The organism is Flexivirga caeni, from assembly GCF_003724155.1.
Taxonomy (GTDB): Bacteria; Actinomycetota; Actinomycetes; order Actinomycetales; family Dermatophilaceae; genus Flexivirga; species Flexivirga caeni.
In genome coordinates, this window is record NZ_RJJQ01000004.1 from 115,343 (window position 1) to 172,235 (window position 56,893).

53 protein-coding genes, 2 tRNA genes and 1 riboswitch (2 of these 56 cut by a window edge) are annotated in these 56,893 nt (G+C 68.6%); of the genes, 33 read left to right on the forward strand and 22 right to left on the reverse strand.

Annotation, left to right across the window (positions count from 1 at the left end):
- Together EFY87_RS06185 and EFY87_RS06190 are read left to right on the forward strand one after the other, a co-directional pair.
- Positions 1-8, forward strand: the final stretch of a protein-coding gene (locus tag EFY87_RS06185) for a MarR family winged helix-turn-helix transcriptional regulator (RefSeq protein WP_245988501.1). 418 nt of this gene lie to the left of the window's left edge; only the last 8 of its 426 coding nucleotides appear in the window; its start codon lies off the left edge, out of view; the stop codon is at positions 6-8.
- Complete coding sequence (locus EFY87_RS06190; RefSeq protein WP_123270597.1) at positions 5-1,300, forward strand: MFS transporter; 1,296 nt, start codon at positions 5-7, stop codon at positions 1,298-1,300. The genes EFY87_RS06185 and EFY87_RS06190 overlap by 4 nt, the downstream gene beginning before the upstream one ends.
- Before the next feature lie 167 nt (positions 1,301-1,467).
- On the opposite strand, the gene pepN is transcribed toward EFY87_RS06190, so the two are convergent.
- On the reverse strand, positions 1,468-4,035 hold the full coding sequence (gene pepN / locus EFY87_RS06195; protein WP_220093534.1) for an aminopeptidase N: 2,568 nt from the start codon (positions 4,033-4,035) through the stop codon (positions 1,468-1,470).
- Between the two features lie 67 nt (positions 4,036-4,102).
- The gene (gene serC / locus EFY87_RS06200) at positions 4,103-5,221 is read right to left on the reverse strand and encodes a phosphoserine transaminase (protein WP_123270599.1); all 1,119 of its coding nucleotides are present in this window, start codon (positions 5,219-5,221) and stop codon (positions 4,103-4,105) included.
- A 33-nt stretch (positions 5,222-5,254) separates the two neighbouring features.
- Here serC and pdxH point away from each other — a divergent pair, with 33 nt between their 5' ends.
- The 6 genes from pdxH to EFY87_RS06230 all read left to right on the forward strand — a co-directional run bounded on the left by pdxH (position 5,255) and on the right by EFY87_RS06230 (position 9,934).
- Positions 5,255-5,935 carry a pyridoxamine 5'-phosphate oxidase gene (gene pdxH / locus EFY87_RS06205; protein ID WP_123270600.1) on the forward strand — a complete coding sequence of 227 codons (681 nt, stop codon included), beginning with the start codon at positions 5,255-5,257 and terminating at the stop codon, positions 5,933-5,935.
- 588 nt (positions 5,936-6,523) lie between these two features.
- Positions 6,524-7,213, forward strand: coding sequence for an iron-dependent transcriptional repressor DtxR (locus EFY87_RS06210; RefSeq protein ID WP_123270601.1), 690 nt, complete (start codon positions 6,524-6,526; stop codon positions 7,211-7,213).
- A 161-nt stretch (positions 7,214-7,374) separates the two neighbouring features.
- A riboswitch (cyclic di-AMP (ydaO/yuaA leader) is annotated at positions 7,375-7,534 on the forward strand.
- Positions 7,535-7,611: 77 nt separating this feature from the next.
- Positions 7,612-8,334, forward strand: coding sequence for a C40 family peptidase (locus EFY87_RS06215; protein WP_158607527.1), 723 nt, complete (start codon positions 7,612-7,614; stop codon positions 8,332-8,334).
- 95 nt (positions 8,335-8,429) lie between these two features.
- Positions 8,430-8,867: a DUF6918 family protein gene (locus EFY87_RS06220; protein ID WP_123270603.1), complete on the forward strand. Its 438-nt coding sequence runs from the start codon at positions 8,430-8,432 to the stop codon at positions 8,865-8,867.
- A 53-nt stretch (positions 8,868-8,920) separates the two neighbouring features.
- Positions 8,921-9,664 carry a dienelactone hydrolase family protein gene (locus EFY87_RS06225; RefSeq protein WP_123270604.1) on the forward strand — a complete coding sequence of 248 codons (744 nt, stop codon included), beginning with the start codon at positions 8,921-8,923 and terminating at the stop codon, positions 9,662-9,664.
- A gap of 3 nt (positions 9,665-9,667) precedes the next feature.
- A complete protein-coding gene (locus tag EFY87_RS06230; protein ID WP_123270605.1) occupies positions 9,668-9,934 on the forward strand; it encodes a DUF6295 family protein in 267 nt (88 codons plus the stop codon).
- 6 nt (positions 9,935-9,940) lie between these two features.
- Here the strand turns inward: EFY87_RS06230 and EFY87_RS06235 are convergent, their stop codons facing one another.
- Positions 9,941-10,423 (reverse strand): hypothetical protein, encoded by a 483-nt coding sequence (locus tag EFY87_RS06235; protein WP_123270606.1) that lies wholly within the window; start codon positions 10,421-10,423, stop codon positions 9,941-9,943.
- Positions 10,424-10,501: 78 nt separating this feature from the next.
- Here EFY87_RS06235 and EFY87_RS06240 point away from each other — a divergent pair, with 78 nt between their 5' ends.
- Complete coding sequence (locus EFY87_RS06240; RefSeq protein ID WP_123270727.1) at positions 10,502-12,259, forward strand: DUF429 domain-containing protein; 1,758 nt, start codon at positions 10,502-10,504, stop codon at positions 12,257-12,259.
- A gap of 9 nt (positions 12,260-12,268) precedes the next feature.
- On the opposite strand, the gene EFY87_RS06245 is transcribed toward EFY87_RS06240, so the two are convergent.
- On the reverse strand, positions 12,269-12,724 hold the full coding sequence (locus EFY87_RS06245) for an SRPBCC family protein (RefSeq protein WP_123270607.1): 456 nt from the start codon (positions 12,722-12,724) through the stop codon (positions 12,269-12,271).
- A gap of 133 nt (positions 12,725-12,857) precedes the next feature.
- Between EFY87_RS06245 and EFY87_RS06250 the strand changes: the two genes are divergently transcribed.
- Entirely contained in the window at positions 12,858-16,157 is a 3,300-nt protein-coding gene (locus EFY87_RS06250) for a S8 family serine peptidase (RefSeq protein WP_123270608.1), read from the forward strand.
- Between the two features lie 11 nt (positions 16,158-16,168).
- Here the strand turns inward: EFY87_RS06250 and EFY87_RS06255 are convergent, their stop codons facing one another.
- Positions 16,169-16,951: a metallophosphoesterase family protein gene (locus EFY87_RS06255; RefSeq protein ID WP_123270609.1), complete on the reverse strand. Its 783-nt coding sequence runs from the start codon at positions 16,949-16,951 to the stop codon at positions 16,169-16,171.
- Between the two features lie 198 nt (positions 16,952-17,149).
- A complete protein-coding gene (locus EFY87_RS06260) occupies positions 17,150-17,917 on the reverse strand; it encodes a class I SAM-dependent methyltransferase (protein WP_158607528.1) in 768 nt (255 codons plus the stop codon).
- Between the two features lie 219 nt (positions 17,918-18,136).
- Here EFY87_RS06260 and EFY87_RS06265 point away from each other — a divergent pair, with 219 nt between their 5' ends.
- The 3 genes from EFY87_RS06265 to EFY87_RS06275 all read left to right on the forward strand — a co-directional run bounded on the left by EFY87_RS06265 (position 18,137) and on the right by EFY87_RS06275 (position 21,872).
- Positions 18,137-19,588, forward strand: coding sequence for an HNH endonuclease signature motif containing protein (locus EFY87_RS06265; protein WP_123270611.1), 1,452 nt, complete (start codon positions 18,137-18,139; stop codon positions 19,586-19,588).
- A gap of 449 nt (positions 19,589-20,037) precedes the next feature.
- Positions 20,038-20,598, forward strand: a complete 561-nt coding sequence (locus EFY87_RS06270; RefSeq protein WP_123270612.1) for a PadR family transcriptional regulator — start codon at positions 20,038-20,040, stop codon at positions 20,596-20,598.
- Positions 20,595-21,872 (forward strand): MFS transporter, encoded by a 1,278-nt coding sequence (locus EFY87_RS06275; protein WP_123270613.1) that lies wholly within the window; start codon positions 20,595-20,597, stop codon positions 21,870-21,872. Before EFY87_RS06270 ends, EFY87_RS06275 begins: the two co-directional genes overlap by 4 nt.
- Before the next feature lie 144 nt (positions 21,873-22,016).
- Here the strand turns inward: EFY87_RS06275 and EFY87_RS06280 are convergent.
- Positions 22,017-22,089 (reverse strand) — tRNA-Arg (locus tag EFY87_RS06280).
- Between the two features lie 133 nt (positions 22,090-22,222).
- Here EFY87_RS06280 and EFY87_RS06285 point away from each other — a divergent pair.
- Positions 22,223-22,690: a YbaK/EbsC family protein gene (locus EFY87_RS06285; protein WP_123270614.1), complete on the forward strand. Its 468-nt coding sequence runs from the start codon at positions 22,223-22,225 to the stop codon at positions 22,688-22,690.
- A gap of 9 nt (positions 22,691-22,699) precedes the next feature.
- Here the strand turns inward: EFY87_RS06285 and EFY87_RS06290 are convergent, their stop codons facing one another.
- The gene (locus EFY87_RS06290) at positions 22,700-23,608 is read right to left on the reverse strand and encodes a siderophore-interacting protein (protein WP_123270615.1); all 909 of its coding nucleotides are present in this window, start codon (positions 23,606-23,608) and stop codon (positions 22,700-22,702) included.
- Between the two features lie 163 nt (positions 23,609-23,771).
- A complete protein-coding gene (locus EFY87_RS06295) occupies positions 23,772-25,073 on the reverse strand; it encodes an AI-2E family transporter (protein WP_123270616.1) in 1,302 nt (433 codons plus the stop codon).
- A 191-nt stretch (positions 25,074-25,264) separates the two neighbouring features.
- Between EFY87_RS06295 and EFY87_RS06300 the strand changes: the two genes are divergently transcribed.
- Together EFY87_RS06300 and EFY87_RS06305 are read left to right on the forward strand one after the other, a co-directional pair.
- Complete coding sequence (locus EFY87_RS06300) at positions 25,265-29,146, forward strand: AAA domain-containing protein (RefSeq protein ID WP_123270617.1); 3,882 nt, start codon at positions 25,265-25,267, stop codon at positions 29,144-29,146.
- A 150-nt stretch (positions 29,147-29,296) separates the two neighbouring features.
- Positions 29,297-29,593: a hypothetical protein gene (locus EFY87_RS06305; protein WP_123270618.1), complete on the forward strand. Its 297-nt coding sequence runs from the start codon at positions 29,297-29,299 to the stop codon at positions 29,591-29,593.
- Positions 29,594-29,713: 120 nt separating this feature from the next.
- Here EFY87_RS06305 and EFY87_RS06310 read toward each other — a convergent pair whose 3' ends face one another.
- The 6 genes from EFY87_RS06310 to EFY87_RS06335 form a co-directional block, all read right to left on the reverse strand.
- Positions 29,714-30,064 (reverse strand): MscL family protein, encoded by a 351-nt coding sequence (locus EFY87_RS06310; RefSeq protein ID WP_123270619.1) that lies wholly within the window; start codon positions 30,062-30,064, stop codon positions 29,714-29,716.
- 124 nt (positions 30,065-30,188) lie between these two features.
- A complete protein-coding gene (locus EFY87_RS06315) occupies positions 30,189-30,914 on the reverse strand; it encodes an SAF domain-containing protein (RefSeq protein WP_123270620.1) in 726 nt (241 codons plus the stop codon).
- Entirely contained in the window at positions 30,911-31,744 is an 834-nt protein-coding gene (locus EFY87_RS06320; protein WP_123270621.1) for an S-methyl-5'-thioadenosine phosphorylase, read from the reverse strand. The genes EFY87_RS06315 and EFY87_RS06320 overlap by 4 nt, the downstream gene beginning before the upstream one ends.
- Positions 31,745-31,846: 102 nt before the next feature.
- Positions 31,847-32,188, reverse strand: a complete 342-nt coding sequence (locus EFY87_RS06325) for an FmdB family zinc ribbon protein (protein WP_123270622.1) — start codon at positions 32,186-32,188, stop codon at positions 31,847-31,849.
- A gap of 70 nt (positions 32,189-32,258) precedes the next feature.
- Positions 32,259-33,797: a potassium/proton antiporter gene (locus EFY87_RS06330; RefSeq protein ID WP_123270623.1), complete on the reverse strand. Its 1,539-nt coding sequence runs from the start codon at positions 33,795-33,797 to the stop codon at positions 32,259-32,261.
- 53 nt (positions 33,798-33,850) lie between these two features.
- A complete protein-coding gene (locus EFY87_RS06335) occupies positions 33,851-34,426 on the reverse strand; it encodes a 5-formyltetrahydrofolate cyclo-ligase (protein WP_158607529.1) in 576 nt (191 codons plus the stop codon).
- Between the two features lie 61 nt (positions 34,427-34,487).
- Here EFY87_RS06335 and galU point away from each other — a divergent pair, with 61 nt between their 5' ends.
- From galU to EFY87_RS06370, 7 genes are all read left to right on the forward strand, one after another.
- Positions 34,488-35,468: a UTP--glucose-1-phosphate uridylyltransferase GalU gene (galU, locus tag EFY87_RS06340; RefSeq protein WP_123270625.1), complete on the forward strand. Its 981-nt coding sequence runs from the start codon at positions 34,488-34,490 to the stop codon at positions 35,466-35,468.
- A gap of 72 nt (positions 35,469-35,540) precedes the next feature.
- Complete coding sequence (locus EFY87_RS06345; RefSeq protein ID WP_158607530.1) at positions 35,541-36,755, forward strand: molybdopterin molybdotransferase MoeA; 1,215 nt, start codon at positions 35,541-35,543, stop codon at positions 36,753-36,755.
- Entirely contained in the window at positions 36,752-37,252 is a 501-nt protein-coding gene (moaC, locus tag EFY87_RS06350) for a cyclic pyranopterin monophosphate synthase MoaC (RefSeq protein ID WP_123270627.1), read from the forward strand. The genes EFY87_RS06345 and moaC overlap by 4 nt, the downstream gene beginning before the upstream one ends.
- A complete protein-coding gene (locus EFY87_RS06355) occupies positions 37,249-37,734 on the forward strand; it encodes a MogA/MoaB family molybdenum cofactor biosynthesis protein (protein ID WP_123270628.1) in 486 nt (161 codons plus the stop codon). The genes moaC and EFY87_RS06355 overlap by 4 nt, the downstream gene beginning before the upstream one ends.
- A 25-nt stretch (positions 37,735-37,759) precedes the next feature.
- The gene (locus EFY87_RS06360; protein WP_123270629.1) at positions 37,760-38,350 is read left to right on the forward strand and encodes a GNAT family N-acetyltransferase; all 591 of its coding nucleotides are present in this window, start codon (positions 37,760-37,762) and stop codon (positions 38,348-38,350) included.
- Positions 38,351-38,526: 176 nt separating this feature from the next.
- Positions 38,527-39,546, forward strand: coding sequence for a hypothetical protein (locus EFY87_RS06365; protein ID WP_123270630.1), 1,020 nt, complete (start codon positions 38,527-38,529; stop codon positions 39,544-39,546).
- Positions 39,547-39,626: 80 nt separating this feature from the next.
- Positions 39,627-39,699: transfer RNA gene (locus tag EFY87_RS06370), tRNA-Ala, on the forward strand.
- Between the two features lie 187 nt (positions 39,700-39,886).
- On the opposite strand, the gene EFY87_RS06375 is transcribed toward EFY87_RS06370, so the two are convergent.
- Positions 39,887-40,426, reverse strand: a complete 540-nt coding sequence (locus tag EFY87_RS06375) for a hypothetical protein (protein WP_123270631.1) — start codon at positions 40,424-40,426, stop codon at positions 39,887-39,889.
- Positions 40,413-41,849: a DHA2 family efflux MFS transporter permease subunit gene (locus EFY87_RS06380; RefSeq protein ID WP_158607531.1), complete on the reverse strand. Its 1,437-nt coding sequence runs from the start codon at positions 41,847-41,849 to the stop codon at positions 40,413-40,415. The genes EFY87_RS06375 and EFY87_RS06380 overlap by 14 nt, the downstream gene beginning before the upstream one ends.
- Before the next feature lie 74 nt (positions 41,850-41,923).
- Here EFY87_RS06380 and EFY87_RS06385 point away from each other — a divergent pair, with 74 nt between their 5' ends.
- Both EFY87_RS06385 and EFY87_RS06395 read left to right on the forward strand, forming a co-directional pair.
- Entirely contained in the window at positions 41,924-42,382 is a 459-nt protein-coding gene (locus tag EFY87_RS06385) for a MarR family winged helix-turn-helix transcriptional regulator (RefSeq protein WP_123270633.1), read from the forward strand.
- Positions 42,383-42,786: 404 nt separating this feature from the next.
- Positions 42,787-43,227, forward strand: coding sequence for a transposase (locus tag EFY87_RS06395; RefSeq protein WP_123270635.1), 441 nt, complete (start codon positions 42,787-42,789; stop codon positions 43,225-43,227).
- On the opposite strand, the gene EFY87_RS06400 is transcribed toward EFY87_RS06395, so the two are convergent.
- Both EFY87_RS06400 and EFY87_RS06405 read right to left on the reverse strand, forming a co-directional pair.
- Positions 43,217-43,966 carry a nucleotidyltransferase domain-containing protein gene (locus tag EFY87_RS06400; RefSeq protein ID WP_220093535.1) on the reverse strand — a complete coding sequence of 250 codons (750 nt, stop codon included), beginning with the start codon at positions 43,964-43,966 and terminating at the stop codon, positions 43,217-43,219. The two genes, EFY87_RS06395 and EFY87_RS06400, sit on opposite strands and share 11 nt — an antisense overlap.
- Positions 43,924-44,292 (reverse strand): DNA cytosine methyltransferase, encoded by a 369-nt coding sequence (locus tag EFY87_RS06405; RefSeq protein WP_342769103.1) that lies wholly within the window; start codon positions 44,290-44,292, stop codon positions 43,924-43,926. Before EFY87_RS06405 ends, EFY87_RS06400 begins: the two co-directional genes overlap by 43 nt.
- Positions 44,293-44,524: 232 nt before the next feature.
- Here EFY87_RS06405 and EFY87_RS06410 point away from each other — a divergent pair, with 232 nt between their 5' ends.
- From EFY87_RS06410 to EFY87_RS06440, 7 genes are all read left to right on the forward strand, one after another.
- Positions 44,525-45,877, forward strand: coding sequence for an SLC13 family permease (locus tag EFY87_RS06410; RefSeq protein WP_123270636.1), 1,353 nt, complete (start codon positions 44,525-44,527; stop codon positions 45,875-45,877).
- A 108-nt stretch (positions 45,878-45,985) separates the two neighbouring features.
- On the forward strand, positions 45,986-46,825 hold the full coding sequence (locus EFY87_RS06415) for a MerR family transcriptional regulator (RefSeq protein ID WP_123270637.1): 840 nt from the start codon (positions 45,986-45,988) through the stop codon (positions 46,823-46,825).
- Positions 46,822-47,847, forward strand: a complete 1,026-nt coding sequence (locus EFY87_RS06420) for an ABC transporter ATP-binding protein (RefSeq protein WP_123270638.1) — start codon at positions 46,822-46,824, stop codon at positions 47,845-47,847. The genes EFY87_RS06415 and EFY87_RS06420 overlap by 4 nt, the downstream gene beginning before the upstream one ends.
- A 5-nt stretch (positions 47,848-47,852) precedes the next feature.
- Positions 47,853-49,469 carry a hypothetical protein gene (locus tag EFY87_RS06425; protein ID WP_123270639.1) on the forward strand — a complete coding sequence of 539 codons (1,617 nt, stop codon included), beginning with the start codon at positions 47,853-47,855 and terminating at the stop codon, positions 49,467-49,469.
- Between the two features lie 149 nt (positions 49,470-49,618).
- On the forward strand, positions 49,619-50,644 hold the full coding sequence (locus tag EFY87_RS06430) for a Dyp-type peroxidase (protein WP_245988504.1): 1,026 nt from the start codon (positions 49,619-49,621) through the stop codon (positions 50,642-50,644).
- 3 nt (positions 50,645-50,647) lie between these two features.
- Positions 50,648-51,448 carry a family 1 encapsulin nanocompartment shell protein gene (locus EFY87_RS06435; protein WP_123270640.1) on the forward strand — a complete coding sequence of 267 codons (801 nt, stop codon included), beginning with the start codon at positions 50,648-50,650 and terminating at the stop codon, positions 51,446-51,448.
- Positions 51,449-51,567: 119 nt separating this feature from the next.
- Positions 51,568-52,053, forward strand: a complete 486-nt coding sequence (locus tag EFY87_RS06440) for a PH domain-containing protein (RefSeq protein WP_123270641.1) — start codon at positions 51,568-51,570, stop codon at positions 52,051-52,053.
- Positions 52,054-52,342: 289 nt separating this feature from the next.
- Here the strand turns inward: EFY87_RS06440 and EFY87_RS21110 are convergent, their stop codons facing one another.
- A complete protein-coding gene (locus EFY87_RS21110) occupies positions 52,343-52,477 on the reverse strand; it encodes a hypothetical protein (RefSeq protein ID WP_281276172.1) in 135 nt (44 codons plus the stop codon).
- Between the two features lie 507 nt (positions 52,478-52,984).
- Positions 52,985-53,827 (reverse strand): retropepsin-like aspartic protease, encoded by an 843-nt coding sequence (locus EFY87_RS06445; protein ID WP_123270642.1) that lies wholly within the window; start codon positions 53,825-53,827, stop codon positions 52,985-52,987.
- 124 nt (positions 53,828-53,951) lie between these two features.
- On the opposite strand from EFY87_RS06445, the gene EFY87_RS06450 reads away from it, so the two are divergent.
- Complete coding sequence (locus tag EFY87_RS06450) at positions 53,952-55,505, forward strand: PH domain-containing protein (RefSeq protein ID WP_123270643.1); 1,554 nt, start codon at positions 53,952-53,954, stop codon at positions 55,503-55,505.
- Positions 55,506-55,852: 347 nt separating this feature from the next.
- On the opposite strand, the gene EFY87_RS06455 is transcribed toward EFY87_RS06450, so the two are convergent.
- Positions 55,853-56,893, reverse strand: the 3' portion of a protein-coding gene (locus EFY87_RS06455; RefSeq protein ID WP_123270644.1) for a dolichyl-phosphate-mannose--protein mannosyltransferase. Its footprint extends 615 nt past the window's final position; only the last 1,041 of its 1,656 coding nucleotides appear in the window; its start codon lies off the right edge, out of view; its stop codon occupies positions 55,853-55,855.

The window sequence follows — 56,893 nt, forward strand, 5'->3', positions numbered from 1 at the left end:
CCGTATGAAGAGCCGGACCTTCGCGTCCCTGTCCGTCTATAACTACCGCGTCTACTTCGCCGGAGCGCTGGTCTCCAACATCGGCACCTGGATGGGCCGCACCGCCCAGGACTGGCTGGTCCTCACCCAGCTCACCGACCACGACTCCACCGCGCTCGGCATCGTCACGGCCCTGCAATTCGCCCCGGTCGTGGTCCTCGCGCCGTTCGCCGGCGCCATCACCGACCGGTTCCCGAAACGGCGCGTGCTGTTCTGCACGCAGACCGCGCTCGCGGTCACCTCGGCCTTACTGGCTGCGCTGGTGCTCGGCGGCGTCGTCCAGTTGTGGCACGTCTATGCGCTGGCGCTGCTGCAGGGCGTCGCCACAGCGCTGGACAACCCCGGCCGGCAGGCGTTCGTGTCCGAGATGGTCGAGCCGGGCCTGCTCAGTAATGCGGTTGGGCTGAACGCCACCTCGTTCAACGCAGCCCGGCTCATCGGGCCGGGCATCGCCGGCCTCTGCATCGGGCTGATCGGCACGGGGAACACGCTGATCTTCAACACCCTGTCGTTCGTGGCCGTGCTGATCGCGTTGCGCGCCATGCGGCCCAAGGAACTCATGCCGGCGCCGCAGGTCCGGGGCAAAGGCAAGGTGCGCGAAGGGCTCGCCTATGTGCGGCACCGGCCGGACATCATGCTGATCCTGTTCATGATCTTCATGCTCGGCACGTTCGGCATGAACTTCCAGATCACCATCGCCTTGATGGCAACCACGATCTTCCACAAGGGCGCCGCCGAATATGGGTTGCTCGGCTCGATCATGGCGATCGGCTCACTCGCGGGCGCACTGATGGCCGCGCGACGGGAGCGCCCACGGCTGCGCATCGTGGTCATCGCGCTCAGCGGATTCACCGTGTCCTCGGCGATTGCAGCGATGGCACCGTCATACCTGCTCTTCGCGCTGTTCCTGATCCCGACGGGGCTGTGCGCGATCACCACGATGAACACCGCGAACGCGACCGTGCAGCTGAGTGTCACACCGGTGATGCGCGGCCGAGTGATGGCGCTCTACATGGCGATCTTCATGGGCGGCACCCCGGTCGGTGCTCCGCTCATCGGGTGGATCGGCTCGGCGTTCGGCGCGCGGTGGACCATCCTGGTCGGCAGCGTGGCGACGGCGGTTACGGTGGTGGCCACCATGATCTACCTGATGCGGCGCGACGATCTGCGGCTGCGGCTCGAGGGGCGGCCGATTCCGCACGTCGAGATCCGTCCTCGAGACCGGGCCGGTGAGGATCTCGCCGGCGAGCGCGTCGCATGATGTCGCCGCGCAGCCAGCGCATCGTGGTGATCGTCGCGCTCGTCGCGCTGGTCGGCGTGGCCATCCTCAGTGCGGTTCTCTAGATCGAGCGGACCCAATACCGATTGAGAGGGCCCGATCTCCGGGCCGGAATTTGGGCCCCTTCGATTCGCATTGGGTCCTCTCGATCAGGGGTGTGATTGTGCGCGCAGCTGCCGGCGGGTGTGGTCGAGCTGTTCGGTGACGATGCGCCGCAGCGCCCGCGGCGCCTGCTGATGTATGGCGAGCCACTCCCGCGCGGCCGCCACCACCGGGTTGTCCGCGTCGCCGGCGTCGAGGTTCGTGCGGGGGAACAGTCCCGTGGCCAGGCGGGCCGCCATCGCCCCCGCCTGCTGCTGCCACCAGTCGGCGACCTGCGCGAAGTACGGCGTCGTGAACTCGGCCGTGGCAGCTTCCGGTCCGGTCGCGAACCCGGCGAGCAGCGCGCGCTGCCTGTCGTTGGTGAGAGCGGCATCGGTGGTCAGCTCGCGCCATACCCGCTGCTTGGTCGCGGTGCCCGGCAGTGACGCCAGCGCACGTTCCCGCGCGGTCGCGCCACTCATCGTGGCGTCCGCGTGGTAGGCGTCATCGAGTTCGCGCACGCCGATCTCGCCGAGTATGGCGAGCGCGGTCAGCAGGTCCCAGCGCAACGAGGGTGTCAGCTCAAGGCCCGCCACGGCTCCCGTGAGCGTATGGCGCACCGGTGCCGCGCCCTCGGCCGACAGCCCGGCGGTCTCGGCGAGCGCGGTTGCCCAGGCGCGCTGCAGGTCCGAGCCCGCTGGAGCGGCGTGCAGTCCTGAGCCGACAGCGACGACCAATCGGCTTGCGGCAGCGGCGCGTTCAGCTGGCGGGAGGTATCCCTCGATCGCTCCGCGGGCCTGGTGCAGCACCATCGCGAGCACTCCCGCGTCGGCCTCGCCGCCTGCATTGAGGTGGACCGCGTCCAGGAAGGTGGACGCCGGCAACTCGGCCGCGCGGACGGAGTTCCAGAGCGCCGACCAGACGACGGCCCGGGTGAGCGTGGGCTGCACCGACGACAGGTGCTCCAGGAACGTCTCGACTGATGCGTCGTCGAGCCGCAGCAGCGCATAGGTGAGATCGTCGTCGTTCGCGACGACCGCATCGAAGCGCGTGCCCTCGGGCAGAGGGACGGCCACTTTCGCCGCGTCGAGGGTGACCTCGACCCGGGCGCTGCGCTCCAGGCCGGCGCCGGTGAGCGCAAAGGTGGACACCACGACCCGGTGCTTGCGATCGACCGGCTCACCCGTCAGCTGATCCGCGGAATCGACGGTCAGATAAAGGTTTTCGCCATCGTGTTCGACACCGATCGTCGAGATGCCGGTGGTTTCGAGCCAGCTCGACACCCACGCCGACAGGTCGGATTCGCTGGTCGCCTGCAGCGCGTCGATGAGGTCCTGCAGCCCGGTCGAGCCGAAGGCGTGACGCTGGAAATAGTGCTGTGCCGCGCGGAAGAACGCGTCGCGACCGGCATACGCCATCAGCTGTTTCAGCACCGAGGCGCCCTTGGCGTAGGTGATGCCGTCGAAGTTCTGCCGGGCCGCCTCCAGGTCGGGGATGTCGGCCACGATCGGGTGGGTGGTCGGCAGCTGGTCCTGCACGTACGCCCATTGCTTGCGGCCCATCGCGAACGTCACCCACGGCCCCGCGAAACCAGCCGCTTCCGTGGCGGCGAGATAGCCCATCAGGTCGGCGAACGACTCCTTCAGCCAGGTGTCGTCCCACCACCGCGGAGTCGCCAGGTCACCGAACCACATGTGCGCCATCTCGTGCATGATCACTTCCGCGACGCCTTCGCGCTGCGCCTCGCTCGGTGTGCCGCGCACGAGGTAGCTCGCCTCGCTGAAGGTCACCAGACCCGGGTGCTCCATCGCGCCGATGTTGTATTCGGGCAGGAACACCTGGTCGTATTTGCCCCAAGGATAAGGGAATTGGAACGCCTCGTCGAAGAAGTCCAGGCCGGCCTTGGTGACCCGGAAGATCTCCGCGGCGTCCAGATGCCCGGCCATCGAGGCGCGGCAGATCGCGCCGAGCGGCACCTCCAGAGTGGTCCCGCCGGGGCGATCGGCTCGCCATACGTCCGCCACGGAGTGGAACGGACCGACCGCCACCGCCGTGAGGTATGACGACAGCGGCAACGTCGGTGCACACGTCACCGTGTGCGTGCCGTCGGCGGGCAGGTCTTCGACGACCGCCTGGTTGCTGAAAACCCGGCTGTCCCGTGGGGCGGTGATCGCGAAGGTGAAGCGCGCCTTGAGATCGGGCTGCTCGAAGCACGCGAACGCGCGGCGGGCATCCGTCGGCTCGAAATGCGTGTAGGCGTAGGTCTTTTCGTCCAGCGGATCGGTAAAACGGTGCAGGCCCTCGCCGGTGTGGCTATAGCGGCACCGTGCCTCGATCACCACGTCGTTGACCGTGCCGCCGGTGCGCAGGCCGGTGATGCCGACACGCGCGCCGTCATACACGGGATCGGCCGGAATGCCGTTGACCGAGACCGCGGTCACCTCGTCCGCGATCAGGTCGAGCCAGGTCGCGTCGTGGCTGCTGGTGAAACGGATGGCGGACCGTGACGCGAAGGTCGTGGCGTCCGGATCGTTCAGCTCGCTCAGGTCCAGGTCGACCCGGTGGGTGTCGACTGTGATCCGGTCGCTGCGCTGTGCGCAGTCGGCGCGAGTGAGGTTGAGGTCCACGACAGTCATGCCTGCCATCGTCCCTGATGGTGCGTACCCGAAAGCGCTCAGGGCACCGGGCGTCCGGGTGGCTTGGTCAGCTGCGTTCGACGATGTAGTCGATGCAGGCGGTGAGGGCGGCGACGTCCGCCGGGTCGACGGCGGGGTACATGCCGATCCTCAGCTGGTTGCGGCCGAGCTTGCGGTAAGGCTCGGTGTCGACGATCCCGTTGGCGCGCAACGTCTTTGCGACCTCAGCAGCGTCGACGCCGTCGAAGTCGATGGTGCCGACGACAGGCGAGCGGTCGGCTGGATCGGTCACGAACGGCGAGGTGTATGACGTCCGTTCGGCCCATTCGTAGAGTGCGCGGCTCGATGCCGCACTGCGTTGCGCTGCCCAGGCGAGTCCGCCGCTGGCCAGCATCCAGTCCAGCTGTGCCGCCATCAGCGCAAAGGTCGCTACGGCAGGGGTGTTGTAGGTCTGGTTGAGGCGCGAATTGTCCACGCACACTTGCAGATCCAGCGTCGTGGGCGTCCAGCGAGCGCCGCTCAGCTCCGCGATGCGCTCCAGCGCCGCGGGTGACGTCGCGGCGAACCACAGCCCGCCGTCCGATGCGAAGACCTTCTGCGGCGCAAAGTAATAGACGTCCGTCTGGCTCACGTCGACGGGTATGGCGCCCGCTGCTGACGTCGCATCGACCAGCATCAGGGCGCGGTCGCCGTTCGGCACGGCCACCCGCTGCACGCGGCTCACGACTCCGGTCGAGGTCTCGTTGTGCGCCCAGCAGTAGACGTCGGCGCCGTCGGCGGACCGCAGCTGCACCGACGTGCCCGGCGCAGCCTCGGTGACCAGCGGGTCGCCGAGGAAGGGGGCGTTGCGGGCGACCGTCGCGAATTTCCCGCTGAACTCACCGCACACCCCGAACGCGCCACGGTCGCGAATCAGCCCGAACGACGCGGCATCCCAGAAGACGTTGGTGCCGCCCATGCCGATGACGATCTCGTAGCCGTCCGGCAGGTCGAAGAGGCGGGCGAGCCCGGATCGCACCCGGCCCACCAGGTCCCTGACCGGCGCCTGCCGGTGGGACGTGCCGAGCACCGAGCTGCCCTGCGCGATCAGCGCGTCCAGTTGGCCGGGGCGGATCTTGCTCGGTCCGGAGCCGAAGCGGCCGTCCGCCGGTTTCAGCGAGGAGGGGATGGTGAGCTGGTCGGTCACGCCGGCTATTTTGCCAGCGGTAGCGTCGGTGCCATGCAGCCGATCGAACGCTGGGACTACGCAGGCGAAGGCCTGGACGAGCACGACCTGCCGGCGGCGCCGCTGCCGCTGGTCGAACGGTGGGTGCAGGACGCCGTCACCCGTCAGGCGGCGAAGGGGGACGTCCCCGAACCGGATGCGATCTCCGTCGCCACGGCCGACGCTGCCGGGCAGCCGCATGTGCGGACGGTGCTGATGCGCTATCTCGGCCCGGACGGTCCCGGTTTCTACACCAACTACACAAGCCGCAAAGGCGTTGACCTGCAAGAGAATCCGAAGGTCGCGGCCGCGCTCACCTGGCCACCGATGTTCCGGGCGATCCGGTTCGTCGGCGTCGCCGAGCGGATGACGCCCGAGCGGTCGGCCGACTACTTTGGCAGCCGTCCTTACGGTTCGCGCATCGGTGCGTGGGCGTCGCGACAGTCGCAGCCGTCGGGCAGCCGCGCCGACCTCGAGGAGGCGGTGGCGGCATACGAACGGATGTGGCCGGACACCGGCAGCGCGGACGACGTGCCGCTGCCGGACTTCTGGGGCGGGTATGTCGTGCGTTGTGCCGAGGTGGAGTTCTGGGCCGGGCGGAGCAGCCGGCTGCACGACCGGCTGGTCTTCCTGCGCACCGGTGACGGCGACCTGGCCGACGAGAACGCCTGGCGCGTCGAGCGCCGCCAGCCGTAGCCGGGCGAGCTTGCGAGCCCGGCCCGCTGGCCGGCCAGCGAGGAGTCGAGCAAGAAGACGCAGGCACGCGAACAACCCGTGGGCTCCGGCGAAGCCGGTCGCGCGATGGACGAGATCGCGCACCCACGGGCTGCGGTGGCTGCGTTGGAGTAGCTACCGAACGTCCGTCTCGTCGGTCACACGGAGGTGGCCGGCGACGAAATACGAAGGCTGCGCTAGCGCGCAACCACCTCACGCGTCCGCTGGGAATTCACTAGTGGACCACCTCCTTTCTCGTGTGGCTTCACGCTAGATCCGCTGCCCCGCGCCTGGCAACGGGTTTTTCCGGCGCCGGGCGAAAGGGTGCGGACATGAGAACGGCTGGCGCCCAGGGGAGGTGCGCCAGCCGTCCGAGCGCTGCTGCGGACAGCGCGCTCACCCCGCCCGCCAGGCGGACGGTTCGGAAAGGCGAGGGTCAGGGGGGAGGAGCCCCTCGCCTTCCACCACCAGAACGTAGCGGGTGGTGGATTGATTCCCGGACTTTATCCGGAAATTGGTATGTCGAGTCGCGAATGGCACCTGTCGGCGCTTAGTGGCAGGCTGACCCTTGTGAGCGACCTGATCGACACCACCGAGATGTACCTGCGCACCATCTTCGACCTTGAGGAGGAGGGGATCGTGCCGCTGCGCGCGCGCATCGCCGAACGCCTCGGACACTCGGGACCAACCGTCTCGCAGACGGTTGCGCGGATGGAGCGTGACGGTCTGCTGACGCTCGCCGGAGACCGTCATCTGGAGCTCACCGAGCACGGCCGCCTGCTCGCGGTGCGGGTGATGCGCAAGCACCGGCTGGCCGAGCGGCTGCTTGTCGACATCATCGGCGTGGAGCTCGAATACGCCCACGACGAGGCGTGCCGGTGGGAGCACGTGATGAGCGAGCGTGTCGAGCGCAAGATCCTCGTGATGCTCGACGAGCGGCACATTTCGCCATACGGCAACCCGATCCCGGGCTTGGAGGAGCTGGGCGAGGAGGAGACGAGACTGCACTTCCGCGACGGTGTGCGGTCGCTCACCGAGGTGGTTACCGAGGCGCCGGCCAAGCTCGTCGTACGCCGGGTGGGTGAGCCGGCGCAGGCGGACCAGGAGGCGCTGAGCGTGCTCACCGCCGGTGGGGTGACCCCGAACGCCACCGTCGAGGCTCACCTCGAAGGCGACCGGGTGCTGGTGAAGGCGGATGGCAGCGAGGCCGTCTCGCTGCCACGCGACGTCGCGATGCACGTGTTCGTCGACGCGTCCTGAGGTGGGCCTTGCCAGTCCGGAAGGACTATTTGCTGACTATTCGTTGGCGGATTCGTGACCTCGCTGTGACACGGCCGTGATCTTTGTGTAGCGTTGCCTGCGGCTCGTCAGACCGATGGGCTCCCGGAAGGCAACGCCGAGTCCTGCCAGCCGCCCGGGTGTAGCGAAAACCGCCAGGCAGGAGCGGGGGAACCAACACCGGGCGACGAAAGTCGTCCTTGGGGCGAAGTAGCGGTGCAGCATCACGGGGATTGTTGCGCCGAGACCGGGCATCTTCGGCCCGAGCCCGACAGCTCACCTCGTAGGCGACGGAGAGGTATCCCGTGTCAGTTCTTGGTCCCCGTGGGCGCCACCGCGCCCCGAGCAAGTTGTCGACGACCTTCAACTCAACCGCCCGCGTGTCCGCGACCGTTGCCGTCGCCGGCGGGCTGGTCGCTTCCATCGCGGCGCCGCAGGCAGCGAACGCAGCGACCACCGGAGTCGCTTCGATCTCTGGCGCGAGCTCGGTCGACTTCGCCGCACAAGGCGCGCGCACACAGGCAGTCGCGCACCCGCTTGCCACCACTCGTGCACAGCACCAGCTGACCACTGTGGCGGCACACACCGAACTCGCGAGCACCGTCACGGCGAGGCCCTACGTCGCGCCGAAGCCGGTCGTTCGCCCCCAGGTCTCCTCCGTGTCGCGCACGACGACGACGACGAGCCCGGCGCAGAGCACGCAGCCCACGACGCAGCCGACCACTCCGACGCCGCCCGCGACCAACCCGACCCCAACGCCCGCGCCGGCCAGTGGCATCGTGGCGATCGCCGAGCGTTTCGTCGGCGTTCCGTATGTGTATGGCGGGAGCACCCCGGCCGGTTTCGACTGCTCCGGGTTCACTCAGTATGTCTACTCGCTGGCGGGCCAGTCGATCCCGCGCACGGCGACGGCCCAGATGTTTGCGGCCACCTCGGTGTCCAGCCCGCAGCCGGGCGACCTGATCTTCTTCGGCAGCAGCAGCTACGCCTACCACGTGGCGATCTACATCGGCAACGGCATGATGATCGACGCCAACCACCCCGGTGGCACCGTCGGCATCCGGCCGATCTACGCAGGTGTGGTCGGCTACGGCCGCATCTGAGTCACCGCACTCTCCCGCACCCCACTGACCCGCCGCGCCCACTGGGCCCGGCGGGTCAGCGCATTTCCCTCACCTCTGCACCGGAAGGCCCATCCATGTCGTCGCTGTCCGACACGCTGCTTGCTCCCGACCGTCGTCCCGCCGTCGTCGCCGACCTCGTGTCCGTGGTCAACGCGGAAGTGAAGGAGAAGAAGGGCGTCGGCGGCGTCACCGTCAAGGCCGGGTATGCCGCGGTCCGCAAGGTCAGCCCGAGCATCGCGGCCAGCGCGACCGACCGGATGCTGCCCGACTTCGCGACCGCGCTCCAACCCTTCTGGGACGACTTCGGCGGCGCCGGCGACTTCGGCGCGTACCTCGCCGAGCGCGGGGATGCGGCTGCCGACGCCCTGCTGTCCGTCACCGACGCACGAGCAGCAGCGACCGACCGCGAGCCGCTCAAGCGTGCTTACCAGGGTCTGCGCGGCAAGGCGAAAGGCCATGTGCAGCAGGCACTTCCGCGCATCGGGCGGGTTGTGCAGCAGCACGCGTCGTAGCGGTCAGCGGCATACCGGCTCTGGCTCTCAACCCGATCTGATAGACCAGCGATATGTCTGATTCGCTGACTGCAACCACTGTGCACCTGGCCGGCGAGGACGGGTCTCGCGTCGAGGCCTACCTGGCGACCCCTGGCAGCGACGAGCCCCGCGGAGGGGTCGTCGTCATCCATCACCTGCCCGGCTACGACCGGGCGACCAAGGAGATGGTGCGGCGCTTCGCCGAACTCGGGTATGACGCGATCTGCCCCAACCTCTACTCGCGCGAGGCGCCCGGCGCGGACCCGTCGGATGCGGCCGCCCTGGTGCGCGCAGCCGGTGGCGTCCCGGACGAGCGGCTGGTGTCCGACGTCAAGGTCGCCGCGGCATACCTGCGGGCGCTGCCGCACGCGAACGGCAAGGTCGGTGTCATCGGGCATTGCTCGGGCGGCCGGCAGGCGGTGCTCGCCGCATGTCGCCTGGATCTGGACGCTGCGGTCGACTGTTACGGCGCGTTCGTCACGGGAACGCCGCCGGCCGAGCACCCGCTGAACGTGACCAACCTGGTGCCGTTGCTGCCGCAGTTGCGCGCACCGCTGCTCGGGCTCTTCGGCGCAGAGGACAAGTTCCCCAGCCCGGAACAGGTGGCCGAGCTGGACGAGATCCTGACCGCGAATGACAAGCCGCACCAGTTCTTTTCGTATGACGGTGCCGGTCACGCCTTCTTCGCGGTCGACCGGCCGTCATACAACGTCGCGGCCGCGAACGATGGCTGGGAACGCATCGAGACCTTCTACGCCGAACACCTCGGGGCCTGAGCCATGTGCACCTACATCACCGTCAAGACCGACATCGATGGCAGCGCGAAAGCACCGGGGGGCAAGTGGTTTCGCGTCACGGACGCGGCGGCCTACTTCGACCACCCGGTGCACGCGATGGCCGAGCACACCCTCAACCTGGATCTGACCGATCCCGCCGGCGGGCCAGGGCAGCGCATCGCGCTCGAACTCACCGCCGCCTCGGCGCAACGCGTCATCGACGCCATCCAGGAGGCATTGGACGCGGCCCCGGCGGCGCTGAAGGAATAGCCAGCTTCAGCCGAGGGGACTGGTTGGCCCGATCACCGGTGGCTGGGTGACCGTGGTGGTCTCGGTGACCGTCTTCGTCTGAGGCTTGGCAGTCGAGGTGACGGTGTGCGTCCGCGTGCTGGTCAGCGTCGTGGCCCGGCCGGTGCGGGTGACCTCGATGGTCACCGTGTTCGGCGGTGCCGTCACCGTGACCGTCGACGGCACGGCGTCGCCCCCGGTGTCGTCCGCCTGCTGCGTCACGGTCGTGGTCTGCCCGTCGCCGGTGTAGGTCACGGTGACCTGGGAGGAGCCGGATGTTCCGCCGCCGGCGAGCAGATAGATGCAGATGCCGCAGAGCACCGCGACACCCGCACCGAGGAGCGCACCGGGCAGGAGACCGGGAACGCCCCGCTCCGGCTCCGGGTCGTTGCCGTCGCCGGCATCGGCGGACCACCGGTCCATGAACTCGTCGTTCGCGGACCGTGACTCGTCGTCGCCGCTCGTCGGCATACGCCCATGCTACGAGTGGGGAGGCGCCGGTCGGCGGGACACGCGCCGGACGCGTGCCGGATGCGGCATGCTGCAGACATGCATTTCGTCGGTATTGATCTCGCCTGGGGCGAGCGGAACCCCACCGGTGTCGCCGTGCTGGACGGCACCGGAGCGCTGCGGCAGGTGGTTGCGGTCCGCACCGACGACGAGATCGCCGCGATCGTGCAGGCTGCCGCGCCAGGGGACCTCGTCGCGGGCATCGACGCGCCGCTGATCGTCGCCAACGAGACCGGCAGCCGCCCGGCGGAGCAAGCGCTCGGGAAGGATTTCGCGGCATACGAAGCCGGAGCCCACCCGTCCAACCTGGCCAACCCGGCCTTCGCCGCCGGCACTCGGGGTGCGCGGGTGGCGGTGCTGCTCGGCCTCGACATCGCGCCCGATTCGCGGGCCTCGCGCCGGGCGCTCGAGGTCTATCCGCACCCGGCGACGGTCGCGCTCTTCCGGCTGGGCCAGACACTGAAATACAAGAACAAACCCGGCCGCGATGTCGAGCAGTTGCGAGGGGAGATGCTGACCCTGATCCGGCTGCTGGAGTCGCTGGAGAGCGCCAAGCCCGCGCTGCGGCTGAAGCAGAGCGCGCAGTGGCAGGGCCTCGTCGACACGGTGCAGGGCGCGACGCGCAAGGCGCAGTTGCGCAGCGCGGAGGACCCGATCGACGCGATCATCTGTGCGTATGTCGCGTTGCTCGCCCAGCAGGTGCCAGAGCGGGTCACAACCTACGGTGACTTTGCCGGGGGTTACATCGTGACGCCTCGCCTGCCGGAGGGGCTGTCCCCGTCGCGGCAGTCGCCCCAGGAACGGAGCCGCACGGCAGCGGTCAACGCTGCGCGGCGCGCGTATGCCGTGCAGTTCCCCCTCGTCGAGCGGGCCACCGCCGACGCGGTCGAACTCATCGCAGGCGTGCTCGACGACGCGGGGCTGAACTATCTGACGGTCAGCGGACGCGCGAAAACCGTTGCGTCCTTTGCCGAAAAGGCAGCGCGTGAGCAGAACGGCGAGTTGCTCTATCCCGATCCGCTGCGTCAGATCGGCGACACGGTCGGGGTGCGGGTGATCACCTATGTGCGTGGCGACGTCGACGCCGTCGTGCAACTGCTGGCCGCGGAGACGGAGTTGCTGGACGACCGGGACATGGGGGAGGAGACGGCGCTGCAGGGCCGCTTCGGGTACTCCAGCCGGCACCTGCAGCTGCGGCTGGCCGACGACGACCGGCTGGCCCACCCGGAGATCGGAGACCGGCAGATCCAGGTGCAGATCCGCACGGTGCTGCAGCACGCGTGGGCGGAGTTCGAGCACGACATCCGCTACAAGGGCACCATCCCGCCGGAGCAGCGGCCCGACTTCGATCGCCGCTTCACCCTCGCCGCCGGTCTGCTGGAACTCGCGGACGAGGAATTCTCGACCATCCGGGACAAGCTGCGCTCGGGTGCCGCCGAGTCGGTGCCGGGGCCCGCCCAGACCGACCGCATAACGTCGCGCGAGCTCGCGGCATACCTCGCCGGGCAGTATGCCGGGGCGGCCTGGTCACGTGCCGACCACTACTCGTGGATGGCGGGGCTGGTGCACGAGCTCGGCATCCCGACGCTCGCCGATCTGGCCGCGGCGCTCCGGCAGGTCGACACCGACCGGATCGACGAACGGATGGCCTATCGCACCCCGCCGGGTGCGGTCCGCCGGCTCGACGACGCGTTGCTACAGCGCTTCGGCGAGGAGTATGTCGCCCTCGACGGCAACGCGCACCGGGTCGACCGGTTGCAGTCCCGGCTCGCGAAGCTGCGCGGCGAACTCGGCTGAGCCGGGCCGTCAGGCGGATTCGCTTGCCGCGGCGAGCTTTTCGAGTGATGCGGCCAGCCGTTCGGAGGTGGTCCAGCGTGCCCGCTCCTCACGGGCCGCGTCGTGCAGCTGCGTCCAGTCGTAGGTGTGCGTCACCTCGGTGTGGGTGTCGTCGAGCGGGCGCAGCTCCCACCGCCAGAGGTGCCCGGGCTGCGGCTTGCCCGGCTCGGACGGACGCCAGGCGATGCGCCGGCCCTCCTCGAACTCGACGACGTGGTTGTCGCGGTCGAGACCCTTCGTGATGGTCATCCGGAACACGTCGCCGACCCCGTGGACACGCTGGCCGGGTGCGGCCTGCGCCAGGTTGTCGTTGCCGTCCCACTCCGGCTGGCGGCTCGGGTCGGCGATCAGCTCGAAGATGGTGGCCGCGGGTGCGGCGATGGTGCGGGTGGCGGTGCTGATGCGGTCCTGCGATGGTTGCGTCATACCTCCATCGTGACAGGGTGCGCGGTGCGGTCTTGCCCGAACGTGCGTGGCCGGGTTGCCAACAGGTGCCCGCAGGGTGCACCGTGCCAAGGCGGGGAAAGCTGTCCGGCAGCGTGAGTGAGGAGCACTTTCGATGGGGAATCGCATGCGGGTCTGGGCAGCCACTGCCCCAGTTGCGCTGGTGGCACTCGCTTTCGGTCAGGGGGTGACTCCGGCGTTCGCGGCGCCGCAGGCGGTGCATCGACCGTTCAGCGCCGCGCCGGCACCGGCCACCTCCAAGGTCATCGTGGTGCTCGCCGACCAGTTCGGCGGGATGCTCTCCACCGCCGCCAAGCGCACCGAGCGGTCCGGCGCGGTCCGGGCCGATCAGGCGCCGGTCGTCGCCAGTCTTCAAGCCAGCGGTGCCAAGGAGATTCGGTCGATCCAGCTCGTCAATGCCGTCGTCGCCACGGTCTCCCCGGCGGAGCAGGCGGCGCTCTCGCGGGATCCCGCGGTGTCCGAGGTCGTCCCTGATGTGCAGTTCCGCGGGCCGCAGCCGGTCGTGGTGCCGAAGGCAGGCGGGCAGGGCGCAGCGGCGACGCCCGTCGCCGGCGTCTGCCCGGCCAAAGGTAAGACCCAGCTCAACCCCGAGGGGCTGCTCGCCGTCAACGCCGACTCCGACCAGCCGGGAGCCAAGACCGCTCGCAGTCTCGGCTACACCGGCAAGGGCGTCACTGTCGGCGACATCGCGGTCGGCATCGATGTCGACGAGCCCGAGCTGATCCGCCCGAACGGTCAGCACGTCATCAAGAGCCATGTGGACTTCACCGGCGACGGGTGGAATGCCGCCAACATGTCGGACGATGAGACCTACCTGGACGACAGCGTCATCGCGGCGCAGGGCAACGGCACCTACGACCTGAGCCAGTTCGGCGCCGTGCCCAAGGGCTGCACGATCAAGATCGAAGGTGTCGCCCCCGGAGTGACGCTGGACAACTACAAGGTCTACGGCCAGAACTCGATGACGACCACCTCGGCGTTCCTGGAAGCGATCGACTACGCAGTCGACACCGACCACGTCAACGTCCTCAACGAGGAAGGCGGCACGTTCCCCTTCCCCGACACCGCAGCGGACCTCATCAAGCAGGCGAACTCGGCGGCCATGGCCGCCGGAGTGACGGTGACCAGCCCGTCATACGACGCCGGACTGGAGAGCACGATCTGGTCGCCGTCGTCGCAGCCTGGCGTCATCAGTGTCGGCGCGTCCACGGTGTTCCGCAGCTATCTGCAAACCGGCGAGGTACCTACGGGAACCACCGGGTGGGTCAGCGACAACATCAGCTCGCTGTCCTCCGGTGGCTTCACCCAGCAGGGCCGCAGCGTCGATGTCGTGGCGCCCGGTGACCTCGACTGGATCGCCTGCGTCAAGACCGCTCCGGTGTGCGCGGGCAAGGACATCCAGCAGAGCGGCGGCACCAGTGAGTCCGGCCCGATCGTGGCCGCGGTGGCCGCGCTGGTGATCCAGGCCTATCGGGGCAGCCATCACGGAGCCACCCCGAGCGCTGCTCTGGTGCGACGGATCATCAGCGGCACCGCCACCGACCTGCACGCTCCCGGAGACCAGCAGGGTGCGGGGCTCGTCGACGCCTATCGGGCGGTGCTCGCGGCCCGCTCGGTGCGCACCCCGGACGGATCGCCCACGGCATACGGCGCCAGCCTGATCAGCGACACTCAGCAGCTGGACGCTGTCGGCAATACCGGCGGCACGGCGGTGCAGCACTTCACCCTCACCAACACCGGGTCGCGCACCAGCACCGTCCGGCTCGCCACCCGCACCCTGCAGGCTCCAGTCACGCTGCTGCAGCGCACGGTGACCCTGCCGGACGACTCGCCGGTGGTCCTGCACTTCCGGGTGCGGCCCGGCACCGACCGTCTGGACGCCGACCTGGCCTCGACCTCGACGACGCCGGAGATCTCGCTGCTCGACGCTCGCGGCCGGATGATCGCCTACAGCCTGCCCCAGGGCGCCGGCAACCACGGCCACGTCGATGTGCACGACCCGGACGCCGGCACCTGGACTGCGGTCGTCTCCGCACCTGGCGGGACCGCCGTCCACGTCGGCATCACCGCTTCGCGGTTCGCGGCATCGGGCACCGTCAGGCCCGCGCGAGCCGCACTGGCTCCCGGTGCGAGTGCGACGTTCACCGTCCGGTCGCCGCTTCCCAGCGAGCCGGGCGATCGCAGCGACTCCGTCTCGTATGTCGCGACGGGCGGCGTCACCGGGTCGGTGCCGGTCAACCTGCGCTCGCGGGTCCCGATCGTCGGCGGAGTCGGTCGCTTCGCCACGACAATGTATGGCGGCAACGGTCGCGCCCAGGTGCCGGCGCAGACGTTCTACTACGAGTTCGCCGTGCCGGCCGGCGAGCCGGCGCTCGACGTACAGACAATGCTGGGCGACGGAGCCACGGACAACTACTCGACCATGCTGGTCGCACCCGATGGGCAGTCGGTCGCGCAGGCCGCGAATTCGCTTCTCGTCGGGGGACACCAGACCAAACCGGGTTCGGCAACTCACCTGCACGCGATGCACCCCGCCGCGGGCACCTGGACCCTGATCGCGACCTTCACCAACCCGGTGACCGGCAACCGGCTGGCCACGCCGTTCACCGGCCGGATCGACTTCAGGCCCATCCGCGCGGTCGCCTCCGGGTTGCCGGACGGCAGGTTCCTGCGGCCCGGCCAGCAGGTGCCGGTCGCGATCACCGTGCACAACGCGACGTCCGCGCCGGAGGCATATTTCCTCGACGCCAGGCTGCCTCAGTCGGTGGCCACTCGGCTGGTCTCGATCAGCCCGTCCACCAACCTGCACCTGCCACTTTCCGCGACGGCAGCAGAGCCGGAGTGGCTCGTGCCGACGCACACCACGGCCCTGGTCGGCAGGTCGCATGGGAGCATGCCGACGACCTTCGACCTCGGCCCGTTCACCGGCGAACCTGATTTGGCTCCAACTGTTTCCGGCAACGACGCGGTGGCCTCGTGGACAGCTGCGCAGGTGACGCAGGGAGCGTGGGCGATGGTGCCGCAACCGCTCGGCCCGTTCGGCGGCGGTGCGGCAAAGAGCAGCACGGCGACACTGTCCCTGACAGCGACCACGCGCGCATTCGACCCCGGTTTCGCCGCACCGACCGGCGACCTGTGGCGGCAAAGCGCCTCCGCGCAAGCGGCGTTCGCGCCGGTCGTGGTGCAGCCCGGCGAGACGGTGACCATCCACGCGATGCTGACGGCGCACGGTCAAGGGGGTACGACGGTGCACGGAACGCTCTACCTCGACGACGCGGATGCGCTGTTCACCGGCGTGGAGTCGCCGAGCGGGAACGAGCTCGCTGCGCTGCCGTACAGCTACACGGTGGGTGCGGAGCACCCGGTCCGGCCCATCCGGCCGCTGCATCGCTGACCGGGCACGCGTCATACACCTGCAGCGTTCCACTGCGGGTCGCGGCCGTCGCGTGCGGCGAACGCCAGCACGGCGTCGACGTCCGACGGCGGATGCACGATGTAGTCCTGCACCCACTGATCCACCTCGGGGAAACCACTGTCCGCCACGACTGCCGCGGCAACTTCGGCCGGGTCGATGGCCGTGGTGCGTAGTCGAATTCCGCTGGCACTCAACAGCACCCACGGAACGCCGCTGCTTCCGTACGGCATACCGGTGCTGCCGCTGTTGACCAGCCACCGGCGTCCGACAAGCCGCGCGAACGGCACGTGGGTGTGTCCCATGCACACGATGCGGACCGCGTCGGGGACGTCCGCCAGCACGTCCGCCCATCGCGACAGCCGGGTGTCGACCAGCACCACTTCGTTGTCATCGCGGGGAGTTCCGTGACAGAAGAGCACCTGGCCGAAGTCGTCGAGGTCCACCGTCGCAGGGTGGGGGAGCTGGTCCAGCAGCGTGATGTCGGCCGCGCCCAGCTGGGCGGCGGCCCAGAGATCGACCGCCGGAGTCCCCTCCGGCGGCTGGCCGCCGCGAGCCACGGTGACCAGGTCTCGGTCGGCGTTTCCCCGCACCAGGAGTCCGCGATCGCCCAGTGCGCGCAACCGGTCCAGGACCTGGGTCGGCTGAGGTCCGGCGGCGAGGTCGCCAGTGACGACGACCAGGTCCGCCGAGCGGACGTCGGGTTCGGCCAGTACGGCGGCAAGAGTCGGGTCGACTCCGTGGGTGTCGCTGAGCACGGCGATTTGCTGCACCATGCGTGTCACGGTAATGGCGTGCGGGTCGGCCCGTCATACGACCGGTGGCTGCCGAACGCGGGCCAGGGGTGGGATCAGAGCCGGCCGGCGCCGGCACCGCGTGCGGCGGCGGCCGACTGGCTGGCCGGATTCGCATGGGCTCTCAACGCCGTGCGATTGTCGACCCTGCGACCGTTTGCTGGTGCTGGTTGGCTGGCTTTATCCGCGGGCGAGCACATACACGGCGTTGGTGTCGATATGCAGTAGGTCGTCGTCACCCGCGAGCTGCGTTGCGCGGGTAGTGAATTCCTGACGAACGCGTTGTTGGGTGCGCGGTGGCTGGGCCCGGTAAGTCATCCCGGCGTTTGCGATCCCGCCGCTGATCCCTGCCCACAAGTCGTTGGGGGTGATCTGCCATGCCCAGCGCAGGTCGCGGGCACTCACGATGTGAAAGCCAGCGGCAACTGTGATTCCGCTCAAGCCTTCGGGGGTGCGAGGAAAATCCAACTCTTCAGGTAGCTGCGTACTTGGTCGGGAGCTGACGCCCGCACCGAGGAAGGAGTCGTTGACGAGCTGGCTCCAGGCGGATCCACCGGCCGGCCAGATGCTGACTGCGACGAGCCCACCTGGAGCGACGACTCGCTTCAGCTCGTCCAGCGCTGCCCTGGGATCCGGTACGTGGTTGATGACGAAATTCGCGACGATGCTGTCGAAGGCGTCGTCCGGAAACGGCAGGTGCGGCAATGAGGCCGTCACCACAGGGCAACGCGCCATTGTGCGTGCGGTACGAACCATGGCTACATCGGCGTCGGCTCCGGTGACGTCGAAGCCGCGGCGGCCGGCTTCGACGAGCAAGTCACCTGTGCCGCATCCGATGTCGAGAAGGCGTCCCAGTTCCAAGTCCGCGAGGATCGTGGGGAAGGTTCCAGCACATAGGGTGGCGAATGATCTTCGGTATGCATCGGCCACTCCGCGCCAGTTCTCCACGGTGCAGGAGTATGCCAAAACGAGCCCGGCTGTCTCGGTCAGTCAATCTGCTGGCGTATGACGGGGCGGTCGCGGTTCGGTAGGTGACTCGGGTATCGAGGGGTGTCCCCGGCTGCGAACCATTCGAAAATTTATATGATAGAACTCTTGTGCTATCAGGATGCGTTCAGGTAAACTGCAGGTACAGCGAAACGCCTTGAACGGTAAGGAGGTCCGGGTATGACGACCAACGATCCCGGGCCTCTGGTGCCCAGCGAGGTTGAGGTTTCGGGGGTGCCCGGTGGTGACGTTTCCGGCGATCCGGTGGATTCACCGGTGACCCAGGGTGAATCGCCAAGTTCTGCCGCACCCGCCGCGCCACCGGCGGTTGCGGTGCCGGGTCGTGCTGCGGAGATTCTGGAGATGGCGCGGGAGTTCCGGGCTGCCTTGGATGAGGTGCCGGGTGCGTTGTACCAGCTCGGGGAAGAAGGACTGTCGGACCTGATGACCCAGCTGATGGGGGTCCACGTCCGCAGTAGCCAGGTGGCGACCGTGGTGGTCGCCGAAGCGCATATCCGGGGTGAGGTGAACACGTCCATGTCGGCGTCCGCGGTGCAGTGGATCACCGCCCACGCCGTAGAGGCAGGCACGATGGTGGAACCACGGGACGCGAAGACGATGGCCGTGGTCGCGCAAGCCTACGGCGACCGCCGCAACGCGGTGGTCGCCGGCGCGGTGCGGGAAGGTTCGTGCACGGTGGCACGGGCGGCGTTGTCGAACACGGACAAGGTCGCCCCGGTGTTACCGACGGCGTCACGGGATGAACTGTTGGGTCACTACCTGCAACTGGATCCGGCGTTGGGGTCTCGTGGGGTGTCGGCGTTGACGCGGATGATCATCGCCCAGTACGCCCCCGACACCCTCTCGGCGCAGGACGCGAAACTGGAAGCCGTCGAAACCTTGAGCTGGTTCACCACGCCGACGGGGATGACCCGCCTGACCGCAGAACTCGCCCCAGCCAGTGCGGCGGTGATCAAGTCCGCCATTCTCGCCCTGTCGGCACCGAAACCGGTCCCGTGTGACGACGGTGGTGACCCGGGCACGGGGGCGTCGGGTAGTGGGTCGGCGACGACGGTGCGGGATGAGCGGACCCCGGGGAAACGTCGCGCGGACGCGTTGACGGAACTGGTCACCGCAGCCGCGAAAGTGGTCAGCGGGGACGCATCCCCGACCGGTGCGGCGGCGACGGCGCTGGTCACGATGAACCTGGAAGTCCTGACCGAGGGTGTGGGGCATGCCCGGACGGTCGCGACCGGCGACATCCTGGATGCGGGTGCTGCCCGCCGGATCGCGTGTGATGCGCAGGTCATCCCGATCGTCCTCGGCGCCCGGAGTGAACCCCTTGATGTGGGACGCAAAGAGCGCCTGGTCACCAAAGGGTTACGCACCGCCGTCATCACCCGAGACCACGGATGCACCTTCCCTGGGTGTGACCGGCCACCGGGCATGTGCGAAGTGCACCATGTGAACCCGTGGTGGGCCGGCGGCACCACCTGCCTGATCAACTCCGCGATGCTGTGCGCGTTCCACCACCACCTGGTCCACCGCCTCGGGCTACTCGCAGCCGTCACCGCCACCGGCGTCCACTGGGACCTCACCCCCGGCCGGATGCCCACCCGCGGCGCAGCCTGACCCGCGCGGCACCGGCAGCGCACCTGCCTGAGCGGCACCGGACCAGTGCGGCAAGCCAGGCCCCTGCGGCGCCTGACGCTGGCCGGCGAGCCTCCCGCAACTTGATCCCTGGCTTTCCGTGTGATCGCTCTCCGAGTGCCCGATGGGCTCGTCTCACCGAGCGGGGTGCAAACCCGCCGACCGGCATACGGCCTCGAGCTCCTCACCGAGCGGGTAGAAGTCCACCGAGCGGGTAGAAGCCCACCGACCGGGGTAGAACCACGCACGCCCAACGGTCGGATATCTACCCCGCTCGACACCGAAGTACCCCGCTCGGCAGGAGGGACACTGGGCGTTTGGATGCACACCGGCTTCTCCTTTCAACACGTTGCAAGGTCTCCGCCTCTGCCAGGTAGCGAAGAGTCCTCGGGTCGCTTGTCGAGCTGGAGTAGTCGTGTTTGACTACTCTCATGAACCCTACTCGTCTGTTTGTTCTGGCTGCCTTGGATCAACGTGGGCCGCTGCACGGGCACCAGATCCGTCGTGATGCCCGGGTTGGCCGCACCGACTTGTGGTCGGAGGTCAAACCGGGATCGCTGTATGGCGCGTTGCATCGTCTGCATGACGAGGGGCTGATCGAGGAAGTACGGCGTGAGCAGCACGGCAACATGCCAGCGCGCACGGTGTACGCGATCACCGCCGAGGGCCGCCGAGAGCTCAAGGCACTGCGCGAGGAGGCGTATCGCGATGTCGAGCAGCGCCCGGACCCGGTGGATCTGGCGTTGGCCAGTAGTGGAGAACTGGACGAAGACACCCTTCGGGGATTCGTGGAGGATCGCATCGCAGCGCTGGAGGCTCGCAGGGCGTTGGTGCGACACGAAAGTGAGCGTGCCCAGCCCGGCCAGAGCGTGATCGATGCCTTGATCCTTGGGCACGCATCGGCGCGAATCGACGCTGATCTGCAGTGGCATCACACCCTGTTGGAGCAGGCCGGAAAGATCACCGCGGAGAACGCAACTCGACAACCATGACGTCGACCGATCACGACGCGAAGGGCAGACCCAAACCTCGGCGGATCGACTTCGGCATCGTGTGGATGGGACAAGGCGTCAGCAGTATCGGTACAGCCGTGACAACCCTCGTGCTGCCGCTGGTCGCGCTGGTGACTTTGCACGCTGCCGCTTGGCAAGTCAGTCTCCTCACCGCGGCCACCTATACGGCATACGCGGTGCTGGCTCTCCCGGCAGGTGTCTGGCTGGACCACAGGCATCGTCGGCCGGTCGTGCTGGGTGCGGATGCTTGCCGGGCTATCGTCATCGCCTCGGTTCCGGTGGCCGCGGTTGCGGGTGGGTTGACGATGGCACAGTTGGTGATGGTGGCCTTGGCCCTCGGAGTGTTCGGGGTGTTCTTCGACGTGGCGTACCAAAGCTGGTTGCCGGGGATCGTGCCTCCAGCTCGACTGGTGCGGGCGAACGGGCTCTTGGCAGCAACCGATGCCGCCGGCCGATTGGCCGGCCCGGGGATCGGGGGTGCTCTCTACGCGGCGATCGGCGGGGCCGCGACGCTGTGGCTCGACGCTGCCAGCTTCGTGGTCGCCGCATGCAGCACCGCTCTGGTCAAAGCGCGCGAGCACTCCCTGCCTTTGCGTCCGCGCGACAGAGTGCCGTTGCGCGATGAGCTGAAGATCGGCTCGCGTTGGCTCGTACGCGCCAGACCACTGCGTAACCTCGTGGCCGCGCTGGCGTGGATGAACCTCTTCGTGGCGGTGTGGCTCGCCGTCGAGGTGACCTTCCTGGTGCGCACCTTGCACACTGCCAGCGGCACGGCAGGTATCGTCCTCGCGCTCGGCAGCACCGGCGGGATCCTCGGCGGACTGCTCAGTGCACGTGTCGCAGACAGCGTCGGAGATGCTCGAGCTCTGGTCGTGTGCGCCGCGATCGCCGGGCCATGCGCGCTGATCGTGCCGTCGACGACTGCCGTCTTCGGACCCTGGGCAATGTCCATCGGGCTGTTCGGCGTCCTGGCAGCCAACGCGATGTTTACCACGATCTCCACCTCGTACCGGCAGCGCATCGTGCCGCCCCACCTGCTGGCGCGTGTCACCTCCGCAATACGGCTCCTCACCTTCGCGGTCCTGCCCCTCGGGGCATTGCTCGGCGGCCTGCTCGTGGGCCTGACCTCGCCCCGAAACGTTCTGGTGATCGCCGCGATTGGCTACGGCAGCGCCGTTGTGTGGCTCGGGCCGATCTCGCGCGATCGAGATCTCAGGACCACCAACCACTCGGCCGCTACGGTGGTGCCCTAGCACTTCGTAGCGGCGGGACTGTCTCCGACCAGTCAGTCCTGCCGGAGCATTCGCAGGTCACGATCTGTGTCGGTGAGGAGGGTCTCTATCACGGAGACCGGCGGCGGAGCGGTCCCGAAGCCGTCTGAGCTGCGGAACGTACAGTGCCCCCGGCATGATTCGAACATGCGACACCCGCTTTAGGAGAGCGGTGCTCTATCCCCTGAGCTACGGGGGCATGGGTCGCGGATGCGCCGCGACTCCGAGGAGCAGTCTATGGGTCGCCCGGCCGAACCGGCGCGGCCGGGCGACGCGAGGGCAGCGCGGCATACGCTGGCGGCACTGAATCTCCTTCCGTCGAGAGGAAACTCGTGGCCGACCGGACCGCCGCCATACAGCAACTACTCGTCGATGCCGGATGCCCCGGGCGCATCCGGGTGCTCCCGGAGTCGACGCACTCCGCGGCGCAGGCCACGGCGGCACTCGGCTGTGCGCCCGGCGCGATCGCGAGCAGCCTGGTCTTCCTCGCCGGCGGCGAGCCGCTGCTGGTGATGACCAGCGGCGTGCACCGTGTCGACACGGACCTGCTGTCCACGGAACTCGGCGTGCCGGTGGAGATGGCACGGGCGAAGCTGGTCAAGGAAGTCACCGGCCAGCCGATCGGCGGCGTCTCGCCGATCGGTCATCCGGCACCGCTGCGCACCGTCGTCGACCGCAGCCTGCAGGCGTATGACGAACTCTGGGCCGCGGCCGGCACGGCGAACAGTGTCTTCCCGATCAGTTTCGACGACCTGGTGCGCATTACCGCAGGCACCGTCCTGCCGGTCGTCACCGGCTGAACTGCCGGCTCAGCTGCCAGCCACTCCGATGCGCCAGTAACCCATGAAACACACTGCGGCGCGGGGGATTTCGAAGTCGTTCACCAACAGCCGCCGCAATGCGCGCACCTGCGCGGACTCGCCGGCGATCCACGCCGACAGCGCCGGGTGCCCCGTCGCGCCCTGCCCGGGGTCGGACACCTCCCAATAGGCGTCGGCGTCGTTGTCGAGGACAGTAGTGCGCGCATCGTCGGAGCCCAGCGGGCCGATGCCGGTCAGCCATTGCCGGACGGTGTCGAGTTGGTCGTCGCCGCGATCGGCTGCGCACCACACGACCTGCACGCCGGGCGGCGCGGCGAACGGCTGGATGTCGGCCGCGTGTTCCACCTCGACGCAGATCAGGCCGTGCGCTTGCTGGGGGAGCCGGCCGGCGATGCTCTCGATCGCCGGCAGCGCGCTGAGGTCGCCGACGATGAGTTGTATTGATGCTGCTGCGTGTTCATGCCGGAACTCCAACCCGCCGGGCTCGCCGGTGAAGTCGGCATTCGGCCCGAAGAGCACCGCCTCGTCGCCCGGTGCTGCCTCGGCCGCGAACCGGGAGCCGGGACCGTTCACGCCATGGTCGACGAAATCGATGTCGACCTCGTGTGTTTCCGGTCGCACCGCGACGACCGTGTAGGTGCGGATGAAGGCGCGCTGGTCGACGGGTTGCTCCCGCCATAGCTCCCACCAGTCGGGCGTGGCAGGAAAGTCGTCGAGCGGCAGGCCGCCCGGTCTGGGCACGACCAGCTTGACCCGCTGGTCGTAGCCGCGGTCGGCAAAGCCCGCGAGCGAGGGGTCGGTGAAGGTGAGCCGCACCAGGCTCGGCGACCGCCGTTCGCGTCGACTCAGGCGGACGGGAAACATCCGGTAGGGCAGCACGTCAGTGGTCACGCTCACAGTTGAATCTCCTCGTTAGATTGGTAAGGCTAACCTAACTGATGAGGAAGGAGCGGTGAAGTCAGGGCACCGAGAGGGCAGCAGTTGTCATGACGCGACGCGGCTCATCGCAACAAGTGCCCACTCGGCAGCCTGTTGCGGTTCGGCGGTAGTGACCGGTCGCTCAGCGCCGCGATCGGTGCAGGCGGGCGAGGACACGGCCGTGGTGTTCGCCACGTTCGGCGGCATACTCGCCCTCGGAGGTGAGCTGGGCGAGATCGGCCGGCGTTGCGTCCCCAGTGCGCAGATCGATCTGTTCGGAGAGATAGCGCCAGAGCACCGCGATCGAGGCGGTGACCGGCACGGCGAAGAACGCTCCCATGATGCCGAACCGGTCTCCGCCGAAGGCGATCGACAGCAGGATGATCGCGGGGTGCAGGGACATCGACCGGCTCTGCAGCAGCGGCTGCAGCACGTGACCCTCGATCTGCTGCACGGCAACGATGATGATCAGCACGATGATCGCCTTGGTCAGGCCGCCCGCAACCAACGCGACCAGCACAGCGACCGTCCCCGCGGCGAACGCGCCGACGATCGGGATGAAACCGCCGAAGAAGGTCAGCACCACCAGCGGCACCGCGAGCGGCACGTTCAGCACCACGAGGCCGACGCCGATGCAGATCGAGTCGACCGCGCTGACGATGGCCTGCGTGCGGATGAAACCAGAGAGCGTCGCCCAGACCCGGGTGAGCGCCTCGGTCAGGTGTGCCCCGGCGCCACGGCCCACCGAAACCCGCAGCCACGGCAGGAAACGCGGACCGTCCTTGAGGAAGAAGAACGTCAGGATCAGCGCGACCACGCCGTCAATGAGGACCTGGCCGGCCAGCGTCAGGCCACCCCACACCTCCGACGCGATCCGGTCGCCGCTGGACTTCAGCTTCGCGGTGACGCTCCTGGTCGCCTGGTCGATCTGGTCGGGCTGGATGTGCAGCGGCCCGTCCTGCAACTGGTCGCGCAGCTTGTTGACACCTGCGACGGCCTGGTTGACCAGATCACCCCACTGGGAGGACACCGTGGGCGCGATCGCGGCGATGATGCCGCCAACGACGATCGCGGCCAGCAGGAGACCACCGAGTGCGGCCAGGGCGGGCGGCCAGCCGTGCAAACGCAGCCAGCGCACCGGTGGCCACAGCACCGTGGAGACGAGGAGCGCGATCGCCACCGGCAGTAGCGCCGACCAGAACATGCCGAGAATCCACAGCACGACGTATGTCGCGGCCGCGACAATGAGGAAGCGCAGGGACCAGCTCGCGGTCCACTTCAGACCGTGACTGATCACCCCGGCCCGGTCGAGGCCCTGGTTGGGGTTGCGCCCGACCGCGTCCGCCGCAGTCGGCAGCTCGGGCTGGGCGCCGCTGTCGGCCAACTGCTCCTCGCGGTCGATGGCGGGCTCGGGGCGGCTTGGGCGGTGGCGTCGGCGCAGCATGCGACTCCCTTCCAGGTATGACGGTCGGATGGCGGCGCGCGAAACCGGCCGGACCCGTGAGGTTCCCTGCTCTCGATGAACTTCCCTGGTAACGGTAGGGCACGACCAGCCCCGAACCCGGGAGTTGGCTCTTCTCGGGCGCCGTGGCGTGGCTCGCAGGGAGGCGCCCCGAGTCCGGTTAGCCTTGCTCAGTGAGTTCGCCCGCTGCGCAACCCGATTCGCCCGACCTCCCGGCAGGGACGGGCCGGGACGCGCTTGTTCGCGCCGCCGTGGCCGAATGGCAGCGGCATCTGGTCGACCTGGGCGGCCGCAACACACTGCTGTGGTTCCGCGATCTGCCCAGCGCCACGCTCGACCTGACCCGGGCGCACCCGGCCGGCATGGCCCAGCTCTTCTCGTCCGGGTCGGCGCCGCTGCGGCTGCTGCTGCGCGAGCCCGCAGCACTGGCCGAGGCCGAACGCCGCGCCCGAGCCCTCCGGGCGCGGACGCAGTCGTTGCAGGAGGAACGCGGCATACCGTCCAGCTACCTCGGCATCGGTATGGCGACCTGGGACCATCCCGGCGCACCGCGTCGGCCGGTCGCCCCGATCCTGCTGCGACCGCTGGAGATCCTCGGTGCGCCGAAGGCGCCGCAGGACTTGGTGCTGCGACTCGGCTCGGAGGTTGAGTTCAACTCGGTCTTCGCCAAGTACGTCGAGGTCGAGCACGGCATCGCACTGGACCGCACGGCGTTGGACGACTACCTCGCCGACCCATCGCGCGCCGACGTCGGAGCGACCCTGGATGCCGTCGAGCGGTCTTGCGCGGCCATCCCCAGCTTTAAGGTCGAACGCCGTTATGTCGCAGGCACTTTCAGCTATACCAAGCTGCCGATGGTGCGCGATCTCACCGATCAGCTGGCGGGGCTGTCGGCACACCCGGTGATTGCAGCGCTGGCCGGAGACCCGGTCGCTCGGGTCGAGGTCGCCGCGGATGCACCGCTACTCGTCGATCGCGACCCGGTCATGGAGCGGCTGGTGCTCGACGCGGATGCGTCGCAGCAGGACGTGGTGGAGGCGGTCCGAGCCGGCGCCCATCTGGTCGTGGAAGGGCCGCCCGGCACCGGCAAGAGTCAGACGATCGCCAACCTGATCGCCGCGATCGCCGCGGACGGGCGTCGGGTGCTGTTCGTCGCCGAGAAGCGTGCGGCGATCGATGCCGTCGTCAAGCGGCTCGACCAGGTCGGGCTGCGCGATCTGGTGCTGGACGCGCACGAGGACCGCGGCAGCCGGGGTGGGCTGGTCGGCGACCTGGTGACCACGATGGACGAACTTGCCGCGGCCGACGCGGTGAGCCAGGAGGAGCAGCCGGACCTGCTGCCCTTGCGTGATGCGCTGGCTGCGCACCGGATTGCGATGCACGTGCGGCGTGAACCCTGGGGTGTCAGTGTCGACGAGGCGCAGGCGCAGGTTGCCGCCTGCTATGCGACCAAGCCCGCACCACGATCGCACGCCGGCATCGATCCCGTTGACCTGGACGCGATTTCGGCGACCAGGCGTCTCGAGCTGCGCAGTCTGCTGGTCGACGTCGCCGAGCTTGGCGCCTGGCGCACCGACGACGAGCCGGACCCCTGGTATGGCGCGCGGGTCGTCGGCGTGCAGCAGGCCGCCCGCACTGAGGAACTGGTCGCCCGACTCGCTGGCGGTGGGCTGCGGCAGCACCGGGAGGCCCTCGCTGAGCTGTGCGACAAGGTCGGGCTACCCGCACCACGCACCATGCTGGACTCGGAGCAGCAACTTGAGCTGATGACCGAAGCTCACGGCACGCTGGAGACGTTCCGGCCCGAGGTGTTCTCGGCGCCGCTGGAGCAGCTCGCGGCCGCGACGGGCAGCAGCGACTACCGCAAGAGCCACCCCTCAGACCTCGGCGCACTCGACCGCCGCCGTCTGCGCAAGCAAGCGAAGTCGCTGTTGCGCCCCGGGCAGCCGCCGTCGGATCTGCACGGCGTGCTGGTGCTGGCGGCAGGTCAGCAGCAACGCTGGAAAGCGGTGGCAGGCAAGGGTTCCCGGCCGTCCGCGCCGATCGACATACCCCGGTATGTCGCTGATCACGAGCGGTTGCGCGAGGAACTGGAATGGCTCGCGGCTCGGTTGGATGGCACCGCAGACGGTAACGATCTGCTCGCCACCGATTTCGACCAGCTGCAGGACCGACTCGAACGCCTGGCCGGTGCGACGGAGCGGCTGGCTCTCGTTCCGACCGTGATCGGCGCGCTGGACCAGCTGCGGGCCAACGGTCTGGGGGAGTTGATCGACGATCTGGCGGCCCGTCGGGTCCCAGCGTCGCGTGTTGCCGCAGAGTTCGAATTCGTGTGGTGGAGAGCGGTGCTCGCCCGGATTGCGGATCTCGACCCGGCATACGGCGACGTGGACGGCGCAGTGCTGCGGGAGCAGGTGGCGGCATACCAGGACGCCGACCGGGCGCACCTGCGCGCAGGTGTTGCGATCGTGCGTTCGTCATGGGCTGACCAGGTCCGCCGCACGATGCGTGAACTCCCTGAACAGGAAACGCTGCTGCGCGAGCAGGCGCGGTCCGGCCAGCCGCAACCGCTGCGGCAGTTGCTGCCGCAGGCGCCCGAGTTGCTGACCGCGGTGAAGCCGTGCTGGGTGATGAGCCCGCTGCTCGTGGCGTCGGTGCTGCCGCCGGGGGTGTGGTTCGACGTCGTGGTCTTCGACGAGGCGTCGCAGATCCCGCCGGCTGAGGCGATCTCCGCGATCTCTCGTGGCGGACAGGTCGTGGTCTCCGGTGACCGCCGCCAGCTGCCTCCGACCAGCTTCTTCCGGGGCATCGAGGAATCGGCCGAGGTGAGTCCGGTCACCGCTGAATCGATCCTCGATGCCCTGACGCCTTTACTGCCCGGTCGCGAATTGACTTGGCACTACAGGGCTTTGGACGAACGTCTGATCGCATTCGCCAATGCGCACACGTATGGCGGGCGGCTGGTCACCTTCCCCGGTGTCGGGGACGACACGGTCGTGCGACTCGACGTCGTCACCGGTCAACCCGGCGCGACCGACCCGGCGGATGACGAGGTGGCACGCGTCGTCGAGGTCGTGCTCGACCAGGCGCGGCAGCGACCCGACGAGTCGATCGGCGTCATCGCGCTCGGCCAGCGCCACGCCGATCGCATCGAAGCGGCGATCCGGGCCGCGATAGCCGCGGACCCCGCGCTCGGTGCCCTGCTGGACGAGAACGCTCCCGAGCCGTTCTTCGTCAAGAATCTCGAGCGGGTCCAAGGTGACGAGCGCGATGCGATCGTGCTCTCGGTCGGCTATGGCCGGGCGCCGGACGGTTCGGCGCCGCACCGATTCGGGCCGATCAGCGCGGAGGGAGGCGAGCGGCGCCTCAACGTGGCGATCACGCGGGCACGACGACGGATGGTGCTGGTGTCCTCGTTCTCCGGCAGCGAGCTGCACCCCGGCCGGTTGCACTCACGAGGCGGGCTGTTGTTGCGTGACTTCCTGCTCTACGCCGCCTCCGGTGGTGCTGCACGCCGCGTGCAGCCGGACGACGCAGCGGCAACGGAGCCGGTCGCGCCGCCCGCTGCCGGCGTGGTGCGCGGACCCGACGGCCGCCGCAGGCGGGCCGCCTCGTCGGGCAGTGTCCTGGACCGCCCGATGCTGCCACCGACCCCCGAGGTCGAGATCCCTGCCCTGGTCCGCGACCTGGCTCGTCGGCTGCGTGCCGAAGGACTGGTCGTGCACCTGGGCTGGGGCACCTCGCGGCACCGGCTCGATGTGGCGATCGAGGACCCGCGACGGCCCGGTTCGCTGCTGGTCGCGGTGGAGACGGATGGCCCGGTCTACGGCTCGATCGAGTCGACACGAGACCGCGAGCGGCTGCGAGTCGAGCAGTTGCGCCGGCTGGGCTGGGCGCACGAGCGGGTCTGGACCCGTGATCTCTTCAGGGACCCGGGGCGGGAGGTGGTGCGCTTGACGGCTGCCGTGCACGCCGCATCGGCCGCGGTCGGCGATGACCGGCTGGAGACCGCGGCGACTCGCGCCGCGACCAATCCGTGGCTTGCTGGCGAGTGACGCAGATCCCGCCGAATGACGCAATTGCATATGCGTCACCCGGCGGGAACTGCGTCAGTCAGTGAGGCCCCACGAGGCGGAATCCGGGCCGTACATTCGTCCGCAGATGAGATAGCGTCGGAACCATGGCAAACCCATCGCTGGCCGGCGATGACTGACGAGACCGGTGACCCGGCAGAGCCGCAGCCGCGCCGACGGCGTCATCGGCGGGCACGTAGCGCCGCGACCACCGGGCATCCCGACGCGGGCCGGTGGACCTACGAGTCCGCTGAATCCGGGGGTTCGGCCGACTCTGACGGCCCAGCGGAACCCAGTCGGCCCGGCCGCGACGCGACCCAGGACAGCGACATCGGCGGTGCCGCCCGGCGCGTGGCCGGTAGCGACGAAGCGCCGGAGAGCGCGCAAGATCGCTGGTGGCATGAACAGCGCCCACCGCACTGGGAGTGACACGCATGCGAATGGGGGCGGACCCGCAGGTCCGCCCCCATTCGCATGCGTGATCGGGCACACGCGCCCACCGCGCGGCCGGGTCAGTGGCCCGGCCGCAGGGTTCTCAGCAGCAAGCCACTACCGCGCGCGCAGCTCGTCGCGGATCTCGGCGAGGATGTCGATCTCCTTGACCTCGGCCTCCTCTTCCTTGGCGAACCGCTCGCGGTAGGCCTCGTATGGCTTGACGACACCGAAGTAGATGACGGCGGCGACGATGACGAAGGTGATCACCGCGGTGATGAAGTCACCGACGTGGACGCCACCGGGCTGGTACGAGCTGAAGTTCGGCGTGCCGCCGAGCTTGCCGATCAGGTCCATGATCATCGCGGTGAAAGCTTTCACCACGGTGGAGAACGCGGCGCCGATGACGAAGGCAACAGCCAGCTGGACCAGGTTGCCCTGCATGAGGAATTTCTTGAAGCCTGCCATGAGTGTGATCCTTGACGAAGGAGGGTAGATGCTCGGTCGCAGGAACCCTACCGAACGTGCCGCCTGCAATGACTGCGAAACACCGGTGTGCAGTGCTGAAGTGTGGTACGGAGGCTGCTGCGGGTCAGTCTTGTGCCCGCAGCGCGAGTTGTATGCCGCCGCCCAGCCCTCCCGATCGTGCCGCGCCCGCCGACCCGATCGCCGCCGCCTGACGAGGGCTGACGGCCACCAGTGCGGATGGCGTCCCCTCGGCTGCGGCGTCACCTGCGACGCTGCGTGTGTGGGTGGCCACGGACGGCGCGAGCATCGACACAATCGTGACGCCGGCGGCGATGGTCGTGCCCTTGCCGGTGTCGATCAGATCGACCCGGTCGCCCGGTCGCAGCACACGCATCAGCGGGCCGTCACCGGACGTGACCCCCACGATGACCTGACCGGGCTGCTGGCCGGTCCAGCCGCGCACCGCCCGCACCCGCGTGCGGGTGAAGGGCTCACCCGCTGCGATCGGCGCCGTCAGCACCGTGCCCGCCACCGAGCTCGCGGGTAGCGCCGCCGGCACTCGATCGGCGGCGGTCCAGCGCACTTCACGCACGTCGCCCGTAGTCAGCCGGCTCCCGGCGGGCAGGTTGTGTGCGGCGACGGCGACCGGGTGGGTGGCGGGCCCGGTCGGTCGCAGCGCGCCGACCACGGCCAGCGCGGCGGCGCCAGCGAACAGTCCGGCGAGTACCCGCCGGGCGCGCGATCGTCGCCAGCGCGCCTCCCGCCCGTCTCCTTGCCAGGTGTGCGGCAGCAATCCCTGGAGCCGGCGCCGACCGGGACGTGCTGTGGGTCGCTCGCTGCGTGTGGTCATGACGGCAACTGGATCGGCAATTCCTGACCGTCCAGCGCACGGCGGCAGGCGCACGTAGCTGACTCGTCGTCCTGCGCTGCCGGCAGCCGGCCAATGGCGTCTCGCAGGGCATCCTTCAGCACGCCGATGTTGCGCTCGAAGACACGCATCACCTCCGCGTGGGTGACCGACTCGCCGCCTTCGATGCCGGCGTCGTTGTCGGTCACCAGGCAGGCGGTGCTGAAGCACATGGCGAGCTCGCGTGCGACGGAGGCTTCCGGCATACCCGTCATCCCGACGACCGACCAGCCGGCAGCCTGATGCCACTGCGACTCGGCGCGCGAGGAGAAGCGGGGGCCGCCGACGACGACGAGGGTGCCGCCATCCACCGTGCGCTCGAACCGGCCGCTCGCGGCTGTCAGCAACGCGTCCCGGCCGCGCGGGCAGTAGGGGTCGGCGAACGACACATGCACGACCGGCCCGACCTCGTCGTAGACCGTGTGCGCCCTGCCGGACGTGCGGTCCACCACCTGGTCGGGCACGACCAGGGTGCCCGGTCCGTGCTCGGCGCGCAGCGAGCCGACCGCGCACGGCGCTAGCACCTGCCGCACGCCGACCGAGCGCAGCGCCCACAGATTGGCGCGGTAGTTGACCAGATGCGGCGGATAGCGGTGCCCCTGGCCGTGCCGGGCCAGGAAAGCGACACGTCGACCGTCGACGGCACCGATCACGATGTCGTCGCTCGGCGCGCCGAAGGGTGTCTCGACCGTGACGCGTTCGGGGGAGTCGAAGAACGAGTAGAACCCGGACCCGCCGATGACGCCGACGTCGGCCCGTTGCGCTGATGCCATGCAGCCGAGGCTAGTCAGCCGGTCAGGTCCGATGCTCCGCAGGGAGGCATCCGGTGGACGAGCACCGTCGATCCGCAGGGCTGTGGACGGCAACCGCCGGAATCAGGCGGCGGAGCCCTTGCCGGTCTTCGTGTCAGCCGGGGTGCTGGCGGCGGGCGTGCTGCTGGATGAGGACGAGGTGGAGTCGGCCGGCTTGGTGTCGGTCGACTTCTTGTCGCCGCTGGACGACTCGCTGCTCGCTGCGGCCGATGCCTTCTTCGTGCCCGCGTCGCGCGAGTCGGTCTTGTAGAACCCGGATCCCTTGAAGACGACCCCGACAGCGCCGAACTGCTTGCGTAACTGGCCACCGCACTCGGGGCACACGGTCAGGGCATCATCGGAGAAGGACTGCTGGACATCGAACGAGTGCCCGCAGTCCTTGCACGCGTAGGCATAGGTCGGCACGGCGGACAGTGTACGGCGCACCGGTGGTGCCTCCGACAGCGATGCCGGTGGAGCCCCGATCCGCGGGTCGCTACTCGTCCGGTTCGGGCCGCAACGGGGTGGACCAGCCCGCCATACGGCCGTCGCGGGAGACCGAGCGGACCCGGCGCACCGCCAGGTCCCGAGCTCGAGCCGTGGTCACCAGCAGCAGCTGGTCCCCTCGTCGTATGACGGTGCGTGGTCCGGGGACGAACCCGCGCTCGCCGCGCACGATCAGGGTCACGTTGGCGCCCTCTGGCAGTCTCAGCTCCTGGATCTCGACCCCGGCCAGCCGGGAGGTCGCCCCGACGGTCAACTGCAGAACGTCCGCGTGCAGCTCCTCCAGGGGGGTGGCTTCCACGTCGAGGTCGACGACCTGCGCTGCCTCGGCGATGCCCAGCGTCCGGGCGATCCACGGCATCGGCATCACCTGGACGAGGGTGAAGACGAGCACCAGCACGAAGACGAGGTCGAAGATCCACTCGGTGTTCGGCGTGCCGACGGTGAGCGGCACCGTCGCGAGCACGACCGGGACGGCACCGCGCAGGCCGGCCCAGGACAGGAAGGCTTGCTCGCGCCACGGGAAGCGGAACCAGGTGAGGCTGGCGAAAACCGACAACGGGCGGGCGATCAGCAGCAGCACCAGGCCGACGACGACGGCCGGGACGATCTGGGAGCCGAGGCGGCTCGGTGAGGCGAGCAGGCCGAGCAGCACGAACAGCCCGATCTGCGCGAGCCAGCCGACCGACTGGACGAAACCGTGGACCGCCTGGCGATGCGGCAGGTTGCTGTTGCCCAGCACGAGCGCCGCCAGGTAGACGGCGATGAAGCCGCTGGTGTGCACCAGGCTTGCGGCGGCATACGCCAGGATCGTCGCCGCCAGGATGCCGAGCGAGAACAGACCCGAGGACCCCGGCACGGTGCGCCTGCTGAGCCAGGCGAAGAGGAATCCGAGCGCCAGGCCGATGATCGCGCCACCGACGAGTTCGCCGGCCGCCTCGAGTGCGACGACCCACCAGGCGTGCGCCGTCCGGCCGGGGGTTGCGGCGTCGGCGAGCGCGACGACCAGCAGCACGACCGGCGCGTCGTTGAACCCGGACTCTGCCTCCAGCACCCCGGTCAGCCGGCGCGGCAGGCTGATCCGCTTCAGCACCGAGAAGACTGCTGCGGCGTCGGTCGAGGTCACGATCGCGCCGAGCAGCAGCGCGATGGTCCAGGACTTGCCGAGGAAGAGCACGACGAACAGGCCCACCACGAACACGGACACCAGCACGCCGAGCGTCGCCAGCAGCGCCGCCGGCGCCACGGACCGGCGGATGCTCGACCACCGGGTCGAGATGCCGCCCTCGGCGAGGATCAGGGCGAGCGCCGAATAGCCCAGCACCTGGGTGAGTTCGGGGTTTTCGAAGCCGATGCCGAACCCGGCCTCACCCATGATCAGGCCGATGCCGAGGTAGAGGACGAGGGTCGGCATGCCCGAACGGTTCGCGAACCGGACAGCGGCGACCGAGACGAGCAACACGAGCGCGCCGATGAACAGCACGATCGCCAGGTCGTGGGTGGTGAAGGAAGCGACGGCGGAGGCGGCCACAGGGGTCTCCTTCGCGAGACGGGGCAGGATCGGGAGTTGGTGTGCTCAGTATTTCAAATGCCGCGGCCGACCGGTGTCACCCCTGTGGAGGGGTTGAGCACTGCACTCACCGGCAGGTCATGCGAATCCGCAGGCACAGCGGCGACCAGTTCGTCGTCGAAGAGCATCGTCACGACGGGTGTCCGCTCCGGCACGCGCAGCAGCGCGCGGTCGTAGCTACCGCCGCCTTGGCCCAATCGCAGCCCGGAGCCGCGCGCGACCGCCAGACCGGGCGTCAGCACCAGGTCCGCGGTCGCGATGGCGGCCACGCCGAGATCCCGGCCGGTCGCCGGATCCTGCCAGGACAGGTCGTTGTCGGGTAGCAGGATCGGCACCAGGAGCTGAACATCGAGTGAAATCAACGCATCTCGGATCTGGCTGGTCGGGGGTTCGGTGGGGAGAGCGTCATACAGGGCGACGATCTTCGGCCGCAGCGATCGCTCCCGGAGCCACCTGGCGAGGCCGCGGGCGAGGTTTTCGCCGTATGCCGCCCAGCCGGCGTCGCCGGCGTGAGCACGTCGGCGGCGACGCGCGTCACGCACCACGCGCCGCGCGGTGGGCTTGTCGGGCGGCAGGACGAGGCTCGGCATACAGCTGATTCTCTCCGGTTTGCGTGCGCGGACCCAGTCGCCGTGCCCTACTCTGACCGCCATGACGTCTCAGGGGCAGCCCACGGTGCGCAAGGCGGTTATTCCGGCGGCGGGGCTTGGTACCCGGTTTCTGCCGTCGACGAAGGCGATCCCGAAGGAAATGCTGCCGGTGGTGGACAAGCCGGCGATTCAGTATGTCGTGGAGGAGGCCGAGCGGGCCGGGCTGCACGACATCCTGATGGTGACCGGGCGGAACAAGGCGGCGCTGGAGGACCACTTCGACCGGCACTGGGAACTGGAGCAGGCGCTGGAACGCAAGGGCGACCAGTTGCGGCTGCAGCGGGTGCGCAAGTCGGCCAACCTCGGCAACGTGCATTTCATCCGCCAGGGCGAGCCGCTCGGTCTGGGGCACGCGGTGTTGTGTGCGCGCACGCACGTGGGTGACAGTCCGTTCGCGGTGTTGCTGGGTGATGACCTGATCGACGAACGTGATTGTTTGCTGGAGCGGATGATCCGGGCGCAGCAGACGTATGGCGGGTCGGTCGTGGCGTTGATGGAGGTCCCGGAGGACCAGATCCACCTGTACGGGTGCGCCGCGGTCTCGCCGGTGCCTGGTGCCGGTGACACCGCGGATGGGGACGTGGTGCGGGTCGACACGCTGGTGGAGAAGCCGGCTGTCGGGGATGCGCCGAGCAACCTGGCGATCATCGGGCGGTATGTCCTGGCGCCGCAGATCTTCGACGTGCTGGACCACACCGCACCGGGCCGGGGCGGGGAGATCCAGCTCACCGACGCGTTGCGTGAGATGGCGCAGGACCCGCACCGGGACGGTGGCGGTGTCACCGGGGTCGTCTTCCACGGCCGCCGCTACGACACCGGCGACCGCCTCGACTACCTCAAAGCCATGGTCCGGCTGGCTGTGCGGCACCGCGACTTCGGCGCCGAGTTCCGCGGCTGGCTGATGGACTGGGTCGACTCCGACGAGGGGCGTGGCAAACGCCCCCATGCCGAAGACGACGAGGGTGAACACCTCGGGCACTGAGGCTGCTTCGGCATCGCTACCTGGCGGTCGCCGGACATGCGCGTCGCACGCGCCGGTGGATACGCTTGCCGGGTGCTGACTTTCGACGAATACCAGCAGCGGGTGCTCGCTTCCGCGCGGCCGCTGCCCGCCGAGCGGCGGCCCGTCGCCGAAGTGGCGAACCTGCTCGGTCTGGTGACTGCTGAGCCGGTGCACAGTTCGGTGTCGTTGCCCGGCTTCACGAACTCGGCGATGGACGGGTATGCCGTGTGGTCCGCTGACCTGCGCGGCGCCACGCCGGACACGCCCGTCGTGCTGCCGGTCGCCGGCGACATACCCGCGGGTGACACACGGTCGCTGGAACTGGCACCGGGGTCCTGCTGGCGGATCATGACCGGCGCGCCACTGCCCACCGGCGCGGATGCCGTGGTGCAGGTGGAGCTGACCGACGGCGGGCTGGAGGAAGTGCGGCTGCGCGAGGCCGTCCCGGCCGGCACGGCGCTTCGTCATCGCGGTGAGGACGTGCAACCCGGCGACGAGGTGCTGCCCGCGGGCACGCGGTTGCAGCCGCGGCACGTGCCGGTGCTTCTCTCGTCCGGCGTCGGTGAGATCTCGGTGTTCCCGCGGCCGCGGGTGGCGATCGTCAGCACGGGCGACGAACTGGTGGCGCCCGGCGAGCCGGCCGGCCACGGACAGGTCGTCGACTCCAACGGCCCGATGCTCGGGGCGCTCGCGCGGGAGTGTGGCTTCGACGTCGCCGCTGTATGCCGCAGTGGCGACTCTCCGGAAGCACTGCTTGCCACCGTGCAGGAGCTGACCGGCGCCGCCGATCTCATCGTGACCAGCGGCGGCGTCAGCGCCGGAGCGTTCGAACCGGTGAAGCTCGCCTTCACCGGCAGCGACGACTTCGAGTTCGTGCAGGTGGCCATGCAGCCGGGGAAGCCGCAGGGCTTCGGAACCGTCTCGGGCACACCGGTTTTCGCTCTCCCGGGCAATCCGGTCAGCTCGCTCGTGTCGTTCCTGTTGCTGGTCGCGCCCGCGGCGCGAGTGCTCGCCGGACGTGACCCGGAGGTGCCGACGGTCGAGGCCGCTGTGGCCGAGCACTGGACCTCGCCGCCCGGTCGCCAGCAGTTCGCCCGGGTCGTCTTCGACGAGGACGGCCGGATGGTCCGGCCGATCGGCGGACAGGGCTCCCATGTGCTGGGCGGGCTTGCTGGCTCGCAGGCGCTCGCGATCGTCCCCGCCGGCACGACGGAGGTCGCGGTCGGCGAGACGCTTCGCGTCATACCCCTGGACGGGCTGGCATGAACTCACCCCACGATGTGACAGAGCCGCGACTCACCCACGTCCGCGCGGACGGCACGGCGCACATGGTCGACGTGAGCGGTAAGGCGGTGACCGCACGGGTCGCCGAAGCGCGGGGCCGGGTCCTGTTGTCCGCCAGGGCGATCGAGGCGTTGCGCGGAGGAACCGTGCCCAAGGGCGACGCGCTCGCCGTGGCCCGCATCGCCGGCATCCAGGCGGCCAAGCGCACTCCTGATCTCGTGCCCCTCGCGCACCCGGTGGCGGTGCACGCCGCGTCGGTCGACCTCACCGTGCAGGACGACGGAGTCGACATCGAGGCGACGGTGCGCACGGCCGACCGCACCGGCATCGAGATGGAGGCGCTCACTTGCGTCACCGTCGCCGCGCTCGCGCTCATCGACATGATCAAGTCGGTCGACAAGCACGGGCGGATCACCGACGTGCGCGTGACCGCGAAATCGGGCGGCCGGTCCGGCGACTGGCGGGAGGTTGGTCCATGAGCGAGCGACCAACGAACACTGCCTGGGTGATCACCTGCTCCAACCGCGCGTCCGCCGGGGTGTATGACGACAGGTCCGGCAAAATCCTCGAATCCGCCTTGCAGGACTGGGGATTCACCGTCACCCGCACGGTCGTGCCGGACGGTCCACCAGTGGGTGCGGCGCTGCGCGAAGCGGTGAGCGCCGGCGCGCGGGTCGTGCTCACGACGGGTGGCACGGGCATCTCGCCGACCGACCGCACGCCGGAGGAGACGCGGGCCGTGCTGGACCGGGAGGTGCCGGGCATCCCCGAGGCACTGCGAGCGGAAGGGGCGGCGGGCGGCATACCGACGGCGTGCCTGTCGCGTGGCATCGCCGGGGCCGCCGGCAAGGCGCTGATCGTCAACCTGCCGGGTTCGACCGGCGGAGTTCGTGACGCGCTGCCGCTGTTGCGGGAGGTCCTGCCGCACGCGATCGCCCAGCTGGACGGCGGCGACCATTAGCTCCCGGTGGTGGCCCGCTACGACAGTGGGGGAGTGGAATGGCTCGCGAATCCTGTTGCGCGGCCTGCGAGCTCGCGCTGACAAGCGGGAGTTCCTCGAGCTTCGGGCGGCGAACGCCGGCTGGACCCGGCCGTGGGACTCCACCGCGCCGGGCTCGGAGGTCGCCGCGTCGATGAGTTTCGCGCAGATGGTGCACTTCCAGGACGGCGAGGCCCGGGACGGCCGGCTGCTCCCCTTCGCCGTCGAGGTGGACGGGGTGCTGGCCGGTCAGATGCACCTCTTCGGCATCTCCCGGGGCGCGCTGCTCTCCGCATCGGCCGGCTACTGGATCGCCGAACGCTATGCCGGCCGGGCCATTACGCCGTTCGCGCTCGCGCTGCTGATCGACCACGCGTTCGGGCCGGTCGGGCTGCACCGGGTCGAGGTCAATATCCGCCCGGACAACGCCCGGAGTCTGCGCGTCGTCGCCAAACTCGGGTTGCGGGAGGAGGGTCTGCGCCGCCGCTACCTGCACATCAACGGCGCCTGGCATGACCATGTGACCTTCGCAGTCACCACCGAGGAGTTGCCGACCGAGACGATGGTCGAGCGATTCCGGCGCCGCGTCACCGGCTGACGGCCGGTGACCGCCGCACACCGGCGTGAATGTCGCGGCGGGCGTCAAACCGTATGCCGCACAAGCGATCTCACCGAATGCGGCGACGCGTGGCACGCTGCGGGTTGCTGTGCAAGCAAGCGACACACCGCGGACGTTCACGGATTGCAACGGTTTTGGCTCTAACGTCTTGTCCCGTGCAGCAGTCGAGCAGCCTGATCTTCCTGGCCATCGTGATCATCTGGGCCGCCTACCTCCTGCAGCACTGGGTGCGCCGGCGGGAAGCGCTCGCCACGGCGCGCTCGGTCGACGAATTCAGCGATGCCATGCGGGTGCTCGAACGCCGCGAGCATCCCACCGGGGTCGGCGTCCTGGAGCAGGTCGCCGACCCGTCCAGTGGGCAACCCGCAGAGCCGGCTCGCACCCGCGTGCCGCGCCCGTCACTGCGAGCAGGGACCGTCATGACCGGAGAACCTCAGCCCCCCGTCACCGACCACGAGCCAGAGTCGCGACCCGAGGGCCGCGGCGGCCTGGAGCGTGTCGGGCGCACCCTCGTGACAGCGGGGTCGCCGAAACTGCGTGCTATCGCGCTCATCCTCAGCGTCGCATTGCTGCTGATCACCGTGGTGTGCGCACCCTTCGGCGCGCTGCCGTGGTGGTCTCCCGTGCTGATGCTGATCGCGTCCGGTGGTGCCTTCTTCTGGTGCCGGGCGTCGGCCCTGGCAGCCGCGGCAGCCCGTGGCTCTCGCGGTGTGCCGGTGACCCGGAACGCGCCGATGAAGGCAGGCCGCCCGCGCCGTGCGGCTGTGCGGTTGCCGCGCCGTTCGGCCACCGTCGTACCGGCGCAAGCACCCGCGCAGGACGTGGTGCCGCTCGCCAAGGCAACCATGCCGGCCCCGGTCGTCGAGGCACCCGCGCCGCCGCAGCCGCGTCAGGAGCAGGTCTTCGACATCAGCGCCGGTGACGCCCCGGCCGTTGCCGCACCGGCTGCCCCGCAGATGCCGGCAGCGCAGTCGGCCGATGGGTGGCGTCCGGTGGCGGTGCCGCCCCCGACATACACGATGAAGGAACGCGCGCCCGAGCGTCCGCAACCGGCGCCCGCAGCGACCACGGACCCCAAGTCGTACGAGCACGTGGCCAACGAGGACCTGCCCTTCGACGGGCTGGCGCTCGACCAGGATCTGGACGATCTGCCCTCGGTCTTCCGCGCCGGCTGAGCGGCAACGCGCGAGCTGCAGCGCCGGGCGGGGCCGATTTAGCCGATCGCTCTCGCGGTGTTAAAGTTGTTCTCGCTTCTGGGGCATTGGCGCAGTTGGTAGCGCGTCTCGTTCGCAATGAGAAGGTCAGGGGTTCGAATCCCCTATGCTCCACTCCACGCACAAGGCTCGAACCCTTGCCCGACGAATAGTTGGCGAGGGTTCGAGCCTTGTGCGCGTCAGCGGCCTAGGGGAGGGCGTTGGCTGGAGGCCTTCCGATCTTGCCGACACTAAAATTATGCTGCTTGGAAGGAGCACCATCGGCGCGACGCCGGGACACTGACCTCTATGGCTATGCATGTCAGTGGTGTATGCGCAGCCGCCAGACCCGGATATGGGATTTGGTCAGCCATTGCCGGGCGGCGATCACATGCATCTTCATGAACGTGATGGAGATCAGTATTGCCGCGACTGGGATCTCGATGAGTGTTGCCAGGAGGAGTGCACTGGGCCGGTTGTGACCGTTGGAGGTCGTGATGTCGAACCACGCGTCGCAGAGCATGAGTACGCCGGTGGCGAAGCTGGTGAGCATCACCGCCATCCGGTGCAGCAGGCCGAGGATTGCGGTGAGTGCCATGAGCATGACCAGGATGCAGTCGAAGCCCAGCCAGGTCAGTTGCCAGTCGGGTGCCGTGTACTGGCCGGGCAGGGTGAGTCTCAGGTAGACCATCCAGGGCAGCATGACGATGCAACCGCCGATCATCATGGTCAGCCGCAGCCGAAGCACCCAGGTCATGCGCTGAACGTTGATGAGCTTGTCGGTGGGCTGCATCAAGCGCTGAATCAGTTCGCGGCGCTCATTCTCGGTCATCGCGGCAATCTCGGCGTCACTGAGCGTCATGGGTCTTGCTGCGGCGTCGCGCTTCTTCGAGGGTGAGCCAACCGGCCAGGCCGAGGGCGATGATGCTGGCGGCAGTGAGCCAGGTGAAGGTGGTGTGGAAGGAGGCGACGTTAGGGGCGCCGCTGCGTTCGAGCATGATGACCAACAGTGCGGTGCCGAGGGACCCGCCGACGCGCTGGATGATGTTGGCTTGCGAGGTTGCGTCCGGGAGCCGGTCACGTGGGACGGTTTTGTAGGCGACGGCAAGTGCGGGCATCGCGGCGAGGCCGAGGCCGAATCCGGTCATGGCTTGGAGGGCGAGCACGAGCGGGAACACCGTGTCGGCGGGCAGGAACACCATCGGCGCGACGCCGGCGATGCTGAGTGCAAGGCCGACGATGGAGATGGGGCCTCCGCCGGTGCGGTCGGTCAGGGCGCCGCCGAGTGGCATCGAGATGGCGGTGCCGCCGCCGACGGCGAACATCAGCAGGCCGGTGTCGATCACGCCCTGCCCGCGCAGGATCTGCCAGTACAGCGGCAGCAGGATCAGGGTGCCGAGCAGGGCGGCTCCGGTGAAGAACACTGAGGAGATCGCGGCGGTGTAGATGCGGTTGGTGAACAGTCGCAGGTCCAGCAGCGGGTGGTCGGCGGTGAGGCTGCGCCCGATGAACAGTCCGAGTGCGACGAGGCCACCGGTGAGGGTGCCGAGCGCGACCGGGTCGGTGAGGCCGCCGGCGCGGCTGATGACGGTGATCCCGTAGAGGACCAGGGGCAGGCCGGAGGCGATCAGGGCGAAGCCGAGGATGTCGAACGGCCGTCCGTGTTGTGGTGTGCCCCGGGGGACCAGGCGCAGTCCGAGTGTGATGGCGAGCGCGCCGACGGGCAGGTTGACCAGGAACAGCCAGTGCCAGGACAGGTCGCCGATCAGCAGTCCGCCGAGGGCGGGTCCGGCGGCGGGGCCGAGGACGGAGACGATCTTGGTCATGTTCAGCACCCGGCCCATCCGTTCGGGTCCGGCGGCCTGGCCGATGATGGTCTGCCCGGCGGGAAGCAGCAATGCCCCGGTGCATCCCTGTACCGCACGCAGTCCGATCAGTACCGGCAGGTTCGGCGCGATGGCGCACAGTCCGGAGGCGATCACGAAGGCGGTCAGGGCGAGCAACCACAACCGGCCTGCGCCGACGCGACGGCTGACCCAGGCGGTGAGCGGCACTGCGGCGGCGAACGCGATGATGTACCCGCTGCTCAGCCACTGGGTCTGGGTCAACGGAGCGTGGAAGGAGCGGGCAATGCTCTTTACCCCGACGTTGATCAGGGATGACGCGAGCGTGGACATGAACGAGCCGATCACGACCACGAACGCCAGGCGCCATACCTCCCACGGCACCGGTTCAAGCTCGGCGCGGGTCCCCGCGTGGGGTTGGGATCGCGAGGCAGTGGTCACCGGTGTCTCCTGAACAAAAACCGTGGGAGATCCCATGATAGGTGAGCTGACGGATATTCGGTAGACTGACCCCCATGACTTCCAAGCCGACCAACCAGAAGGCGGAAGTGTCGAGTGCTCTGCTGGATGTGCCCGCCTTTGCGCTGAGCCGTCTCGGCCGGCTTGCGCACGCCACGGTTCACGACGCCTTCGCCGGCGGCGGGCTCTCTTCGCGGACCTACTTCGTGCTGCGCTGCTTGCACGAGGACGGGCAGATGTCCCAGCGTGAACTCGCCGACCGCGTGTCGATGGACCGCAGCGACCTGGTCAAACTCCTCGACCAGCTCGAAAATGTCGGCCACCTGCGCCGGGGCCCCGATCCGCGCGACCGGCGACGCCATCTACTGTCCATCACCCCTCGCGGCGTGACCATCGTCGAACAGGGCCGACGGCTCTTGGACCAAGCCAACGAAGAGGTCTTCGCCAGCCTCAACCCGAACGAACGGGCCACGTTGCACCACCTCGTCCGCCGAGCCCTCCATGCCCTGGCGTGATTGTCGCGACGCTTTTGAAAAGGTTGCTCGACTGGCGATCTGTGAGAAGTAGCACGGACCGCAGCACGGGTCTGGACGTGATCCAAGAGCAAGCAGGGACAGAGCTTTCGCTGCTTGCCGTGGGAGAACGCCATTGCCGAGAGCGGTGAGCTGTTGAGCATGTGTCAGACCCATTAGTGCGGATGTGTTGCCGGCCGCGGTGGCACCTGCATGACTTCGACCCGGATGTTGCCGTGACGATCCCAGCGCGCAAGCTCCACCGTCCGAAGTGAAATGCCACGGTCGTCGCGTTCCTGCGCGAGTGCGAGGGTGGTGTCGCGGTCGCCATATGCCTGAACCCGATCGAACGGATCAGGGACCTCGGTGACTGTGGTGGGCGTCTCGAACGCGGGCTGGAGGAACGTGTGAAGGTCGAAGCACCGCAACTACTGGAACTGCCGGGGTACGGACCGATGCCGGCAGCGCGCATCGTCGCCGAGACACGTGATCCGGTCCGGTTCAAGTCGACGGCCGCGTTCGCGATGCTCGCCGGCTGCGCCTTGATCCCGGCGTCCTCGGGCAACAGCCAGCGGGTCAGGCTGAACCGAGGCGGCAACCGCCGAATGAACGCCGCGATCCACCGGATCGTCATCACTCAGAAGCGCTTGTATCCGCCCGCGCAGGATTACCTCGCAACGAGGGGTGCGCTGGGGAACTCCGAACGCCGAGGCCATTCGCGCGTTGAAGAGACATATCGCCAGGCGCGTGTTCACTCTGCTCCGTTCGGCGGAAACCGCCATAGTCGCCCCGCTTCCCGCCGTTGGTGCGGTCGCTACGTGACGCCGTCAGAAAGCGTCAAACACTAACGCGAGCCAGCGCGTTCAACGGCGCGGTCAGGTCTGCAGCGAGTCTCGGGTCGTGGAGGGCCACTTCGTCGGCAAGCGCCGTGACGAGAGCTGTGTGCGAGCGCACCAGCGCTGGTTCTGCTACGGACGCGGCACGCGCCTGCTGCAAGACGGTCAGCACGGAGGCGGGCAGACGATCGGCCTCGCGACCATGGTGTGGATTCAGGCCGTGCCGCACACATGCGAGAACGAGGAGCTGATCGCGAAGGTGGTCAAGCATCATGGTCGCCTGCCACACGTGTCTGCGGGCAATCGCCGAACGCGAGTGCAGGGCGTAGAGCCATGCCATTCCGATCTCGTGCGACGCCTCCGGATTCCGGGGTTCGGTTGAGGGCTGAGGGGTCCCGAAGAGCAGTGCGAATCCCGATTCGGTGGCTCGGAACTCGTCTTCGGGCCAGAACGACACATCGACCTGCAGTGAACTCGCGAGAAGGAAGACGCGATAGAGCACGCCGCCAGCGATGACATCCAAGTGGTGAGCCGCACCGTGCTGGTCGTAGAACTGTGCTGTCCACCGGCTCGCCACTTTCGCAGGGTCAGCATCACGACGGACTTGCAGCACCAGATCGATGTCGGACCAGGCATCCTCGCGTCGAGTCGCCGCCGAGCCCACGAGTGCTGCGCCCACGACCTCGTCGTCTGCGTGGGCTGCCTCGATTAGCTCCTTGCGCAACTCCTCGCGCTCGGGTGGTGTAAACATGCCGACAATTCTATTGAGACCCGACGGGTCAGGATCACGCCGCTCGGCTCGACATTGAGACAGGGGAACCCGCCACAGAGCACATCGACCGGGGGTGCGTCGTTCCGGTTGATGCCGGTGATGTCACCGAGGTTGGGGGCGACGGGCCAGTGGTGGGCGAAGACGCGGGCGACGGGTTCGTGGATCTCAGAGAACCAGATCGTGGAGGCCGTCGAACACTTCCTCGACGGCCAGATCGAGTCCGCTGTAGGCCGAGAACAGCGACCCGACCAGGAGGCGCTGATACCGCGCCGCACGGTACGAACGGTCATGATGATTCCCCTCATTTCCCTCTGAATGCACTGGGACTCCCCAGCCTCCCGGGTGGCATGCTGGCACGGCCGCGGGGTCGGTCAACCGTTTGCGAGGGCGCAGTTCGCTGCGGCCTTGACGTCATGCTCAGGCAGTTCCCAGCGAACTCCTATATCCATCGAGTCGACAGTTGGCCGATCGGCCCGTATGGCGGGCGGCGCGCCACCCCGACGTCGATGGAGGTAGAAGCGTGAGACCGGAACGTCGGTGGGCCTGCTGCGTCGGACCGAGGGCGGTGTCGTGCACAGCCTGCTGATCGCGATCGCGATCATCGCCTCGATCGGGATCAGCTATCGGACGAAGATCAACACGGGCCTGCTGGCCATCGTGTTCGCTTATCTCATCGGCGTTTTCGTCCTCGGCATGAAGCCTGCCGCGGTGACGGCGCTCTGGCCGGTGCCGATCTTCTTCACCATTCTCGCCGTGACGCTGTTCTTCTCGGTCGCGATCGAGAACGGCACGCTGGAGAAGATCTCGCAACGGATGCTCTACCGCTCACGCGGCCTCGGCTGGGGCCTGGCCGTCGTCTTCTTCGTGACCGCCATCGTGATGGCCGGGCTCGGGGCCGGGTTCTATGCCGTCATGGTGTTTCTGGCGCCGGCCGCGCTGGTCATCTGCGCGCAGGTGAAGATCGAGCCGCTGCTCGCCGGGCTCGGCGTGATCGTCGGTGCGCAGGTCGGGTCGAACCTGATGACCAGCCTCAACGGCATCATCTATCGCGGGCTGTTCGAGAAGCTGGGCTACTCGCAGTCGAGATCCTTCGGCATCTCGTTCGCGATCTTCATTGCCTACCTGGTGCTGACCGCCCTGGTCGTCGTCGGGCTGACGCTCTACTACCGCAGGAAGGCGATCAGCCGCGGTGAGGAGACGCGCCGCGGCCAGATGGAGGTCACGGAGCCGGAGCCGTTCGACTTCAAGCAGCGAGTGACGATCGTGCTCATCGGCGTCTTCCTGCTGCTGGCGCTCGTGCCGTCGATCCTGCACGTGCTCTTCGGCAAGGTCGACCTCTTCGGCACCTGGGCGAGCAACATCGACCCGCCGTTGCTCAGCGTCGTGCTGGCCGTGGTGGCTATGCTGCTCGGCGCCGCGGACAGCCACCGCGTGATCGCGCGGGTCCCGTGGAACATCCTCATCATGATCAGCGGGATGGGCATGCTCATCCAGGTTGCGGTGGCCGCCGGGACGATCCGGCAGATCGCGAACTGGCTTGGTGGGGGACACGTTCCGACATACCTCGTGCCCGTCGTTCTGGCGCTGGTCGCCGCCGTCATCACCGCCTTCAGCAGTTACATCGGGGTCACTGCGCCGGCGCTCTTCCCGATCGTGCCAACTCTCGCCGCCGTGACCCACCTCAACCCGACGCTGCTGTTCGTGTGCGCCACCATCGGCGGGCTGTCGATGGCGATCTCGCCATACTCCGAAGGCGGCGCGATGGTGATGGGCTTCTCGCCGGAGGGGCAGCAGGACGCCATGTACCGCAAGGAACTCACGGTCGGCCTTCCGGTCATGGGCGGTTCAGCTCTCGTCGCCAGCCTGATCCTGACGTTGGTGTTCCACTGACGGATGCGCGGGCAGCGCGCGCGCGATCGGTGCGCTGAGTTCCAGCAGTCGTCCGTCGCCTGCCCTCCTTCTTGACTGCGACGTCACGTCACAGTCGATGATCGACGCATGCGAGTCAAAGAACTGGCGGATCTGACCGGCACCACTGTGCGGACCATCCGCTACTACCACCAGATCGGCCTACTGCCGGTTCCGGAACAGCACGGCGGGGTTCGCGACTACGGTATGGCGCAGCTCGCGCGTCTGGTGCGGGTGCGGTGGCTGGTGGGTTCCGGCGTCCCGCTCGCGGCGGTGCGGACCATGCTCGAGGAGTCGGCGTCCGACCCGGACGAGCGGGACGCCATACAGACCGACTTGGCGCTCACCCTGTCCGGTGTCGACGATCGCATCGCCGAACTTGAGCGCCAGCGAAAGCAATTGATCAACCTGCTGCACACGACCGCCCAGGGCGGTCCGGTGTCGCCGATGCCGGGCGCGGTGCGAGCGATGTACGACCGATTGCTCGCACGGGTTGCTGACGAAGAGGTGGCAGACGTCATCCGAGCCGAGCGTCAGGTCGTCGAATTCGCCTGCTATCGCACCGAATTGCCGCCCCTGATCGTCGAGATCGCCGAGAACCTGACCGACGACCAGCTGGACCTGATCATCCCGCTCTTCGCGGAGTTTCGCGATCTCAACGAATCGATCGGCGCATTGTCGGTGGACGAACTGCATTGCCGAGTCGACGAAATGGCCGACCATGCAGCGGAATTCGTCGCCTCACTCGGATTCGAGCCTGATCAGGTCCTCGCACTCCTCCAAGAGGCGAGCCTGGGCTCCAAGGAGTATGTCGAATACGCCACCACGCAGCTGTTCGCCGAGCCGTTGCAAGAGCGCTTCCAGGCGCGACTGACCTGGGGACTCAGGCGGCGGGGCGCGCTGCCCGGCCCGGACGGAGCCACCGCATGACCACGCTCCCGGCGGAGAATCCCCGTCAGCAGAACGCGATGGCCGCGCAGACACGCGATGTCGTTGACGTCGCCGGGCTCACCAAGAACTTCGGCCGGTTCCGGGCCATCGACGACCTCGACCTGCGGGTCGCCCGCGGCACAGTCCATGGCTTCCTCGGGCCGAACGGCGCCGGCAAGACCACCACGATCCGGGTGCTCCTCGGCCTCTACCGGCGTGATGCCGGACGGGTGCGGGTCCTCGGGCACGACCCCGCGACGCACAGTTCGGTGATCGACCGTGACCTGTCGTATGTCGCCGGCGAGGTCGTGTTGTGGCCGTCGTTGACCGGGCGCCAGGCGCTCGACGTGCTCGCCGGTCTGCGGCGCTCCGCCGGCGGCGAGTACGACGACGACCGCGAGCGGGCCCTCATCGAGGCGTTCTCGCTCGATCCCAGCAAGCGGATCCGCAAGTACTCCAAGGGGAACCGGCAGAAGGTCATGCTTGTGGCGGCGTTCGCGGCGCGCACGGAGCTGTTGATCCTGGACGAGCCGACCTCGGGTCTGGACCCACTGATGGAGCGCACGTTCGGCGACTGTGTCCGGCAGGCTGTCGCCGACGGCCGCACTGTGCTGTTGTCGAGTCACATCCTCGGCGAGGTCGAGCGGCTGTGCGACGCGGTCACGATCATCAAGGACGGCCGACTGGTCGAGACCGGCCAGCTCGCGCAGATGCGGCACCTCGCGGCATCGGCGATCAGTGCCGTGGTGTCGGTGGACTCCGCTGATCGTGTTGCCACCGAGCTCGGCGCCGCGCTGGGAGACAACGCGTCAGTTTCACGAAATCCAATGCAAGGCAACGCTGTCCGCTTCGACGCGAGTGTGCCGCAGGAGCTGGTGGACCGGGTGCTGCAGCTGCTGCTTGCTGCGCATCCGACGGATGTGCGGTGCACGCCGGCCAGCCTGGAGGATCTCTTCCTGCAGCATTACCGGATCGGCGCTGCGGACGCCCGGCCGGCCGACACGCAAAGCGGCGGACGATGAGAGTCATGTCGTCGCGACCACGGCCGGCCGGGCGGCGCATCGGGCCGGCTCGTGTCGCGCTGCGTACCCACCGGCGGCAGATCCTCGCGTGGACGCTGCCGCTGCTCGGCCTACTGGTGATCGTCGGACCGTCATACGCCTCGACATACCCGCAACTGAACCAGCGCACGCACCTCATCGACAGCCTGAGCGGCAACGTGGCGACCCGGCTGCTCTACGGGCCCCTGCCGCGACCGGGCACCATCGGGCAGTTGCTCACGTGGGAGATGGGCACCTATCTGGTGATCGTGTCGTCGGTGTTCACCCTGCTGCTCGGGGTGCGCTTTGGTCGTGGCGCCGAAGAGTCCGGGGCCGCCGAACTCTTGCAGGCGTGCGGGCACTCGGCGGCCGCCCGACTGCGTGGCGCGCTCGCGGCCGTGACAGTGGTCGCTGTGGGCTTGGGGGTTGGCGTCGCGGCCGTGCTTCTTGCCGAGTCCGGCCTTGTCGAGGAACTCACGGTCCGGGGTGCGTTGTCGCTCGGTCTGGTGACCACATGCACAGGGTTGTTCTTCGGACTTGCCGGGCTGCTCGCCGGCGCGCTGGCTGACAGCACTGGCTTGGCAAGGGTGCTCGGATTTGTCGTGCTGGCAATATCTTTCGTGCTCCGCGCGGTGGCGAATGTGCACGGGGTCGTGGCCCTGCGGTGGGTGAGTCCGCTCGGCTGGATCGACGTCGTGTCGCCATACACACGGAACCGGTGGTGGACCGGCGCGGTGTTCCTGGCCGCGTGTGTGTCCGTCGGAGGGCTGGTATGGCTGGCCGGCCAGGGGCGGGAATACGGGTCCGCTGTGCTGCACGAGAGGGCCGTCAGCGATGACCGGCTGCGGGTGCGTTCGGTGGTGGCACTCACCTGGCACCTCGAGCGCGGTCGGTGGCTCGCCTGGACAGTGGGCGTCGTGGCGATCGGGGCGTTCTTCGGTGGGATGAGCGGCAATCTGGTCACGTTGCTCGAGGGTGACTCCAATACGGCGAGGCTGATGCGCGAGATGACCGGCGAACACCGGCTGGATGCCGCGTTCTTCTCCTTCGCCGGCGTACTGATCGGGTTGCTGGTCGGCTGTTATGCGGTGCTGACTGTGCTCGCGAGCGGCACCGAGGAAGGCGACGGCCTGCTGGAGGACCTACTGGCCTGCGGGGTTCGGCGGCGTGAGTCGCTGTCAGCGCGTGCAGTGCTCGCCGCCCTGGGGTCGCTCACCATGCTGCTCGCAGCCGGCGCGGTGTGTTCCCTGGTCACCCTGTCGCAACTGCACGGCGGCGCAGCCGGTCGCGGCTTCAGCTACGTCGCTGGCCAGTGGCCGGCGGTGCTCGCGCTCACCGGGCTCGGCGTCCTGTGCGTCGGCGCGCGCCGCAGCCTCGGGGTCCTCGCGTGGGTGCCCGTCGCCGGTTCGGCCGTGCTGGTCCTGATGGGGTCGGTGCTCCACGCGCCGCGCTGGCTGCAGGCCAGTGCGGTGTTCGCGCACGTCCCCGATTACGCCGACGGCAGCGTCCCGAGCACAGGCGTCGTCGCTTTGCTGGGGTGCGGTGTCGTATGTCTGCTGATAGGCGTCGTATGGCGCGGCCGGCGTGACCTGATGCCGGAGTAGCCGCGGCTATCCGCCACTCGCAGAGCGGATTTCGGGCGCCGAGGTGTCGTTGCTGGCGGCTGCGCTGTTTCCGGGCGCCCGGTGGCCACGGGACGCGGCCGGTTGTGCCAGACTCGAATCGCGCGTTCCCCGACGTCGAAGGAGGGCTCGTGGCGGACACAGTGCACCCGCAGGCGATCCTGCAGCCACCCGCGCGTGCGGCGATGTTCCTCGTGCTCACCGTGCGTGAGGGCGCTGAGCAGGATGCGCTCGGCCTGCTCGCCGATCTGCCGGGTCTGATCCGCTCGGTGCGTTTCCGCCGGCCGGAGGACAACCTCACCTGCATCGCCGGCATCGGCGCCCGGGCCTGGGACCGGATGTATGACGTGCCGCGGCCCCCGGGCTTGCACGTGCTCCCCGAGATCGTCGGCGACCGGCACACAGCCGTGTCCACCCCCGGCGATCTGCTCTTCCACCTGCGTGCGGACCGGGTGGACCTGTGTTTCGAACTCGCCCGCCAGCTGATGCTTCGGCTGTCCGGGGTGGCGGACGTCGTCGACGAGGTGCTCGGTTTCCGCTACTTCGACAACCGGGATCTGCTCGGCTTTGTCGACGGCACCGAGAATCCGGAGGGAACCCCAGCCGCCGCAGCGGTTTTCGTGGCTGAGGAGGACTCGGCATACGGCGGCAGCAGCTACGTGATCGTGCAGAAATATCTGCACGACCTGGCCACCTGGAACGCCATCTCGGTGCGCGAGCAGGAGCTCGTGATCGGGCGCAGCAAGGTGGACGACATCGAGTTGCCGGACGCGGACAAGCCGAGCAACTCGCACGTCGAGCTCAATACGATCGTCGACGACGACGGCACCGAGCACGACATCGTCCGCGACAACATGGCATTCGGCGAGATCGGCAGCGAGGAGTTCGGCACCTACTTCATCGGCTACGCCGCCGACCCGAGCGTGACCGAACAGATGCTGCGCAATATGTTCGTCGGCAAGCCGCCGGGCAACCATGACCGGATCCTCGACTTCTCCACCGCGGTCACCGGCAGCCTCTTCTTCGTGCCGACGACCGACTTCCTGGAGTCCGGTCCGCCCGAGGCTCAACCCGAGGTCGCACCCGCCCCATCAACCACCGAGCAGCCGGCCGGATCGTTGCAGATCGGCAGTCTGCGCGAGCAGAACGAGAGGTAGACCGTGAACAATCTGCACAGGGAACTTGCCCCGATCTCCGACGCCGCGTGGGGTGAGATCGAAGAGGAGGCACGCCGCTCGTTCTCGATCAGGGCTGCCGCACGTCGCGTCGTCGACGTGCCGGAGCCGCGCGGGGTCGAGCTTGCCGCGGTCGGCACCGGGCACTTCCACGAATTGGCGGCTCCGTCCGGCCAGGTGCTCGCCAAGGGCCGCGAGGCGCGACCGGTGGTGGAGTTCCGGGCACGGTTCACGGTCAGCCGCACCGAGGTCGACAACGTCGAGCGTGGTGCGCAGGACTCCGACTGGCAACCGGTGAAGGATGCGGCAGCGGCGCTGGCGTATGCCGAAGACCGCACTGTTTTCTACGGATCCAGCGATGAGCAGATCGCCGGTATGGCGCCGGAGAGCACCAACGCGCGGATCTCGCTTCCGCAGGACGTGACCGAGGCACCGGCCGCGGTCGCGTCCGCGATCAACACGCTGCGGCTCGCCGATGTCGCTGGGCCCTACAGCCTGCTGCTGTCGCCGGAGCTCTACACCGCGTTGTCCGAGACCACCGACCACGGTTACCCGGTGCGCGATCACGTCGCGCGGCTGCTCGGCGACGGGCACCTCATCTGGGCGCCCGCCGTGGACGGTGCGTTGCTCGTCAGCGAGCGGGGTGGCGACTACACGCTGCAGCTGGGGCAGGACGTCTCGATCGGCTATCTGTCCCACGACGCCGACACGGTCGAGCTCTATCTGCAGGAGTCACTGACCTTCCTGATCAACACCGCCGAGGCGTGCGTGACGATCTCGTCCTGACCGAGATCGCTCGTCTCGTCGTACGCCAGCTTCGACGGTCGAGGCTTACGTCCGGTATGACGCGCCGGTGTCCCTCGTGTCCGGCACCGTGCGGTGCTGCGACATGAGAAGGTCTGCTCATGGAGCTGCGATCGCCGGCACAGTTGGTGTCCACCCGCGCCCGCACGATGTGGGCGGTCCAGGGTGTGGTGCTGACGCTGGTCCTGATCATCGCCGGGATCGCGGTTGAGTGGACTGTGTCCGGCCTGGCTGGATGGTGGGTTCCGCTCGGGATCGCAGTGATCGCAGTGGTTTTCGTTGTGGGTGCGCTCATCGTCCCGTCGGTGCGATATCGCGTCCACCGCTGGGAGGTCACCGACGACGCGGTCTACACGCAGCGCGGCCTGATCACCATCGAGCAGCGCATCGCGCCGATTTCGCGGGTGCAGACCGTCGACACCGAACGCGGAGCATTGTCAAGGATTTTCGGTCTCAGCACGGTGACCGTGACAACCGCTTCGGCCAAGGGCGAGTTGCGGATCGAAGGACTCGACCGGCAGGTCGCCGAGCAGGTCGTGCACGATCTCACCGTCGTGACCGCAGCCAGCAAGGGTGACGCGACCTGAGCCAGGGGCCGCGGTTCAGGCCTCGCCCGGGAGAGCCGGACGGATCACGATGCGGGGTCCACGCACCGAGGTAGATGTGTGCGTTGGAGGCGACCTCGTGGTGGGCCACCGGGCGGAGCGGGTCGGTTGGCAACGGCCCGACCGCGGGCGCGACGGACGTGCCGTTGGCCGAATCGAGGATCTGCAGCCCGAATGGCGTGCCGGTGCGGTCTGCGAGGACGCTGTGCGTGCGAATCGGTGCGACCTGGTTTGCTGTGGCGACCGGTGTGCGCCGGGGCGGTGGTCTGGGTCATGGCGCCGCTCCTGAGGTGACGGGGAGGGTGAGTTCGGCTGCGGTGGGGCCGAACTTCTCGCGGAGGAAGATGCCGTGCGCGATGAGTGCCTGGGCGTCGGCGGTCGCCAGCGTGTCGCCGAGCGCGTCCATGGTGGCGGCGGCAGGTCGAGCTGGTCGACGAGCAGCAGGAGAGCCGATTTGCCGGCGTGCAACGGGCGCCGGTCGGCGAAGTAGCGGGGCAGGCGCAGGTAGTTGCCGAGGGCAACCGGCAGGTGGTCGGTGGCGGTCGCGACCACGGTGTAGCCGTCGGCGGAGCACGCGCCGAGCGCGTCGATGCGCGGCAGCAACGCGCGAGTTGCGTTGGCAACAGGCAGGACTCGGGCCAGCACGGCGGCAGGCACCTTCTCGTCCCTCGCGATGGTCTCGGCCCGGTCGAGCGCAGCCAGATGCGTCGCTGTCGCCGGCGGCGGGCTTCACGCGTCCGGCAGCTCGCTACGGAACCAGGTACGCCACGGCAGCATCTCGTCCTCCCATTCCCGTGACCGTCACGGGCGCCCGCAAGCCTCCGCCTGTGAGCATGGTCTCGTTGCCGTCGCAGCGGCGTTCAGGGAGTTCTCCGGGTGGACAGGGGGATGGTGGGTCTGCTTGCAGGCACGGTCAGGTGTGGTCTGGCATCGCGAGGGTGAGTATGCCGCGGGTGGTGTCGTACGTCTGCACGTATCGGTCGAGAAAGTCGGTGCCGATAAGACCGTTCAGCGCGAGTTGCTGAAACATCACCGTGGGCTGGCGAAGTTCCGTTGCCGGTGCAGCTGCGAGGCTGACAGATCCAGGGATCGGGATGAACTGTCGACGGTAGTGGTGGCCGGTCTCGTCGACTCCCTCGGTGACCCGGCTTGTCGGTTCGGCGTCGGTCACTTCGCACGACACCATGAATCGCTCGTCCAGGATGGTGGCGGCGGAGCCAGTGTCGATCTCGACTTCGGTCACGGTGCCGTCCGGGAGCCGCAGGTTCGTGCGCAGGTCAATCGCCGGACCGTCCTCGTGTAGACGCACCGGGATCTCGATCTGGTCGGGACCTCCGTGCTGCATCCTCGCGAGGGCTATCACGGACGTGAAGGGGTCGACGGTGAGTCGCAGCGGACCGAGCAGGTCCAGCCCCAGGATTCCGTCGAATCCGTGGGCACCCTCGCTCGGTCCGAAATCCGCAACTCCGACGGTCCCGGACAGCACCGCGAAACCGCCGGACCCGGCCGATGGCGAGTCGCTGCGCAGTTCCAGCGACGGCAACTGCACGAGCGGCACCGACACTGCCTGCCCCGACATGCGGTGCCCGGTGTAATCGCTCCCCGTCATGGCCAACTGGCAGCGTTCGACCACCGACGGCGACAGGATCGTGATGCCGATGCCCGTGTCGACGAGAAATCGTGCTGTGCTCCCGTCCGGCAGGTGAACCCGGATCCGGACGAAGTGCTCCACCCGCTCGAACGGCAACTCGACCATTTAGTCACCGTACCGATGTCCTGGGCGCGCCAGGACAGATCGTCGAACCAGCCGGTGAGCAGTGCTGACGCCGACGACGCCACACAAGCGGTCTGGCGAGGCGCTGCCGTGAGAAGGTCGAGGCATGGACTCGACCATGGCACGGGACCCGGCGGGGTGGGAGACCGGCACAAGCGACTGGCGGCGACTGAGCCGCCGAATGCTGCTTGTCCACCCGGTCAAGGAGGTCATCCGGTTCTTCCCGGCGCTGATCGCGATCGTGGTCGCCGGTTCCAGCGGCGGGCAGAACTGGTGGGGGCTGGCGGGTGCCGGCCTCGCGATCGCGCTCGGGGTGCTGCGGTGGTTCACCACGAGCTACCGCTTCACCCCTGACCAGGTGCAGTTGCGGCGCGGCCTGATCACCAAGAACACGGTCTCCGCGCCGATCGACCGGGTGCGGTCGGTCGATGTCACCGCGTCGGTGCTGCATCGCGCGCTCGGGCTCGCCGAGGTGCGCATCGGTACGGGCGCGGGCGAGAAGCAGTTGCGACTCGACGGCCTGACCGCAGCCGAGGCTGCCGCGCTGCGCGGCGATCTGTTGCACCGGGCTGCGGTGGAGGCGCCGGAAGCCGGGGCTGCCGAATCCGAGTCGGTGCCGACCGGCGAGGCAGTCGGCGTCGAGGACGCGCCGGGTGCGTCATACGAGACGGAAACGGTTGTCTACCAACTGAATCCGGCGTGGATCCGCTATGCACCGTTCGGCCCGGCAGGGCTCATCGCGGCAGCCGCGATTCTCGGCGTCGGCAACCACTTCCTCAACGAGTCGGGCCTCGGCTGGGGGCCGCACAGCGTCATCACCGACGCCACGAACCACCTCGAACGGCTTGGGGTCGTGGTCGCCGTCCTGGCCGTGCTGGTGGTAGCGCTGGTCGTCGTCGTGGTGCTCGCGCTGGCCGGATATCTGTTGGCGTTCCACGGTTTCCGGCTGTCGCGGGACAGCCGCGGCGGGACCTACCACGTGTCGCGCGGGCTGCTCACGACGCGCGCGACCTCGCTGGAGATCCGTCGCATGCGCGGCGTCACCGTGCATCGCGCGGTGCCGCTGCGCTGGGTCGGCGGCGCCCGGCTGCAGGCGATCACGACCGGCGTGAAGGAGGACGGCCACGGCATGAGCACCACGCTGACCCCGCCGTCGCCTGCTGCGGTGGTCGAACGCACGGCGGATGCGGTGCTGGGGGAGGATGCCTTCGCCAGGCCCCTGCAGCGGCACGGTGCCGCCGCGACCCGCCGGCGCTACACCCGGGCGATCGGCAGCGCGTGTGTGCCCGCGATCGTGCTCGGCGTCGTCGCGGTCGCCGTCGACCTCCCGCAGTTGTGGGTTGCTGCGGTGGTCGTGCTGCTGCTTGGGGCACTCCTTGGCCGTAGTCGCGCGCACTGGCTGGGGCACGCGGTGACCGACCGCTTCCTGATCACCCGCTCGGGATCAATCGCGATGTCCACCAACGTGATCGAACGGCGTGGCGCAGTCGGCGTCACCGTCCGGCGATCGTTCTTCCAGCGTCGCGCGGGGGTTGCCACCGTCGGCCTCGCGACCGCGGCCGGCGCGAAGGAATATCCGGTGCTGGACGTCCCGCAGGCCGAAGTGGGCAAGCTTGCCGCGCAGATCGTCCCGGGGCACGTTGAGCAGTTTCTGCGGTGACCGGTCGGCGGGATCCGCGAGAAGTGCTCCGAGTGGGCAGTTACTGGCGGGTATTTCGGGGCGAACTCGCCAGTAAGTGCCCACTCGGGCGCCAACCTAGCGAGCGCGCCGATTCGCGGGCGCAAACCCCATGCGGACGGTGTCCCGAAGGCGCGACGGTCGGGAGTTCGGGACGCGGAATCGCTGGTATCCGGTCCCGAAGGCGCGACGGTCGGGAGTTCGGGACGCGGAATCGCTGGTATCCGGTCCCGAAGGCGCGACGGTCGAGAGTTCGGGACGCGGAATCGCTGGAATCCCGTCCCCAAGGCGCGACGGTCGAGAGTTCGGGCCACGCTGAATTACGCCACTCAGATCCAGCTGGGTAGCCACATCCGCCACTGCCAGTGGCTGTAGGGGATGACCTGCGCGGTCCAGATCGGCCAGAAGAAGACGAAGAGGGCAACGGTCAGAATGGTGAACCCGCCGACGACCGCCTTGCCGATCATCACGCGTTGCGCGCTCGCGCCCGGTCGGGCAAGTGTCAGCCCCAGCGCATAGATGCAGGCCAGCACCATGTATGGCGCGAACGCCACCGTGTAGAAGGTGAAGATCGTGCGGTCCTGGTAGAGGAACCATGGCAGCCAGCCGGCCGCCACCCCGACGAGTATGGCGCCCGCCCGCCAGTCGCGGCGCAGCAGCCAGTAGAAGATCAGCACTGCCAGCGCGATGGTGCCGAGCCACCAGATGCTCACGGTGCCGAGCGAGGTGATCGCCTTGCTGCACGCGGCAGCACCGCAACCGGACGTCGGCGCCTCGTAGAAGAACGACGTCGGGCGCGTCTGCAGCGTCCAGGACCACGGGTTCGACATGTACGGGTGGAACGAGGTGATGTCGTCGGCCGACTGGTACATCTGGATGTTGTATTCCCACAGCGACCGCATCCAGTCCGGTTGCCACGCGAAAAGCCAACTGGTGGGGGAGAAGCCGGTGTTGCCGGTTGCCGGGTTGTTCAGGGCCCAGTTGCGGTCGAAGCCGTCGTTGCTGGCGATCCAGCCGAACCAGCTCGCGAGGTAGACCGCCAGCGACAGGGCGAGGACATTGACGCAGGCGGGCAGTCCGTCCTTGACGAACGTCGCCGACCAGTAGCGCCGCACCCCCGCCGCGCGCCGCGCGCCGAGATCCCAGAAGCAGGTCATCAGCCCGAAGGCGGCCAGGAAATACAGGCCGGACCACTTGGTCGCGATGTCCAGGCCGAGGCAGACACCGGCCACCCAGCGCCACGGCCGCCAGCCCAGCCATGGGCCGGCCAGTGATCGTTTGTCCCAGGTGCCGGCAACCTGCATCGCCGCGACCTTGTCGGCCAGGATGCGCCGGGTGCGCGTCCGGTCGGCCAGTAGCGCGGTGAACGC

Coding starts and splice junctions, on each gene's coding strand:
- EFY87_RS06190 (WP_123270597.1), top strand. CDS start 5: ATGAAGAGCCGGACCTTCGCGTCCCTGTCCGTCTATAACTACCGCGTC.
- EFY87_RS06275 (WP_123270613.1), top strand. CDS start 20,595: ATGACGTCGACCGATCACGACGCGAAGGGCAGACCCAAACCTCGGCGG.
- EFY87_RS06295 (WP_123270616.1), bottom strand. CDS start 25,073: ATGCTGCGCCGACGCCACCGCCCAAGCCGCCCCGAGCCCGCCATCGAC.
- EFY87_RS06245 (WP_123270607.1), bottom strand. CDS start 12,724: ATGACGCAACCATCGCAGGACCGCATCAGCACCGCCACCCGCACCATC.
- EFY87_RS06450 (WP_123270643.1), top strand. CDS start 53,952: ATGGACTCGACCATGGCACGGGACCCGGCGGGGTGGGAGACCGGCACA.
- EFY87_RS06445 (WP_123270642.1), bottom strand. CDS start 53,827: ATGGTCGAGTTGCCGTTCGAGCGGGTGGAGCACTTCGTCCGGATCCGG.
- EFY87_RS06420 (WP_123270638.1), top strand. CDS start 46,822: ATGACCACGCTCCCGGCGGAGAATCCCCGTCAGCAGAACGCGATGGCC.
- EFY87_RS06235 (WP_123270606.1), bottom strand. CDS start 10,423: ATGCCGACGAGCGGCGACGACGAGTCACGGTCCGCGAACGACGAGTTC.
- moaC (WP_123270627.1), top strand. CDS start 36,752: ATGAACTCACCCCACGATGTGACAGAGCCGCGACTCACCCACGTCCGC.
- EFY87_RS06415 (WP_123270637.1), top strand. CDS start 45,986: ATGCGAGTCAAAGAACTGGCGGATCTGACCGGCACCACTGTGCGGACC.
- EFY87_RS06385 (WP_123270633.1), top strand. CDS start 41,924: ATGACTTCCAAGCCGACCAACCAGAAGGCGGAAGTGTCGAGTGCTCTG.
- EFY87_RS06255 (WP_123270609.1), bottom strand. CDS start 16,951: ATGGTGCAGCAAATCGCCGTGCTCAGCGACACCCACGGAGTCGACCCG.
- EFY87_RS06425 (WP_123270639.1), top strand. CDS start 47,853: ATGTCGTCGCGACCACGGCCGGCCGGGCGGCGCATCGGGCCGGCTCGT.
- EFY87_RS06270 (WP_123270612.1), top strand. CDS start 20,038: ATGAACCCTACTCGTCTGTTTGTTCTGGCTGCCTTGGATCAACGTGGG.
- pdxH (WP_123270600.1), top strand. CDS start 5,255: ATGCAGCCGATCGAACGCTGGGACTACGCAGGCGAAGGCCTGGACGAG.
- EFY87_RS06220 (WP_123270603.1), top strand. CDS start 8,430: ATGTCGTCGCTGTCCGACACGCTGCTTGCTCCCGACCGTCGTCCCGCC.
- EFY87_RS06265 (WP_123270611.1), top strand. CDS start 18,137: ATGACGACCAACGATCCCGGGCCTCTGGTGCCCAGCGAGGTTGAGGTT.
- EFY87_RS06440 (WP_123270641.1), top strand. CDS start 51,568: ATGGAGCTGCGATCGCCGGCACAGTTGGTGTCCACCCGCGCCCGCACG.
- EFY87_RS06225 (WP_123270604.1), top strand. CDS start 8,921: ATGTCTGATTCGCTGACTGCAACCACTGTGCACCTGGCCGGCGAGGAC.
- EFY87_RS06405 (WP_342769103.1), bottom strand. CDS start 44,292: ATGAGGGGAATCATCATGACCGTTCGTACCGTGCGGCGCGGTATCAGC.
- EFY87_RS06335 (WP_158607529.1), bottom strand. CDS start 34,426: ATGCCGAGCCTCGTCCTGCCGCCCGACAAGCCCACCGCGCGGCGCGTG.
- pepN (WP_220093534.1), bottom strand. CDS start 4,035: ATGACTGTCGTGGACCTCAACCTCACTCGCGCCGACTGCGCACAGCGC.
- EFY87_RS06305 (WP_123270618.1), top strand. CDS start 29,297: ATGACTGACGAGACCGGTGACCCGGCAGAGCCGCAGCCGCGCCGACGG.
- EFY87_RS06230 (WP_123270605.1), top strand. CDS start 9,668: ATGTGCACCTACATCACCGTCAAGACCGACATCGATGGCAGCGCGAAA.
- EFY87_RS06400 (WP_220093535.1), bottom strand. CDS start 43,966: ATGTTTACACCACCCGAGCGCGAGGAGTTGCGCAAGGAGCTAATCGAG.
- EFY87_RS06240 (WP_123270727.1), top strand. CDS start 10,502: ATGCATTTCGTCGGTATTGATCTCGCCTGGGGCGAGCGGAACCCCACC.
- EFY87_RS06320 (WP_123270621.1), bottom strand. CDS start 31,744: ATGGCATCAGCGCAACGGGCCGACGTCGGCGTCATCGGCGGGTCCGGG.
- EFY87_RS06250 (WP_123270608.1), top strand. CDS start 12,858: ATGGGGAATCGCATGCGGGTCTGGGCAGCCACTGCCCCAGTTGCGCTG.
- EFY87_RS06315 (WP_123270620.1), bottom strand. CDS start 30,914: ATGACCACACGCAGCGAGCGACCCACAGCACGTCCCGGTCGGCGCCGG.
- EFY87_RS21110 (WP_281276172.1), bottom strand. CDS start 52,477: ATGGACGCGCTCGGCGACACGCTGGCGACCGCCGACGCCCAGGCACTC.
- EFY87_RS06310 (WP_123270619.1), bottom strand. CDS start 30,064: ATGGCAGGCTTCAAGAAATTCCTCATGCAGGGCAACCTGGTCCAGCTG.
- galU (WP_123270625.1), top strand. CDS start 34,488: ATGACGTCTCAGGGGCAGCCCACGGTGCGCAAGGCGGTTATTCCGGCG.
- EFY87_RS06355 (WP_123270628.1), top strand. CDS start 37,249: ATGAGCGAGCGACCAACGAACACTGCCTGGGTGATCACCTGCTCCAAC.
- EFY87_RS06375 (WP_123270631.1), bottom strand. CDS start 40,426: ATGACGCTCAGTGACGCCGAGATTGCCGCGATGACCGAGAATGAGCGC.